Raw genomic sequence first — 48,352 nt, forward strand, 5'->3', positions numbered from 1 at the left:
GTCGTCCAGTCCGGTGGCGGTCACAGGCCCGCCGACCGGGCCTCGCCCAGCTCGGTGAGCCGGTCGCGCAGCCGCTCGGCCTCGGCCGGCTCGAGACCGGGGATGGCCGCGTCGGTCGCCGCGGCCGCGGTGTGCAGCTGCACGCCCGCCAGTCCGAACCAGCGCTCCACCGGGCCCGAGGTGACCTCGACGAGCTGCATCCGCCCGTACGGCACCACGGTCTGCTCGCGCCACAGGACGCCGCGGCTGATCAGCAGGTCGTCGGCGCGCTCGGCGTACCGCCAGGAGCGCCAGTTGCGGCCCAGCAGCCGCCAGCCCCACGCCCCCAGGGCCAGCGGCAGCAGCGCCCAGGCGGCCCACGCCGGTCCCGCGAGCAGGCCGGGCAGCAGTCCCGCCGCCAGGGCGAGCACGGCCGTCCACAGCGCCAGCAGCAGCCGCCGCATGCGCAGCAGCCCGGGCGGCAGCCCCCGCCACTCAGGCTCGTCCCCCGTCATCCCGGTCCCTGCCGGGATCCCCGTCTCCATGGGGCCAGCGTACGTAGGGGAAACTGGGTGCATGACTGCGACGGAGACCACGGTCGGCATCGGTGGCGCCGCCGAGAGCACCGACATGGTGCTCAACATCGGCCCCCAGCACCCGTCCACGCACGGCGTGCTGCGCCTGAAACTCGTGCTGGACGGCGAGCGCATCGTGCACGCGGAGCCGGTGATCGGCTACATGCACCGGGGCGCCGAGAAGCTGTTCGAGGCGCGTGACTACCGGCAGATCATCATGCTCGCCAACCGGCACGACTGGCTGTCGGCGTTCTCCAACGAGCTGGGCGTGGTCCTCGCGGTGGAGCGGATGCTCGGCATGGAGGTACCCGAGCGCGCGGTGTGGACCCGCACGCTGCTCGCCGAGCTGAACCGGGTCCTGAACCACCTGATGTTCCTCGGTTCGTACCCGCTGGAGCTGGGCGGGATCACGCCGGTGTTCTACGCGTTCCGGGAGCGCGAGGTGCTCCAGAACGTCATGGAGGAGGTCTCCGGCGGCCGCATGCACTACATGTTCAACCGGGTCGGCGGCCTCAAGGAGGACCTGCCGGCCGGATGGACGGCACGCGCGCGTGCGGCCGTCGCCGCCGTGCGCTCGCGCATGGACGTCTTCGACGACCTGGTGCTCGGCAACGAGATCTTCCGCGGCCGCACCCGGGGTGTGGGGGAGCTCGCCCCGGAGGCGGTGCACGCCTACGGCGTGAGCGGGCCCATCGCGCGCGCCTCCGGCGTCGACTTCGACCTGCGCCGCGACGAGCCGTACCTGGCCTACCCCGAACTCCAGGACACGCTGAAGGTCGTCACCCGGACCGAGGGCGACTGCCTGGCCCGCTTCGAGTGCCTGCTGGAGCAGACCCACAACGCGCTGGACCTCGCCGACGCCTGCCTCGACCGGCTGGCCGGCCTGGCGCCCGGCCCGATCAACCAGCGGCTGCCCAAGGTGCTGAAGGCGCCCGAGGGCCACACCTACGCCTGGACCGAGAACCCGCTCGGCATCAACGGGTACTACCTGGTCAGCAAGGGCGAGAAGACCCCGTACCGGCTGAAGCTGCGCTCGGCGTCGTACAACAACATCCAGGCGCTGACCGAGCTGCTGCCGGGGACCTTGGTGGCGGACATGGTGGCGATCCTGGGGTCGATGTTCTTCGTGGTGGGGGACATCGACAAGTAGGACGCAGCAGGCCCTAGGCGAGCGGGTCCGCGATGCCGACCGGCACGAGCAGCCAGCCGAAGTCGCCCAGACCGCCGGGGGCGGTGAGCTCGGCCGCCTCGCCGGCGCTCGCCAGGGCGCGCACGTAGGCCGCGGGGTCCGTGGAGGCCAGTCCGAGCGGGGGGCGTGCGCCGGTGAGGTCCAGGGCGCGCAGAGCGGCGCGCTGCGTGAGAAGGCGCGCGGTGGGGAGTGAGCGCGCCTGCTCGGAGGGCGTGCACGCCGTGTCGGTGGGCGCGGGCGCCGCGCCAGGGGGCGTGGGCGCGGTGCGGGCGGCCGTACACGCTTCCGCGCACGCGTCGAGTGCGACGTGCGCCGTGATGTCGCACGACCCGTCCGGCACCGGTGCCGTCTCCCGCCCCTCCCGGAAGCCGGTGAGCGTCCCGTACGGGGGCCGGGCACCGGCGGTGTGCGCGTAGTCCACGGCGACCGCGAGCCCCCGCTCCACCCGGTCCACCACCGCCGCCCACGCCCGGTCCCTGGGCAGCCCGATCTCCGCGCGCAGGCCCTCCTCCGCGGGCAGCGGCCACCATCGCGCCAGCCAGCGCGCCTCCAGGTCCGGCACCGGCCGCCCGAGCCGCTCGGAGCCGTCATCGGCGACCAGCACCAGCCGGGGCACGCCCGCGGCGTCCACCTCGGCGACGTCCACGGGCACGTTGTCCAGCCACTCGTTGGCGAACAGCAGCCCGGTGACCGCCGGCGGGGGCTCGCTCCGCCAGACGATCCGCTCGTCCAGGCCGGACGGACGGCCGGCGATCTCGACGGCGTACGCGCGCGTGCGGGCGGCGACTGGGGCCGGCAGGGCGGCGAGCACGCCCGAGACCAGCTCGCCGCGCCCCGCTCCCATGTCGACGAAGTCCAGGGTGGACGGCCGCCCGAGCGCCTCGTCGACCCCGCACAGCAGCCGGGCCACGGCCCCCGCGAACAGCGCGGACGCGTGCACGGAGGTGCGGAAGTGCCCGGCCGGGCCCTCGGGCCGCCGGTAGAAGCCGCCGGGGCCGTAGAGCGCCGCCTCGGTCGCCTCCCGCCAGCCGCGTCCCGCGGGGCCGCCGCCCGCCGTCGCCTCTCCTGTCACCGCAACAGACTAGGCGCACAGGTGATCACGGCATCCACCTTGCGGAGTACACGTGCCGGGTGCGGATCGGCCCTCCGGTTGACCCATGCACGCATCCGGTTTCCCTACTCTGGGTTACGTGCAGCGCCTCTATGACTTCCTCCGCAGGCACCCGACGTGGGTCGACACCTTCTGGGCCGTCGTCCTGTTCGGGCTCTCCGGCGTGAGCGTGATGAACCAGAGCGGGGCGCCCGAGCACCACATGCCGGTCGCCGGCGGGCTGGCGGTGTCCGCCGTCCTGTGCGTCGTCGTCGCCCTGCGCCGGCGCCTGCCGGAGCCGATGCTCCTGCTGGCCTTCGCCACCGGGATGGTCCAGCTCGTGCTGGACATCGAGACCACCGTGGCCGACTTCGCCATGCTGGTGATCACCTACACGGTCGCGACGGTCGGCGCGCGCTGGGCCTCCCGGCTGGCGCTCGCGGTCAGCCTCGTCGCCGCGGCCCTCGCGCAGGTCCGCTGGCCGGCCACGCACAGCAGCGCGCTGGGCCAGGTGGCGATCGCCGTGTTCCAGACGGTGCCCTTCGCGCTGGCCTGGGTGCTCGGCGACTCCATGCGCACCCGCCGCGCGTACTTCGCGCAGCTTGAGGAGCGCGCGGCCCGGCTGGAGAAGGAGCGCGAGGCGCAGTCCAAGGTGGCCGTCGCCGCCGAGCGCGCCCGGATCGCGCGCGAGCTGCACGACGTCGTCGCGCACAACGTGTCGGTGATGGTGGTCCAGGCCGACGGTGCCGCCTACGTCCTCGACGCCGCCCCCGACCAGGCGAAGAAGGCCCTGGAGACTATCTCCTCGACCGGCCGCCAGGCGCTCGCCGAGATGCGCCGCCTGCTGGGCGTGCTGCGCACCGGCGAGCACCAGGAGAGCGGGGAGTACGTCCCGCAGCCGGACGTCGAGCAGATCGACGACCTCGTCGAGAAGTGCCGCAGCTCCGGTCTGCCCGTCGACTTCCGGGTCGAGGGCACCCCGCGACCGCTGCCGAGCGGGGTGGAGCTGACCGCGTACCGCATCGTGCAGGAGGCGCTCACCAACACCCGCAAGCACGGCGGGCCCAATGCGGGCGCGAGCGTGCGGCTGGTCTACTTCGACGACGGGCTCGGCCTGCTCGTCGAGGACGACGGCAAGGGCGCCCCGCACGAGCTGTACGAGGAGGGCGGCGCCGACGGCCAGGGCCACGGCCTGATCGGCATGCGCGAGCGGGTGGGCATGGTCGGCGGGACCCTGGACGCCGGGCCGCGTCCCGGCGGAGGATTCCGGATCAGCGCGCTGCTCCCGCTCAAACCGGCGCACTGACGCCCACACACCCCTTGATGACACCTGTACATGTCACACCCCACGTTCTGGACACGGAAGAGGACCCGATGACGATCCGCGTGATGCTCGTCGACGACCAGGTGCTGCTGCGCACCGGGTTCCGGATGGTGCTCGCCGCCCAGCCGGACATGGAGGTCGTCGCGGAGGCGGGGGACGGCGTCGAGGCGCTCCAGGTGCTGCGGGCCACCGCCGTGGACGTCGTCCTCATGGACGTGCGCATGCCGAAGCTGGACGGTGTGGAGGCCACCCGGCGGATCTGCTCCGAGCCCGATCCGCCGAAGGTGCTGATCCTGACCACCTTCGACCTGGACGAGTACGCCTTCTCGGGGCTGAAGGCGGGCGCCTCCGGCTTCATGCTCAAGGACGTGCCGCCCGGCGATCTGCTCACCGCCATCCGCTCCGTGCACAGCGGCGACGCCGTGGTGGCGCCGTCCACCACCCGCCGGCTGCTGGACCGGTTCGCGCCGATGCTGCCCTCCGCCGGGCAGCAGCCGCAGCACAAGGAGCTGGAGCGGCTGACCGACCGGGAGCGCGAGGTCATGGTGCTGGTCGCGCAGGGCCTGTCGAACGGCGAGATCGCGGCCCGGCTGGTGCTGTCCGAGGCGACGGTGAAGACCCATGTGGGCCGCATCCTGACCAAGCTCGGCCTGCGCGACCGGGTCCAGGTCGTGGTCCTGGCCTACGAGACCGGCCTGGTCCGCGCCGGCGGCCTCGGCTGACACCGGGACGCCCGGCCGCCGAGGGGCATCCGCCACGGCCCGCCTCCGCCGCCCGCACGCCACGGGCTGCCGGCCACGGCCGGCCCTCCGTCGCCCCCACGCCGCGGAGCGGGTCAGCGTAGGACGCCCTCGATGAAGTCGGTGCCCAGCCGGGCGACCACCGAGAGGTCGAGCTGGTGCTGGACGTAGCGGCCGCGGCGGCCGCTGGTGATCAGGCCCGCCCGTCTCAGCACCGCGAGGTGCCGGGATATCTCGGGGGCGGACATGCCGTGCGCCTGGGCCAGTTCGCCCGTCGTGTGCGCGGCGCGGGCCAGATGGCGGCACAGCCGCATCCGCACCGGGTGGGCCAGCGCCTCCAGGCGCAGCGTGAGCTGCTCGACCGAGGGCGCCTGCGGGTGGGAGCCGCTGACGGGGTAGGTGATCGTGGGCTGCCAGCCGTACCGGTGCAGGACCAGCAGGTGCGGCCAGCCGAGGCTGGTCGGCACCAGGACGAGGCCGCCGTCGCCGGTGGCGGTGCGGCCCACCAGGAGCTTGTCGACCGTGATGAGCCCGGCCTCCTCGTCCAGCGAGACGGCGCCCGAGAGCGAGGAGAGTGCCTCGCCGAGGCCCTTGCGGCGCAGCAGTTCGGTCCGGTGCCGGGCGTCCGCCGCGAGCTCGGGCTGGAGCCTGGCCCAGGTGTCGGCGAAGAACGCCTCGTCGCAGTCGAGCAGCAGCTGCCGGAACCAGGCGCGGACGGCCGGCGGGTCCTCCAGCAGCCGGCGGGTGAACCGCTCCTGCACGACACCGCGCGCGGCGGCCAGCTCCAGGGAGCGCCGGCGCACGACCGGGTCGTCGAGCGGGCCGGGGTCGGCCACGTCGTAGCGCAGCTGGCAGGTGAACTCCAGTGCCGAGTGGACGAACTGCTCGTCCGTCAGCTCGTCGAGCTGGTCCAGCTCCTCGGCCAGTGTGGCGCCCGGTCGCGCGTGCCCGCCGGGGATGCCGGCGAACGGGGCGAAGACGTCGGAGAACGTCGTGCGCCACAGGAAGTCGGCCTCGCACAGCCGGTCGGCCAGGCCCGGGTCCAGCCGGGCCGTGACGGCGGTGGCCCACCCGCGCAGCCGCGGGTGGTGGCCGGGCTCGCTGAGCGCGTGCAGCGCCATCCCCAGCTCGGCCAGTGGGGAGGGCGTGAAGCTCACCCTCCGCCACCTCCCGGCGTCGCTGGAGCCGGGGGCGCCCCCGGTGGCGGCCAGCCCGGTGATGTCGATGGTCACGCTCATGCCCCCATCGTGCACCCGGCCACTGACAGCGCCGGACCCCGGCCCGGTGTCTGACCTGCGCGAACCGGGCCGCCGGGCCGTGCCCGCCTGCCCGCCGGGCTACGACACCGCCGGGCTACGACACCGCCGGCAGGCGGACCACGAAGTCCCGCACCGCCGCGCGGACGTCGTCGGCCGTCCACTCCAGGCCGGCGGCCCGCACCGACACCTCGGTGCACGCGATGCCGGGCCCGGCGCCGGTCCAGGCGTTCGCGAAGAGCATCACCGACGTCTCCTCGGCCTGGCGCACGGCCGCCTCCGCCACCACGTCGGGCTCGTACGGCAGCCAGACCTGGAACTCGTGGGTGTGCGGCACCCCGGGGTGCACCCGCGACCAGGCCACCCCGGCCGCGGCGAAGCCCTCGCGCAGCGCGGCGGCCACCACGCGCGCGTGGCGCACGTACTCCGGCAGTCGGGGCAGCTCACGCTCCAGGCCGACCAGCGCGGACAGCACGGTCGGGAACTGCTGGAAGATCATGCCGCCGTACCGGTGCCGCCAGGTCCGCGCCTCCTCGACCAGCGTCCTCGGCCCCGCGAGCGCGGCACCCCCGAGCCCGCCGAGGGACTTGTAGAACGACACGTAGACGCTGTCGGCCAGGCCCGCGATCTCCTCCAGCGGACGCCCGAAGTGCTCGGCGCACTCCCACAGGCGCGCGCCGTCGAAGTGCACCACCGCGTCGCGCTCCCGCGCCGCCTCGACGAGCGCGGTCAGCTCCTCCCAGGCCGGCAGCAGGAAACCGGCGTCCCTGAGGGGCAGTTCCAGCATCAGCGTGCCGAACGGCTCGGCGAGGTCGCGTATCTCCTCGGCCGTGGGCTGGCGCGGCTCATCCGTCACGAGGACCGGACGCAGGCCGCTGACCTGGCTGAACGCGTGCCGCTCATGGACCTCGGGGTGCGCGAGGGCGTGCAGCGCGACCGCCGCGTCGCCGGTGCGGCCCGCCCAGCAGCGCAGGGCCACCTGCTGGGCCATGGTGCCCGTCGGGAAGAACGCGGCGGCCTCCGTGCCGAGCAGCACCGCGACCCGCTCCTCCAGGGCGGCCACGACCCGGTTGCCGTAGATGTCGGCCGGCTCGTCCAGGTCGTACACCCCGGCCGCCGACTCCGTCAGGTGCGCCAGACGCTCGCGCATCGTGCTGCCCCAGTCGGCGCGGGACAGCGTGCGCCGCGCCTGCCGCTGGGCCGCGGCGCGCCGTTCCCGCAGCAGCTCCGCCGCCGACCGCTCCGCCTGCTCCGGCCCCGCCGGCCGTTCTTCGTCCAGCTCACCCTTGTCAGTCATGCGGGGATCATCCCCCGCCCCGTCCCGCGCGGGCAGCGGAATTTCGCCGGGGCGCGGGGCGTGGGGAAACCCACAGCCTGTGGACAACCAGCCGCCGTCCCACCCGATAGCGTTAACATGACGAGAAATCGTCCGGTACCCAGTGCGGACTGGAACGGGAAGGCCGCTGTCGCGTGAGTACAGTCCACCAGCAAGACCTCAGGGACCGCCCCGCGCGGCTCACCGTCGGCGTCGTGGGCGCCGGCCGCGTGGGCCCCGCCCTGGCCGCGTCCCTCCAGCTCGCCGGGCACCGTCCGGTGGCCGTCTCCGGAGTCTCCGACGCCTCCCGCAGGCGCGCCGAGAGCATGCTCCCGGACGTGCCGCTGGTCCCGCCCGCCGAGGTCCTCCAGCGCGCCGACCTCGTCCTGCTCACCGTCCCCGACGACGCCCTGCCCGGCCTGGTCTCGGGCCTCGCCGAGACCGGCGCGGTCCGGCCGGGACAGCTCCTCGTGCACACCTCGGGGCGGTACGGCGCGAAGGTGCTCGACCCCGCCCTGCGCGCGGGCGCGCTGCCTCTGGCGCTGCACCCGGCGATGACCTTCACCGGCACCCCGGTGGACGTCCAGCGCCTGGCGGGCTGCTCCTTCGGCGTCACCGCGCCCGAGGAACTGCGCCTGGCCGCCGAGGCCCTGGTCATCGAGATGGGCGGTGAGCCGGAGTGGATCAGCGAGGAGAACCGCCCGCTCTACCACGCGGCCCTCGCCCTGGGCGCCAACCACCTGGTGACCCTGGTCGCCCAGTCCATGGAACTGCTGCGCACGGCCGGCGTCGCGGCCCCCGACCGGATGCTCGGCCCGCTGCTCGGCGCCGCCCTGGACAACGCGCTGCGCTCCGGTGACGCGGCGCTCACCGGCCCGGTCGCGCGCGGGGACGCGGGCACCGTCGCCGCGCACGTCACCGAGTTGCGCAGGCACGCCCCGGGGACCGTGGCGGGCTACCTGGCGATGGCCCGCGCCACCGCCGACCGCGCCCTCGCCCACGGCCTGCTGAAGCCGGAGCTCGCCGAGGACCTGCTCGGCGTCCTGGCCGACGGCTCCACCGGCACGGAAGGCACCGACGGCACCGACGGCACCGAGGGGAACGCCCGATGACCACCGCCCTGCTCAGCACCGCCGACGAGCTGCACGCGCGCGTACGTCACGGCCGCCGCGCCGTCGTCATGACCATGGGCGCCCTGCACGAGGGCCACGCCACGTTGATCCGCACCGCGCGCGGGATCGCCGGCCGGGACGGCGAGGTCGTCGTCACCGTGTTCGTCAATCCGCTCCAGTTCGGTGCCGGCGAGGACCTGGACCGCTATCCCCGCACCCTCGAAGCCGACCTGAAGCTCGCCGAACAGGCGGGCGCCGACGCGGTGTTCGCGCCCTCGGTGGACGAGGTGTACCCCGGCGGGCAGCCCCAGGTGCGGCTCTCCGCGGGCCCGATGGGCGAGCGACTGGAGGGAGCCGCGCGGCCGGGGCACTTCGACGGCGTGCTGACCGTCGTCGCCAAGCTGCTGCACCTCAGCCGCCCCGACGTGGCCCTGTTCGGACAGAAGGACGCCCAGCAACTGGCCCTGATCCGGCGCATGGTGCGGGACCTGAACTTCGGCGTCGAGATCGTCGGCGTCCCGACCGTGCGCGAGGCCGACGGGCTCGCCCTGTCCAGCCGCAACCGCTACCTGTCGCCCGACGAGCGCCGTACCGCCCTCGCCCTGTCCCGCGCCCTGTTCGCCGGGCGCGACCGGCACGCGGCGCAGGAGGCGCTGCGCGCCCGGGCCCGCGAGGTGCCCTCCACGCACGCGCGTGCCGAGGCGCTGAGCGCCATAGGCGAGTCCCGCGCGGCAGCCGACGCGCACGCCGTGGCCACGGCCGTCCCCGGCGGCCCGGCGGCCGTCCGCGCGGCCGCCCGCCAGGTCCTGGACGAGGCCGGCCGCGTCGAGCCCCCGCTGAAGCTGGACTACCTCGCCCTGGTGGACCCCTCGGACTTCACCGAGATCGCCGACGGCTTCACCGGCGAGGCCGTCCTCGCCGTGGCCGCCCGGGTGGGCACCACCCGGCTGATCGACAACATCCCCCTCACCTTCGGAAACCTCGGAGCCGCCTCGTGACCAGCACAGGCATACGACTGCACGCACCCGCCCCCGGGTGGTCGATCTCCGCGGACGTGGTCGTCGTCGGCTCCGGGGTGGCGGGCCTGACCGCCGCCCTGCGCTGCGAGGCCGCGGGCCTGACGACCGTCGTCGTCACCAAGGCCCGTCTGGACGACGGCTCCACGCGCTGGGCGCAGGGCGGCATCGCCGCCGCCCTGGGCGAGGGCGACACCCCCGAGCAGCACCTCCAGGACACCCTGGTGGCGGGTGCCGGCCTGTGTGACGAGGCGGCCGTGCGGCTCCTCGTCACCGAGGGCCCCGACGCCGTGCGACGGCTGATCTCCACCGGTGCCCACTTCGACACCGACGACGAGGGCGACATCCAGCTCACCCGCGAGGGCGGCCACCACCGGCGCCGCATCGCGCACGCGGGCGGCGACGCGACCGGAGCGGAGATCTCCCGGGCGCTGGTGGCGGCCGTCCGCGCGCGCGGACTGCGCACCGTCGAGAACGCGCTGGTCCTCGACCTGCTCACGGACGCCGAGGGCCGCACCGCCGGCGTCACCCTGCACGTGATGGGCGAGGGCCAGCACGACGGCGTGGGCGCCGTGCACGCGCCCGCGGTCGTCCTCGCGACGGGTGGCATGGGCCAGGTGTTCTCCGCGACCACCAACCCGTCCGTGTCGACCGGCGACGGGGTGGCGCTCGCGCTGCGCGCCGGGGCCGAGGTCAGCGACCTGGAGTTCGTCCAGTTCCACCCGACCGTCCTGTTCCTCGGCGCGGACGCCGAGGGCCAGCAGCCGCTCGTCTCGGAGGCGGTGCGCGGCGAGGGCGCCCACCTGGTCGACGGCGACGGCGTGCGCTTCATGGTCGGCCAGCACGAGCTGGCCGAACTGGCGCCCCGGGACATCGTCGCCAAGGGCATCATGCGGCGGATGCTGGAGCAGGACGCCGAGCACATGTTCCTCGACGCCCGGCACTTCGGCGCCGACATGTGGGAGCACCGCTTCCCGACCATCCTGGCCGCCTGCCGGGCCAACGGCATCGACCCCGTCACCGAGCCCATCCCGATCGCGCCGGCCGCCCACTACGCCTCCGGCGGCGTGCGCACCGACGCGCGCGGGCGTACGACCGTGGCCGGCCTGTACGCGTGCGGCGAGGTCGCCTGCACCGGCGTGCACGGCGCCAACCGGCTCGCCTCCAACTCCCTCCTGGAAGGGCTCGTCTACGCCGAGCGGATCGCCGCCGACATCGCCGCCGCGCACGCCGGGAACGGCCTGCGCGCGCGTGTGCCCGCGCAGGTCCCGGAACCCGAGCGGCCCGCGCACCCGCTGCTCGCCCCCGAGGCCCGGTTCGCCATCCAGCGGACCATGACGGACGGCGCGGGCGTGCTGCGCTCGGCACAGTCCCTGGAGAAGGCCGCGGAGCAGCTCCAGCGGCTGCACACCGAGGCCCGCGACGCCCTGGACGAGAACGGCAAGACCGCCGAGCCGGGCGTCGACACCTGGGAGGCGACCAACCTCCTGTGCGTGGCCCGCGTCCTGGTCGCCGCCGCCCGGCTGCGCGAGGAGACCCGCGGCTGCCACTGGCGCGAGGACCGCGCCGAACGCGACGACGCCGCATGGCGGCGCCACATCGTCGTACGGCTCAACCCGGACCGGTCCCTGGCCGTACGCACCACCGACACCGCAGATTTCCCCCCGACCCGGCACCACCGGCTTTCCCAGGAGCAGTGACAGACGTGAGCACCGACGACCTTCCCCTCGCCCCGACCGGCGGCTGCGGCGACGGCTGCGCCTGCGGCGCCGAGGGCGACGAGGAGTACCTGGAGAGCGGACTCGACCCCGCGCTCGCCGAGCTGCTGGCCGCCGCCGGGCTCGACCCCATCGAGGTCGAGGACATCGCCAACGTCGCCATCCAGGAGGACCTGGACGGCGGGGTGGACGTGACCACCGTCTCGACCATCCCCGAGGACGCGGTCGCCACCGGCGACTTCAGCGTGCGCGAGGCCGGGGTGGTGGCCGGCCTGCGGGTCGCCGAGGCCGTGCTCTCCGTGGTCTGCACCGACGAGTTCGAGGTCGAGCGGCACGTCGAGGACGGCGACCGGGTCGAGGCCGGGCAGAAGCTGCTCTCGGTCACCACCCGCACGCGCGACCTGCTCACCGCCGAGCGCAGCGCCCTCAACATCCTGTGCCGCCTGTCCGGCATCGCGACCGCCACGCGCGCGTGGGCGGACGTGCTGGAGGGCACCGGGGCGCGCGTGCGCGACACCCGCAAGACGACGCCGGGACTGCGCTCGCTGGAGAAGTTCGCCGTCCGCTGCGGCGGCGGCGTCAACCACCGCATGTCGCTCTCCGACGCCGCCCTGGTGAAGGACAACCACGTGGTGGCGGCCGGCGGCGTCGCGCAGGCGTTCAAGGCCGTACGGGAGACCTTCCCCGAGGTGCCGATCGAGGTCGAGGTCGACACCCTGCACCAGCTCCGCGAGGTCGTCGACGCGGGCGCGGACCTGATCCTGCTGGACAACTTCACACCCAACGAGTGCGCGGAGGCCGTCGGCATCGTCGCCGGCCGGGCGCTGCTGGAGGCGTCCGGCCGGCTCACGCTCGACACCGCGCGCGCGTACGCCGAGACCGGCGTGGACTTCCTGGCGGTCGGCGCCCTCACCCACTCCTCGCCGATCCTCGACATCGGCCTGGACCTGCGCGAGGCGGAGTAACGGCCATGCTGCTCACGATCGACGTCGGTAACACGCACACCGTGCTCGGCCTGTTCGACGGCGAGGACATCGTCGAGCACTGGCGCATCTCCACCGACGCGCGCCGCACGGCGGACGAGCTGGCGGTGCTGCTGCAGGGCCTGATGGGCATGCACCCGCTGCTCGGGGACGAGCTGGGCGACGGCATCGACGGCATCGCGATCTGCGCGACCGTCCCGTCCGTGCTGCACGAGCTGCGCGAGGTCACCCGGCGCTACTACGGCGACGTGCCCGCGGTGCTGGTCGAGCCGGGTGTCAAGACGGGGGTGCCGATCCAGTTCGACAACCCCAAGGAGGTCGGCGCCGACCGCATCATCAACGCGGTCGCGGCGAACGAGCTGTACGGCGGCCCCGCGATCGTCGTCGACTTCGGCACGGCGACCACCTTCGACGCGGTCTCCGCGCGCGGGGAGTACGTCGGCGGGGTGATCGCCCCCGGCATCGAGATCTCGGTGGAGGCGCTCGGCGTCAAGGCCGCGCAGCTGCGGAAGATCGAGGTGGCCCGGCCCCGCAACGTGATCGGCAAGAGCACCGTCGAGGCCATGCAGTCGGGCATCGTGTACGGCTTCGCCGGCCAGGTCGACGGCGTGGTGGGCCGGATGGCCCGGGAGCTGGCCGACGACCCCGACGACGTCACCGTGATCGCCACGGGCGGGCTCGCGCCGATGGTGCTGGGCGAGTCCACGGTGATCGACGAGCACCAGCCGTGGCTGACCCTGATCGGCCTGCGCCTGGTCTACGAGCGGAACGTGTCGCGCATGTGAGCGCCGTGCGCGTGGCGGGCGCCGCACTCCGCCCGCCACGCGCGTGAGACCGGTCGTCCCGCCATGCGCGCGTGGCCCCGGTCGGGCGAAACCAGGCAACGACACGCGGCGACACAACATCCCGATCCGTCACTTTTGTCCGATTAGCGATAGCGTCGCCGCATGCCCACGCCCTACGGATCCCGCGGCGGCATGGCGTTCGGAGCGGAGGAGCTGCGTGTGCTCCGCCGAGCGCTCGCCCTCGCCCTCCACCCCGGCCGAGCGTCCGCCGAGGACGTCAAGGACTGCTTCCTCCTCGCCGAGTCCCTCGACGAGGCGATGCGCGAGGCGGCCCGGCTGCGCGCCTTCCTGGTGGCCGACCTGGGCCGCTACCGCGCCGCCCTGCCGGGCACGGCCGCCGGCTACCTGGGGCTGCTGGAGGAGGCGCTGGGCGCCGGGCACCGGCCCACCCCGGACGACCTCGCCGCGCTCCGCGCGCTGCGCGGCAACCCCCGCGCGGCCGGCCTGCTGGACCGCTGCCAGGCGCTCGCCGAGCAGGACGTGCGCGCCCGCTTCGCACAGGGTGCCCGCAAGGTCCCCGCGCCCGCCGTGCCGCCCTCCAGGACGCGCCTGCTGGCCCTCCCGGGCGGCGCGGGAGAGGTCCCGGGCGTCCGGGCCGAGGAGGCGGAGAAACCCGCCCAGAAGCCCGCTCCGGGCCCCGGTCAGACGCCGCCCGGCCGGCCCGCCGAGCGTCCCGGCGAGCCGGGCGCCCCGAAGCGGCCCATTCCCACGCCGGGCGAGGTCTTCCCGCGCCGCAAGCCGCCCGCCGCGCCCTCGGACCCGGCGCGGCCCGCGGAGTCCCGGCAGCTCGCCGCCGGCTGACCGGGCCGGTCCGCGCGCCCTCCGCGCACCCCGTCCCTTTCGCCCCGAACCTGATGGCTACTCTGGATCCATGGACTACGTCTCCGCGCTCGTGCCCCCGGTCGTCATGGCCCTGTTCTTCATCGGTGTGGTCAGGGTGATCGTGAAGACCCAGGGCGGCGCCGCCAAGGCCAAGGAGGACGCGGCCGTGGACGCCGCCCTCGCCCGCTCGGAGGGCGTCCACCAGGCGTCCGCCGCCCGCGACGCCTGACGGCACCGCGTCCGACTCCGCGCACCGGGGCCCCGTGCCCCGGTGCTTTTGCGCGTCGTACGCCCTTTTTGTTGGCGTTTGCAGCGTAAGCGCACGTCCGGCACGCCATTGACGGGATCTCCCACTATTGTTCTGAGCTGTGCCTCGCCCATTGGGAGAACTCGAAGACGCGGTCATGACGCGGGTGTGGAAGTGGAACCGCCCGGTGACCGTTCGAGAAGTCCTGGAAGACCTCCAGCAGGAACGGTCCATCGCGTACACCACGGTGATGACCGTTTTGGACAATCTCCATCAGAAGGGCTGGGTGCGCCGCGAGGCGGAAGGGCGCGCCTATCGATATGAGGCGGTCTCCACCCGGGCCGCGTACGCGGCCGCCCTCATGAACGACGCCTGGTCGCAGAGCGACAACCCGGCGGCCGCTCTCGTCGCCTTCTTCGGGATGATGAGCGAGGAACAGCGGCAGGCCCTCAGGGACGCCGTACGGATCGTGCGGGTTCCGGAAACACTGGAAGCCCCGCAGGCCCCGCAAGCGCCACAAGCTCCCCAAGAGGAGAACCCCGGCTCGGCCGGGGAGGCGACCGGGCGATAGCGTCCGCTCATGGCACCAGAGCGTCCCGAAGTCACCGCAAAAGCCATCACCGTCCGGCGGGCCCGCACCAGCGATGTCCCGGCCGTCCGCCGCCTCCTCGACGCCTACGTCCGTGACCGCATCCTGCTCGACAAAGCGATGGTCACGCTTTACGAGGACATCCAGGAGTTCTGGGTCGCCGAACGCGACGACAACGCCGAGGTGGTCGGCTGCGGCGCGCTGCACGTCATGTGGGAAGACCTCGCGGAAGTGCGGACTCTCGCGGTGAAGCCCGGCCTCAAGGGCGCCGGTGTGGGTCACCGGGTGCTGGAGAAGTTGCTGCAGACCGCGCGCTGGCTCGGTGTTCGGCGGGTTTTCTGCCTCACCTTCGAAGTGGACTTCTTCGGCAAGCACGGCTTCGTGGAGATCGGGGAGACACCGGTCGACACCGATGTGTACGCGGAGCTGTTGCGTTCCTATGACGAGGGCGTCGCCGAGTTCCTCGGTCTCGAACGAGTGAAACCGAACACCTTGGGCAACAGCCGGATGCTTCTGCATCTGTGATCGACATTGCCCGGGGTCCCTATGTCCGAAACGCGCATGTTTCCGGACGTGGGCGGGTCCCCGGGGCTCTCCCAGGGGTTTGTGTTTTTCCGGCAAAAGCGGTTTGCTTTCCGACGTACTGCAGTACTGCATATAACAGGGGCGGCGAAACGGCGGACGCCGCGGACCCTTGACCCTCACGTTATCGATGAAAGGAAATCCGGTGGCACAGAAGGTTCAGGTCCTTCTTGTCGACGACCTCGACGGTGGCGAGGCGGACGAGACCGTGACGTTCGCGCTGGACGGCAAGACATACGAGATCGATCTCACGACCGCCAATGCGGACAAGCTGCGTGACCTTCTCGACCCCTATGTGAAGGGCGGTCGTCGCACCGGTGGCCGTGCCGCCGGCGGACGCGGAAAGGCGCGTGCCGCTTCCGGTGGCAACCAGGACACCGCGGCGATCCGCGCCTGGGCCAAGGAGAACGGCTACGAGGTCAACGACCGCGGCCGTGTTCCCGCGTCCATTCGCGAGGCCTACGAGAAGGCCAACGGCTGATTCCGCCGGCAGGCGGGCGGCCCGGCGTCCAGGCGCCGCAGCCGGATGCGGTGGCATCGTGCCGCCACCGTGTCGACCAGTCGCACGAGATCGGGGGCGTCCTTCGGACTCCCCATGGCCGGCAGTGCCGGCAGCGAGACCTCGACCTCGCCCCCGGGTACGGGGGGTCGCAGCCACGCGGCGGCCCCCTGGACGGAACCGGTGCGGGCGGGGTCGCCGGGACGCGGCGGACGGCCGCCGTGCGCACCGCCGGGCGGCACCGGCGCCTCCATCGCCCCGTCCGCGCCGAGGACCTGCAGGTCCAGTGCCAGCGGCCCCCATTCCAGCCAGTCCAGCACCGCCGGCAGCTCCTCCGCGCTGCCCGCCGCCACCAGCAGCCGCATCCGGTCGCCCCGCAGGGCCACCGGTGAGCCCGGCGCGAGGTGCCTGAGCGCGGCGGCTCCGGCCTCGGCGGGCACGTCGAGGACGTCGAACCGCAGCCCCGTGACCAGCCGCAGCGGCCGTCCGGGCACGGTCGCCCACCCCAGTTCGTTCTCGTACCAGTGCCGGGCCCGGGCCTCCGGGCCGGCCGTGGTGTCCGCGTGGTCCGTGCCGTGCGGAAGACGGGGCGGGGGGAGAAGGGGGACCGTGGAGAGTGTGGAAACGGTGCGGACCGAGCCAGCCATGCCAAGTGCAACCGCCGAAACGGCCCAAGGGTTACGCTGTGTGTATCCATGATCGCACACGGTGCCTGAAAAGGGGGCGCGCGCGGGCCGGGGGAGGCGCGAGGTTGTTCGCCCATAGCGGAGGGAACAGGGGCGCGCGGCATGGAGTGTCCGTCACCGCGGGTAAGACATGCCTAGTGGGAGGGGGCGACGCGCGGGAAGGGCCGTCTCACGTTCGCCATCGGCGTAGTGGCGAGTGGGGTAACTGCCTGGCCTGCGGGAACATCGTCTCGCACCATCGGGTTGGAGCAGATGTCGGCGTTCGGGGTCAGGAGGCCATCGACGGTGTCGGCAGTTGGAATGAGCGGTCCCCGCTTGCGGGACTAAGCTGCGGAAGGACAGGGAGGGGAAGTTCCCCCCACTGCCTGACCGCTCTGAGGAGCGATTAACGATGTTCGAGAGGTTCACCGACCGCGCGCGGCGGGTTGTCGTCCTGGCTCAGGAAGAAGCCCGGATGCTCAACCACAACTACATCGGCACCGAGCACATCCTCCTGGGTCTCATCCACGAGGGCGAAGGTGTCGCCGCTAAGGCCCTGGAGAGCCTCGGCATTTCGCTTGAGGCGGTCCGCCAGCAGGTGGAGGAGATCATCGGTCAGGGCCAGCAGGCCCCGTCCGGCCACATCCCCTTCACCCCCCGTGCCAAGAAGGTCCTGGAGCTGTCGCTCCGCGAGGCCCTTCAGCTGGGCCACAACTACATCGGCACGGAGCACATCCTGCTCGGCCTGATCCGCGAGGGCGAGGGCGTCGCCGCCCAGGTCCTGGTCAAGCTGGGCGCAGACCTCAACCGGGTGCGGCAGCAGGTGATCCAGCTGCTCTCCGGTTACCAGGGCAAGGAGACCGCCGCCGCGGGCGGCCCGGCCGAGGGCACGCCTTCGACCTCCCTCGTCCTGGACCAGTTCGGCCGGAACCTCACCCAGGCCGCTCGTGAGTCCAAGCTCGACCCGGTCATCGGGCGCGAGAAGGAGATCGAGCGGGTCATGCAGGTGCTGTCCCGCCGCACCAAGAACAACCCGGTGCTGATCGGTGAGCCCGGCGTCGGCAAGACCGCCGTCGTCGAGGGCCTCGCCCAGGCCATCGTCAAGGGCGAGGTGCCCGAGACCCTCAAGGACAAGCACCTCTACACCCTCGACCTCGGCGCGCTGGTCGCCGGCTCCCGCTACCGCGGTGACTTCGAGGAGCGCCTGAAGAAGGTGCTCAAGGAGATCCGCACCCGCGGCGACATCATCCTGTTCATCGACGAGCTGCACACGCTGGTCGGTGCGGGTGCCGCCGAGGGCGCCATCGACGCCGCCTCCATCCTGAAGCCGATGCTGGCCCGTGGTGAGCTCCAGACCATCGGTGCGACCACCCTGGACGAGTACCGCAAGCACCTGGAGAAGGACGCGGCCCTCGAGCGCCGCTTCCAGCCCATCCAGGTCGCGGAGCCGTCCCTGCCGCACACGATCGAGATCCTCAAGGGTCTGCGCGACCGGTACGAGGCGCACCACCGCGTGTCCATCACGGACGAGGCGCTGGTCCAGGCCGCCACGCTGGCCGACCGCTACATCTCGGACCGCTTCCTGCCCGACAAGGCGATCGACCTGATCGACGAGGCCGGTTCCCGGATGCGCATCCGCCGGATGACCGCGCCGCCGGACCTGCGCGAGTTCGACGAGAAGATCGCCGCCGTCCGCCGGGACAAGGAGTCCGCGATCGACTCGCAGGACTTCGAGAAGGCCGCCTCCCTGCGCGACAAGGAGAAGCAGCTCCTGGCCGCCAAGGCCAAGCGGGAGAAGGAGTGGAAGGCCGGCGACATGGACGTCGTCGCCGAGGTCGACGGCGAGCTGATCGCCGAGGTCCTCGCCACGGCCACCGGCATCCCGGTCTTCAAGCTGACCGAGGAGGAGTCCAGCCGCCTGCTCCGCATGGAGGACGAGCTCCACAAGCGGGTCATCGGCCAGGTCGACGCCGTCAAGGCGCTGTCGAAGGCGATCCGCCGTACGCGTGCCGGTCTGAAGGACCCGAAGCGCCCCGGTGGTTCGTTCATCTTCGCCGGCCCGTCCGGTGTCGGTAAGACCGAGCTGTCCAAGGCGCTCGCCGAGTTCCTCTTCGGCGACGAGGACGCGCTGATCTCCCTCGACATGTCGGAGTTCAGCGAGAAGCACACGGTCTCGCGTCTCTTCGGTTCGCCCCCCGGTTACGTGGGCTACGAGGAGGGCGGCCAGCTGACCGAGAAGGTCCGCCGCAAGCCGTTCTCCGTCGTCCTCTTCGACGAGGTCGAGAAGGCGCACCCGGACATCTTCAACTCGCTGCTGCAGATCCTGGAGGACGGTCGTCTGACCGACTCCCAGGGCCGGGTCGTGGACTTCAAGAACACGGTCATCATCATGACGACCAACCTCGGCACCCGGGACATCTCCAAGGGCTTCAACCTGGGCTTCGCGGCCACGGGTGACACGAAGACCAACTACGAGCGCATGAAGAACAAGGTCCAGGACGAGCTCAAGCAGCACTTCCGGCCCGAGTTCCTCAACCGCGTCGACGACGTGGTCGTCTTCCCGCAGCTGACGCAGGAGGACATCCTGCGGATCGTCGACCTGATGATCAGCAAGGTGGACGAGCGCCTGAAGGACCGGGACATGGGCATCGAGCTCTCCCAGTCCGCCAAGGAGCTGCTGTCCAAGAAGGGTTACGACCCGGTGCTGGGCGCGCGTCCGCTGCGCCGCACGATCCAGCGCGAGGTCGAGGACACGCTCTCGGAGAAGATCCTCTTCGGCGAGCTGCGTCCCGGTCACATCGTGGTCGTGGACACCGAGGGCGAGGGCGAAGCCGCCACCTTCACCTTCCGGGGTGAGGAGAAGTCGGCGCTGCCGGACGTCCCGCCGATCGAGCAGGCGGCCGGCGGTGCCGGGCCGAACCTGAGCAAGGACGCGTAAGCGTCACGGCCGAAAGGGGCCGGTGCCTTCGGGCACCGGCCCCTTTCGCGTGCCCGGGAGTCCCCGGTTACGACAACTGGCCGTCGTAGTCGGGCAGTTTGTACGTCTTCTCGGCGTGGCCGCCCGACAGGTCGGTGGCGCTGTTGCCGATGTTCGCGATGATCGTGTAGCCCTTGCGCTCGATGTCCGTGCGCTGGGCCGTCTTGTACGCGGCGACGTCCTTGAAGAGGTCGAGGAAGCCGCGGACGTAGAGCCCGGAGACGTTGTAGCCGTCGTACTTCAGGTTCCACTCGGTGGGGTCTTCGATGATGCCCGGGCGGGCGGTGACGAAGAACAGCGAGACGCCGTGCGCCTGGGCGTACTTGGCGACGTCCAGCACCGGCTTGTTGGCCGGCTGCGGGAAGTGGAAGCCGAAGTCGGTCTCCAGCGTGGTGTTGTCGATGTCGAAGACGATCGCCTGCTTCTCGCCGGGCCCGGCGGCGGCGATGCGGTCCTTGAGGTAGGGCAGCGCCTGGTCCATGACGGCCTGGCAGTCCTTCTGCCAGGTCGCGTGGTCGACCTTGGCGGCGGACGCGGACGCGGACGCGCCGGCCGAGGCGGAGGCGGTGCCGTCGGTGCCCGCGGCCGTACCTGCGGCCTCGGCGGGGACCGCCAGCGCGGCCAGTGCGGCCACGGAGACGGCGGTGACGGATATGCGGCGCGCCCAGGGGCGTCTGGTCATCGGTGGGGGTCCTCTCACGTCCGTACGCTGCACGGCCTGAACGGGTGGTGTCAGGTGCATGATCTTTGGTGAGGGTGGCGCGAGGGGAACCGTAGGGTTACCGAAGGGTAGGTTGCTAGAGGTCTGCGTCACATTTATTCGGCCGGGGATTCCGGGGGCCGGTGACATGCCGCACAGGCGATATGTCCGGTACTAGCCCCGATAGTGGGAATTTCCGCCTAGACAAATAGGGCATAAACCTCCTGAACCTCTCGAAAAGGCGACGTCGGAGCTATTGCTCATGAGGCGGGGGGACTGTCGGGCCTGTCAAGAAGTGCCCGATATCCGGCTCGTGTACTAAATGACGCCGTACTCGGGGGGTTTGAGCGGGGTTGGGGAGTCGGGTTACCAATGAATCGCCCCACCGGCGAACGTCTCTGCGCCGGGCGGTCGTTCTGTCCCCGAATCCACGAGGTTTCGCATGTTCCAGCGCTTCACGTCCCGCACCACCCGTACGTCCTCCCTCCGCAACCGCGTGGCCGTCCTGGCCGCCGGAGCCGGCGTCACGGCCGTGCTGGGTGCCGGGGTCGCGAGCGCCGCGACGCCGTCCGCCGCTTCCTGGGTGGACCCGGTGAAGCAGTACACGCTGTCCGCCACCTTCATGCAGGACGGCAGCCACTGGGCGCACAAGCACAGCGGTCAGGACTTCGCCGTGCCGACCGGCACCGAGGTTCTCGCCGCGCACGGCGGCACCGTCGTCAAGGCCGGCCCCAACGGCGCCGGTGACGGCCCGGCGTACGGCAACGCCATCGTCATCAAGCACGGCAACGGCACCTACTCGCAGTACGCGCACCTGTCCCGGATCGACGTCAAGGTCGGCCAGGTCGTCAAGACCGGTCAGCACATCGCCCTCTCGGGCAGCACCGGCAACTCGACCGGCCCGCACCTGCACTTCGAGATCCGTACGACCCCGAACTACGGCTCCGCGATCAACCCGGTCGTCTTCCTGAAGGCCCAGGGCGTCAAGGTCTGAGCTAGTCCCTCCGGTGGGCGTGTTCGTGCGCCTGCGCGATGAGGCCCAGGGCGACTTCGAGAACAGCCTCGCGCTTCTTCTCGGGGTCGCCTTCGAGGTCCTGCATCACGAACATCCCCGCGTGCAGCGTGAACATCGCGCTGACGGACCGCACCTGGTCCACGAGTTCGGCCTCGGGGTCTATGAGGATGTCCCGCAGACCGCGCATCCGGTCCTTGAACGCGTCGCCGATGCGCAGTTCCCTGACGGTCGCCTGGTTCTCCTGCATGAAGCGGAACAACGGCTCGGCGCCGCTCAGGGCCTCGCCGTAGCGGCGCACCAGCTCCTGCTTCGTCTCCAGGGTGTGCGGCTGGCTGCGACCCCACTCGATCAGGTCCTCGATCGGCTTCGTCAGATCCTCGAAGAGGCTGACGATGATCTCTTCCTTCGTCTTGAAGTGGTAGTACAGGGCCGCCTTCGTGACGTCGAGGCGCTCGGCGATCTCCCGCAGGGAGGTCTTCTCGTAGCCCTGCTCGGCGAAGAGTTCGAGCGCGACGTCCTGGATGCGCTGGCGGGTGTTTCCGCGGCGCTGCTGCTTGGTGCCGTCCATGGTGACGCCCATCCTCGTACTCCTCGCGCTGCCGCGGAAACTTACTTGACGCCCGGCTAGTTACGAGCTTACCTTCTCCAGTGTAATGAACTAGCCGGGCGGCAAGTAAGTAGCAGTCGTCAGGGGGAGTGGGAGAGATGGCGGACACGCAAGCGGCCGTGGCGGGCCAGACGCAGCCGGAGAAGCCGGAGAAGCAGCCGAAGAGCGTCCGGGTGGTCCTGCTCGCGCTCATGATCGCGATGATGCTCGCGATGCTCGACAACATGATCGTGGGTACGGCCATGCCGACGATCGTGGGCGAGCTGGGCGGCCTGGAGCACCTGTCCTGGGTGGTCACCGGGTACACCCTGGCCACCGCGGCCTCGACCCCCATCTGGGGCAAGGTCGGCGACATGTACGGGCGCAAGGGCGCCTTCCTCAGCTCGATCGTGATCTTCCTGATCGGCTCCGCGCTGAGCGGCATGGCGCAGGACATGGGCCAGCTCATCGGTTTCCGTGCCGTTCAGGGGCTCGGCGCCGGCGGTCTCATGGTCGGCGTCATGGCGATCATCGGTGACCTCATACCGCCGCGGGAGCGCGGCAAGTACCAGGGCATGATGGCCGGCGTGATGGCGCTGGCGATGATCGGCGGCCCGCTGGTCGGCGGCACGATCACCGACAACTGGGGCTGGCGCTGGGCCTTCTACATCAACCTGCCACTCGGCGCCGTGGCGCTGGCGCTGGTCACCGCCGTGCTGCACCTGCCGAGGAAGCGGGCCAAGGCGGGCATCGACTACCTCGGCGTCGTGCTGCTCACCGTCGGCATCACCTCCATCGTGCTGGTCACCACGTGGGGCGGCACGGAGTACGCCTGGACGTCCGCGCGGATCATGGAACTGATCGGCATCGGGGTCGCCACGCTGGTCGGGTTCGTCTTCTGGCAGACCCGCGCCTCCGAGCCGGTGCTGCCGCTGCACATCTTCCGCAGCCGCAACTTCACCCTCATGTCGGTCATCGGCTTCATCACCGGCTTCGTGATGTTCGGCGCCACCCTCTACCTGCCGCTCTACCAGCAGTCGGTGCAGGGCGCCTCGGCCACCAACTCGGGCCTGCTGCTCCTGCCGATGCTCGGCGCGATGCTCGTGACCTCCATGGTCGCGGGCCGGGTCACCACCAACAGCGGCCGCTACAAGGCCTTCCCGATCGTCGGCGGCGCGCTGATGATCACCGGTCTCTACCTGCTGTCGCTGATGGACACCGGGACCACCCGGCTGACCTCCGGCATCTACATGGCCGTGCTGGGCGCGGGCATGGGCTGCCTGATGCAGATCACCATGCTGGTGGCGCAGAACAGCGTGCAGATGAAGGACATGGGCGTGGCCTCCTCGTCCACCACCCTGTTCCGTACGCTCGGCTCCTCGTTCGGCGTGGCCATCATGGGCGCCCTGTTCAACCACAAGGTCCAGGACGTCATGGCCGCCCGGGCCGGCGCGCTGGGCAAGCAGATGACCGAGAAGTCCGCCGCGCTGGACGCCAAGCACATCAACATGCTGCCCGCCCCCATCCGGGAGGCGTACCAGCACGCGGTGTCGGCCGGCACGCACTCGGCGTTCCTGCTGGGCGCGGTGATCGCGGTGGTCGTGCTGGTCGCGGCCCTGTTCGTCAAGGAGGTGCCGCTCAAGGGCGGCCCGCAGAAGCCCGCGGAAGGCGCCGACGCGGTACCGGCTCCGGTGATCGAAGCCGTCTGAGCCACCCCTGACCGAAGGCCCCCGGCTGGTGTCCGCCCCGGGGGCCTTCGCCGTGCCCGGACCGCTGTCAGTGCCCCGTGCCGCGGTACTCGCTGACCGAGCGCAGCGAGGAGCTCGACTTCTCCAAGGACTTCGGCTGACCGCCCGGCGGGAGGGGGCCGGCGTGGCTGAGCGGGCGGCGGAGGCGGCGGACCGCCCGGCCGCCCCCGGCGCACACCCCGCGCGCCGGAGCCGTCAGGCGGTGCCGCCGGACAACGGCAGCATCGGGTGGCTGCCCGTGTCGGTCGGGGCGTGTTCCGGGAGCCAGAGGACGGCGACCGCGCCCTCGGCCGGGACGTGGCCGGGGAGGCCGGCGGGCCGCACGTTGCGGAAGGTCAGGCGGGCGCCCAGCACCCGGGCCTGACCGGCCGCGATGGTCAGGCCGAGGCCGTGGCCCTGCCCGGCGCGGTCCATGCTCCCGGTGCGGAAGCGGCTCGGGCCCTCGTCGAGCAGTTCCTCGGGGAAGCCGGGGCCGTGGTCGCGGACCCGGATGACCCGGCCCTCGACGGTGACCTCGATCGGCGGCCGGCCGTGCCGGGCGGCGTTCGCGAGCAGGTTGAACAGCACCCGTTCGAGCCGCCGCGGGTCGGTGGTGACCGCCGACTCGTGCACCACGCGTACGGCCACGTCCGGGTCCTTGGCGGCCACGCGCCGGGACACGAACTCGCCCAGCATGATGTCCTGCAGCTCGGCCCGCTCGGAGGCGCTGTCCAGCCGGGCCACCTCCAGCACGTCCTCGACGAGGGTGCGCATAGCCTTCGCCCGGTCCAGGACCAGTTCCGTCGGACGGCCGGGCGGCAGCAGTTCGGCGGCCGTGAGCAGGCCCGTCACCGGCGTGCGCAGCTCGTGCGCGATGTCCGCGGTGACCCGCCGCTCGGCCTCCAGGCGCAGGCGCAGCGCGTCCGCCATGGCGTCGACCGCGCGGGCGAGGTCGTCGGTCTCGTCCCGCACCACCCCGCCGATGGCCTCCCGGACCCGTACGTCGGTCTCGCCCTTGGCCACCTGGCCGGCGGCGGCGGCCGCCTTGCGCAGCCGCCGCGACAGCTGCCCGCCGATCAGCACGCCGAGCGCGCTGCCGCCGAACACGACCGCGATGGACCCGATGACCAGGGCCTGGTCGAGGTCCTTCATCACGTCCGTGGAGCGGTCGGGGAAGTGGGTGTGCAGGGACAGCACATGGCCGTCCTTGACCGGTACGGCCGCCCAGATGTCCGGCGGCCCCCCGCCGTGGTCCGAGACGTCGCTGGCCCGGCGGCCCTCCTCGACCTTCTCGCGCAGGGCGTCCGGCAGCTCCGGATCGTCGATCTTGATGTCCGGGAAGTTCGTCCGCTTGTACCGCTCGTAGTTGCCCTGCGCGATCTGCACCCGGGCGTTCGCCAGGTCGCGCGCGTTGTCCAGCATCGAGACCCGGGCCGCGTTGTGCACGACCAGGCTCAGCGCGATCGCCACGAGCCCGGCGACCAGCGCGATCGCCGCGCTGAGCTTCCATCGGAGCCCGGTGCGCAGGCCGGCCCGCTCCATGTGCCGGACCGGGTGCCGAATGATCCCCCGCATGCCGCTCCGCTCAGGCCTTCAACTTGTAGCCGAAACCGCGGACCGTCTCGATCCGGTCCTGGCCGATCTTCTGCCGCAGCCGCTGCACGTGGACGTCGACGACCCGGGTGTCGCCGCCCCAGCCGTAGTCCCACACCCGCTCCAGCAGCTTGTCGCGGGAGAGCACGGTGCCGGGCGCGCCGGAGAACTCCAGCAGCAGCCGCATCTCGGTCGGGGTGAGCGCCACCGGCTGCCCGGCCCGGCGCACCTCCATGCCCTCGGTGTCGATCTCCAGGTCGCCGAAGGCCAGCGTGCCGCCGGTCAGCTGCGCGGCGGGCTCCTCCGGGTGCGCGGCACCGCCGGCGTGGCCGAAGCGGCGCAGCACGGCGCGGATCCGGGCGACCAGCACGGCACCGTCGAACGGCTTGGTGACGTAGTCGTCGGCGCCCGCCTCCAGGCCGAGGACGACGTCGATGGAGTCGGCACGCGCCGACAGCATGATCACCGGCACGGTCGACTCGTCCCGGATGCGCCGGCACAGGCTGACCCCGTCCAGGCCCGGGACCATCACGTCCAGCAGGGCGATGTCCGGCCGGTCCGCCCGGAACGCCTCCAGCCCCGAGAGGCCGTCGGGCATGGCCGTCACCGCGAAGCCGTCCCGCTCCAGGGCGAGCTGCGTGGCCTCGCGGATGACGTCGTCGTCCTCGACGAACAGGACATGGGTCTGGTCTGCCATCCCGCGCTCTCAGTCCTCGGTGATGTGTCGGTCAGTTGCCCGGCGTGGGCGTCGCATCCCCGCCGACGGAGTTGCTGTAGAACCTGTGGACGCCCTTGCCCTGCACGAACCGCCCCGCCGTCCACCGGTAGGGCGTCACGTCCTCGCCGGACGGGCTGGAGATGGGGTCGCCCTTCCGGTAGAACTGCTTGGTCACCGACAGGACGCCGTCCTCGATCTCCGCGTAGACCGGGGACTCCTCGCTCTTGAAGACATTCTTGTACGCGCCGTCGTCGTCCCGGTAGACGTACGAGCCGATGCCGACCGCGTCGGCACAGGTCAGCACGTTGACGACGACGTCGTCCACGGAGCCGCCGGTCAGCGCGCCGTAGGAGACGTCGACGGGGTAGTCGTCGCCGCTGCACGGCTTCAGCTCACGCTTGACGGCGGCCGAGACCGCCGGGTCGTGCTTGACCAGCGCCACGGCGTCCACCCGCCGGTAGGAGCCGGAGGGACTCGGCGCCGGTGAGGCGCCGGACCCGGCCACGGCGGAGGCGTGCGCCGGGCCCTCGTCCCGGGCGCCCGTGCCGCCGGTGCCGCAGGCGGCGACGAAAAGGGCGATGGCGGTGAGCGTGGCCACCGCCGCGATCACCGCCTGAGTACTGCCTCGGGCCTCGCTGGGCCCGGCCCCGGTCAGGCCGCGCAACGCTCCCGCTCCTCACGCTCCAGCGCGCGTGCGTCCAGATCGCGGGCCTCCAGCTCCTCACGGAGCCGGGCGAGCGCCCGGTGCAGCGTGCTCTTGACCGTACCGGCCGACATGCCGAGGGCCGCGGCCGTCTCCTCAGTGGACATCTGCTCCCAGTGTCGCAGCACCACGACACTGCGCTGCTTGGGTGCGAGCACCTTCATGATGTCCATCAGCAGGGCCCGGTCGGCGTGCTGCTCGGTGGAGTCCTCCACGGACGCGTCCGGCAGCTGCTCGGTCGGAACCTCCTCCAGCTTGCGGGCGCGCCACCACTCGGTGCGCGTGTTGATCATGACACGGCGCAGGTAGGCGTCGGCGAGCCGCTTGTCGGCGATGCCCTCCCAGCGGCCGTACGTGCGCACGAGCGCGGTCTGGAGCAGGTCCTGGGCGTCGATCGGGTCCGGCACCAGCCGGCGGGCGCTGCGCAGCAGCGCGTCCTGCCGGGTCCGCACGTACTCCTCGAACTCGAGCACCTCGCCCTGCGCCATGATCAACCGCCTCCGCTCCCCGTGTACTCCGGCTCGTGCCCGGAGTCCCGCTCTTCCCGCTGTCCCGTGGTCTGCCGGGTACGGGAAAGAACCTACGGAGCGGTTGTCACGGGGCTGTGCGGAGCAGCCTTCGGCTAGCAATCGGCTGTCCGTCGGTTGTGTAACGGAAGTAGGCGAGGGGTAAAGAGCGCGGGTCTTATGTCCTTTATGCGGTGCTTTGTTGGGTGTGGTGGTTCGTAACGAACCCCTCGCCGCGCCGACTTGTCCGTACGTCAGCTCCGCCAGGTTCGTCAGGCGCTCCCGACCGTCAGGTCAGGGGCAGCCGGTACAGGCCGCCGGGCAGCGGCTCCACCAGACCGTCCGTGACGAGCCCGTCGAGCGCGCGGGCGCGCTGCACCGGCTCGTGCCACACCCGGTCCAACGCCGCCTGCGGCACCGGCACGTGCGCCTCCCGCAGCACGGCCAGCAGCTTGCCGCGCACCTGCCGGTCCGTGCCGGCGTACGTCTGCCCGCGGCGCGGCGGCCCCTCGTGCTCCGGCTTGCCCGCCAGCCGCCAGGCGCACTGCGGGGCGATCGGGCAGCGCTGGCAGCCCTCGTTCTTCGCCGTGCACACCAGGGCGCCCAGCTCCATGGAGGCGGCGGCCCACCGGGCGGCCGTCCCCTCGTCCTCCGGCAGCAGGTCGCGGGCCAGCCGGCGCTCGGCCGCGGTGGTGGCGTTCGGCGGGTACTGCACACCCGTCACCGCCCGCGCCAGGACCCGGCGCACATTGGTGTCCAGCACCGGGTGCCGCTGACCGTACGCGAAGGAGGCCACCGCGGCCGCCGTGTACTCGCCGATGCCGGGCAGCGCCAGCAGCTGGGCGTGGTCCGTCGGCACGTCGCCGCCGTGCCGCTCCGTTATGGCCACCGCCGCGCCGTGCAGCCGCAGGGCGCGGCGCGGGTAGCCGAGCCGGCCCCAGGCGCGCACCGCCTCGCCGGGCGCCTCCTCGGCGAGGTCGGCGGGGCGCGGCCAGCGGCTCAGCCACTGCTCGTAGACGGGCTGGACGCGGCTCACGGGGGTCTGCTGGAGCATGAACTCGCTGACCATCACACCCCAGGGGCCCGCCTCCGGGCGGCGCCAGGGGAGGTCGCGGGCGTGTGCGTCGAACCAGGAGATCACGGGGGTGTGGAGCTTCTCAGTCATGGCCCTTCCGATCCTGCCACGGCTCGGGCGGGCGTGGTCGGCGTCGGCGCGATTGCGGAGCGTCGCATCGGGTCGCGCTGTGTGAAGAGCCTCTTTCCTCAGGACAGTTGCCGGAATGATGATCCGGAAAAGTTGCGTCCCGGGCGGCGGGTGGCGCCAGCAAGGGCGCTGATCTCTCGTACAGTTTGGGCCGTGGGATCTCTGCGCAATCCGGTCGGGCCGCTTCCCTCCTCCATCTACTGGCGACGGAGGGCCGTACTGCTGTCCATGTTGGCGCTGTTGGCCCTGGTGATCGTCTGGATCGTGGTGTCCGGCGGCGGGGGCGGCAACAAGAACGCCGACGGCTCCAACGGCAAGGGTCCCGTGTCCACGATTACGCCGGGGCCCACCCCGTCCGGGTCGGCGATCAGTCAACACCCGGGCGGCCGCGACGAGTCGGGCGGGGGCGACGGCTCCGGCGGCGACGGTTCCGGTGGCAGCGGCTCCGGGTCGGACGGCGGTTCGGGCTCGGACGGCAAGGGCTCCTCCGGCTCCTCCGGTTCGGCGGGCGGCTCGGGTTCGGGTACGGGCGGCGGTCCCGTCGTCGCGGCCGACGCGCTGCCTGCCTCCTCCGCGCTGCCCGACTGCACCGCCGGGGCGGTCACGTTGAGCCTGCGCAGCCTGCACAACTCGTACTCGCCGGACCAGACGCCGACGTTCGAACTGACCGCGAAGAACACCTCGTCCACCGACTGCAAGGTCGATCTCGGGCCCGAGAAGGCGGTGTTGACCATCACGCCGGCGGACGGCGGTGACGACTACTGGTCCTCGGCCGACTGCCCGAAGGGTGCCGTCAGCCTGGTGTTCCGGGTGTCCGCCGGGCAGAGCATCACGTACGCCGTGAAGTGGGACCGCAAGCCGAGCGCCGCGCACTGCGCGACTCCCCCGGCCGGGTCGGCGAAGCCGGGGACGTACCTGCTGGAAGCGAAGACGCCGGGCTTCGCCAAGGCCCAGGCCTCGTTCGTACTGGCGGAGGACTAGCCGGGCGGCGGTTCCCGCCGGAGCGCGGGAGACCCCGCCCCGGCCGGCCGCTGCCGCGTGTCAGACGTAGCGCTCCAGGATGGAGGACTCGGCCAGGCGGGACAGGCCCTCGCGCACGCTCCGCGCCCGGGCCTCGCCGACGCCGTCGACGGCCTGGAGGTCGTCCACACTGGCGGCGAGCAGCTTCTGCAGACCGCCGAAGTGCTCCACCAGCCGGTCGATGATGGCGCCCGGCAGCCGCGGCACCTTCGCCAGCAGCCGGAAGCCGCGCGGGGAGACCGCCGAGTCCAGGGTCTCGGGAGAGCCCGTGTACCCCAGTGCCCGTGCCACCGTGCCCATTTCGAGCAGTTCCGCGTGGCTGAGGGCGTCCAGCTCGAACAGCGCCTCCTCGACCGTGCGGGAGCGCTTCGCGGTGGGCTCGGGCACGTAGTCCCGGACGACCAGCTCGCGGTCGGGCTCCACCCCGGCGATCAGCTCCTCCAGCTGGAGGGCCAGCAGACGGCCGTCGGTGCCCAGTTCGACCACGTACTCGGCGATCTCGGTGGCGATGCGCCGGACCATCTCCAGGCGCTGCGCCACCGCGGAGACGTCCCGGACCGTCACCAGGTCCTCGATCTCCAGCGCCGACAGCGTGCCCGCGACCTCGTCCAGCCGGAGCTTGTACCGCTCCAGGGTGGCCAGCGCCTGGTTCGCGCGGGACAGGATCGCCGCCGAGTCCTCCAGCACCCGGCGCTGCCCGTCGACGTACAGCGCGATCAGCCGCATGGACTGGGAGACGGAGACCACCGGGAAGCCGACCTGCTTGGAGACCCGGTCCGCCGTACGGTGCCGGGTGCCGGTCTCCTCCGTCGGGATCGTGGGGTCCGGGACCAGCTGCACGCCGGCCCGCAGGATCTTCGACAGGTCGGAGGAGAGCACGATGCCGCCGTCCAGCTTGCACAGCTCCCGCAGCCGCGTCGCCGCGAACTCCACGTCCAGGACGAAGCCGCCCGTGCACATGGCCTCGACGGTCTTGTCGGAACCGAGGACGATCAGCCCGCCGGTGTTGCCGCGCAGGACCCGCTCCAGGCCGTCACGCAGGGGCGTGCCGGGCGCCACGGCGCTCAGCGAGGCGCGCATCAGGCGATCGGAGCCGGCACTCCCACCGGATTTTCCGGGAGCTGCTGCCCGGTCGTTGGCTGCCACTGCACTCCTCCGGTCGCAGGTTCTGGGCGCTGCCGTCGTGCGCACTCGGTTCGTACGGACGGGCGAGACCTGGGCAAAGTCTACCGGCGCTCCTCCGCCTCCCGTGGGGCCTCTCGGCGACGGGAGCGCGGCAGCACCCGCAGCGCGTCCCCCATGTCGGCGACTTCCAGCACCTTCATACCGGCCGGGACCTTGCCCGGATCGCCCGGTACCAGCGCGTGCGTGAAGCCGAGCCGGTGCGCCTCGGCGAGCCTGCGCTGCACGCCCGTGACCCGTCTCACCTCGCCGGCCAGGCCCACCTCGCCGATCGCGACGAGGTTCTTGGGCAGCGGGGTGTCACTGGCGGCCGAGGCGAGGGCGAGGGCGATCGCCAGGTCGGCGGCCGGTTCGGACAGCTTCACGCCGCCCACCGTCGCGGAGTAGATGTCCCGCTTGCCGAGCGCGCTGATCCTTCCGCGCTGCTCCAGCACCGCCAGCATCATCGACACCCGGGAGGTCTCCAGGCCGGAGGTGGTCCGGCGCGGGGAGGGGATCTGGGAGTCCACGGTGAGCGCCTGCACCTCGGCCACCAGCGGGCGGCGGCCCTCCAGGGTGACCGTCAGGCAGGTGCCGGGCACCGGCTCGTCACGCCGGGTCAGGAACAGGCCGCTGGGGTCCGCCAGGCCCGTGATGCCCTCGTCGTGCAGCTCGAAGCAGCCGACCTCGTCCGTGGCGCCGTAGCGGTTCTTCACGCCGCGCACCAGGCGCAGCCGCGCGTGCCGGTCGCCCTCGAAGTGCAGCACGACGTCCACCAGGTGCTCCAGCAGCCGGGGGCCCGCGATCGCGCCGTCCTTGGTGACGTGGCCCACCAGGAGCGTCGACATCCCGCGGTCCTTGGAGGCGCGGATCAGCGCGCCCGCCACCTCGCGGACCTGGGCCATGCCGCCCGGCGCGCCGTCGATCTCCGGTGAGGCCACCGTCTGCACCGAGTCGAGGATCAGCAGGGACGGCTTCACCGCGTCCAAGTGCCCGAGGACCGCCGCGAGATCCGTCTCGGCGGCCAGGTACAGGTGGTCGTCCAGGGCGTGGATGCGGTCGGCGCGCAGCCGGACCTGGCTCGCCGACTCCTCGCCGGTCACGTAGAGGGTCGGGTGCTCCTCGCTCGCCGCCTTGGCCGCCACGTCCAGCAGCAGGGTGGACTTGCCGACCCCGGGCTCGCCCGCGAGCAGCACGACCGCGCCGGGGACCAGGCCGCCGCCGAGCACCCGGTCCAGCTCCGGCACGCCGGTGGAGCGGGCGGTGGCCTGCCGGCCGTCGACCTGCCCGATGGGCAGCGCGGAGGAGGTGACCCGGCCCGGTGCCGTCGTGCGGACCGCGGGCGCGCCGTACTCCTCGACCGTGCCCCAGGCCTGGCACTCGGGGCAGCGGCCGAGCCACTTGGCCGTCTGCCAGCCGCACTCGGTGCAGCGGTAGGACGGTCGGTCCTTGGTGGTCTTGGTACGGGCAGCCATGCGGAAACCGTAGCCCGGAGCACTGACAGAGCCCGCCCGGGGCGCCTGTGGGTGGTCCGGTACCGGCCACGATTCACGGAGATCGCGCCACGGAATGAAAGGTTCCTGTCCCCTTATGAGGGATCGTTTCACCCGTACGGATTAAAAGTGCTCAAGGTGCCAGAAGGGACACTCCGCCGCCGCCTACGGTCGCACAGGTGATGAGCAGCAGTTCTCGGACCACGACCCGCACCACCGGCGCACACCGGGCGCACCGGGAGGCGCGCGACCGCGCCGCCGCGCGCACGATCGCCCAGCGGCCGCCGGCGCGCTACGAGCCGTACCTGGACGGACTGTTCACCTACTGTCTGTCGGTGCTGTGCGACCACGACGCGGCCACCACCGCCCTCGGCGACGTCCTGGCACTGGCCGAGCGGCGCGGGCAGCGCGTCCCGCAGGCCGCCGACGACCGCAGGGCCTGGCTGTACGCGCTGGCCCGCTGGGCTTGCCTGCGCGGGCTCGCCGAGGCCAAGCAGAAACGTCAGGCCACCCACGCGGCCGGCCGCACCGCGGCCGCGAAGCAGGCGCCCGAGCCGTCCGTCTCCGCCGAGGTCGAGGAGCAGCGGCGGCGCGAACTGGCCCTGCTCGCCTGGCCGGAGGCGGCGGGCACCACCCCCGAGCAGCGCGAGGCGCTGGAGCTGGCCGTCCGCCACCACCTGGCCGCCCACGAGGTCGCCGCCGTCCTCGGCATGGAGCCCGCCGCCGCGCGCGAGCTGCTGTCCGCCGCCGCCTGCGAGGTCGAGCGCACCCGCGCCGCGCTCGCCGTGGTCGAGACCGGCGGCTGCCCGAGCGTGGCCCATCTCACCGGGGACAGCCGGCTGGTCCTCAGCACCGCCCTGCGCCGCGAGCTGGTCCGGCACGTCGACGACTGCCCGCGCTGCCGCCGTACCGCCGAACGCGCGGTGCCCGGCCGCTGGCCCGGAGCCACGGTCACCCCGGCCGAGCTGCCCGTCCTGGAGGCGCCGCGCGCCGCCCTGCACGTCGCCCTCGCGCACCACCCCCGCGCGCGAGGCGCGGCCGCGCCCCGCTTCGACCGGCGCGGCTTCCCGATGGACCCCAAGGACCACGCCGCCCGGCGGGACCGCCTGCGCGCGCGTGCCGTCACCACCACGGTCGTCGCCACGGTCGTCGCGGCCCCCGTGATCGCCCTGTGGGCCGCCTACCGGTCCACGCCGGCCGGTGACGAGGACGGCCGCTCGGCCACCGCGCGCGAGGCCCAGGGCCCCGACGCGCTCGGCGGCGACACCGCGGGCGGCTACGAGAACGCGGGCAACGCCAGCGTGAAGCCCGGCGGCCCGGGCAGGTCCGGCGGCCCGGACGTCTCCGTCGAGGTCGTCAGCGTCAACGGGGGAGACCACAAGGGCGCCGGCCGGCTCACGGTCGGTGCGAGCAACAACGGCGACACCACGCTGATCACCCTCACCGCGTCCGGTCCGGGACCGGTCCGCTGGTCCGCGTCCACCTCGGCGGCCTGGCTCTACCTCAGCCAGTCCGCGGGAACCCTCGACCCCGGCGACACGCTGACGATCAAGGTGTACGTCGACCACCTGCGCGAGCCGTCCGGCCACTGGCACGCCCAGGTGGCGATCTCGCCGGCCGGCGCCGTCGTCACGATCGACGGCTACGGCACCGCCCCGCGCGGCCCCTCGGCCCCGCCGTCGACGTCCGGCCCAGGCCCCGGCCCGACGTCCGCGCCCTCGACCCCGTCCGACCCGCCGACCAGCCAGTCCCCGTCCCCGAGCGACCCGGGCTCCAGCCCCAGCCCCACGGAGTCCGCCCCGTCCGACCCGCCGAGCTCCTCGCCGCCGCCCGCCGACGACGGCAGCCCGAGCCCCTCGGACGGACAGTGACGCACGAGGGACGACGACGGGCCCCGGGGGCCGTCGCGGGACGACAGGCCCCAGAGCCCGCTGAGGGGCGACAACCCCCCGGGCCCGCCGCGGAACCTGCCCTAGTCGCCCGGTACCGGGTCCGCCGGGTGCGGTGCCACCAGCGGGAGCTGGGAGGCCAGCCGCTGCTCGCACAGCTCGACCAGCCGGTCGTAGCCCGCCTTGCCCATCAGCTCGGTCAGCTCGGGCCGGTAGGAGACGTACACCGGCTCGCCCGCGCCGTGCGCCGAGGTCGCCGACGTGCACCACCAGTGCAGGTCGTGGCCGCCCGGGCCCCAGCCCCGCCGGTCGTACTCGCCGATCGACACCTGCAGCACGCGCGTGTCGTCCGGCCGGTCGATCCAGTCGTAGGTCCGCCGGATCGGCAGCTGCCAGCACACGTCGGGCTTGGTCTCCAGCGGCTCCCGGCCCTCCTTCAGGGCCAGGATGTGCAGCGAGCAGCCCGCGCCGCCCGCGAAGCCGGGGCGGTTCTGGAAGACGCACGAGCCCTGGAAGGGCCGGGTCTGCCGGGACCCCTCCTCGTCCTCGGACACCCAGCCGTTGCGGGTGCCCTCGGCGTGGTTCTGCCAGATCTCCGGCGTGAGCCTGGCGACGTGCTCGGCGACGCGCTTCTCGTCGTCCTCGTCGGAGAAGTGGGCGCCCAGCGAGCAGCACCCGTCGGCCGCACGGCCCGGCTGGATGCCCTGGCAGCCGCTGCCGAAGATGCAGTTCCAGCGAGAGGTCAGCCATGTCAGATCGCAGCGGAAGACCTGCTCGTCGTCCGCCGGATCGGGGAACTCCACCCACGCGCGCGCGAAGTCGAGCCCCTGTTCGTCGCTCGCCTTCGGCGCCTTGGCGGACGGGGCGTTGCGGCCCGCCTTGTCCGTCTTGTCCGCCTTCACAGCTTTCCCGGAGTTCGCCTTTTTCGTCTTTGGCACGCGTCCAGGGTAAGTGGCCGGAGCCCGCAGCGGGGACCGGGAAAAGCGAATCTGGCAGTAGCGTTCCGTACATGAGACTCGGTGTCCTGGACGTGGGTTCGAACACGGTGCATCTGCTGGTGGTGGACGCCCACCCCGGCGCGCGCCCGCTGCCCGCGCATTCGCACAAGGCCGAACTGCGGCTCGCCCAGCTGCTCGACGACAGCGGTGCCATCGGCGACGACGGCATCAGCAAGCTGGTCGACGTCGTACGGGAGGCGCTCCAGGCCGCCGAGGACAAGGGCGTCGAGGATCTGGTCCCGTTCGCGACCTCCGCCGTCCGGGAGGCGTCCAACGCCGACGACGTCCTCGCGCGCGTGGAGGACGAGACCGGGGTGCGGCTCCAGGTCCTGACCGGCGAGGAGGAGGCCCGGCTCACCTTCCTGGCGGTCCGCCGCTGGTTCGGCTGGTCGGCCGGAAAGCTGCTGGTGCTGGACATCGGCGGCGGCTCCCTGGAGATCGCCTACGGCATCGACGAGGAGCCGGACACCGCCGTCTCCCTGCCGCTCGGCGCCGGCCGCCTCACCGCCGGCTGGCTGCACGGCGACCCGCCCGACGCCGAGAACGTCCGCGCCCTGCGCCGCCATGTCCGCGCGCAGATAGCCCGTTCGGTCGGCGAGTTCAGCCGCTTCGGCGCCCCCGACCACGTGGTGGCCACCTCCAAGACCTTCAAGCAGCTGGCCCGCATCGCCGGTGCCGCCCGCAGCGCCGAGGGCCTCTACGTCCAGCGCGAGCTCAAGCGCGAGTCCCTGGAGGCATGGGTGCCACGGCTGTCCGGCATGTCCGCCGCGCAGCGCTCCGAGCTGCCGGGGGTCTCGGAGGGCCGGGCCGGCCAGCTCCTCGCGGGCGCGCTGGTGGCCGAGGGCGCGATGGACCTGTTCGGCGTCGAGAGCCTGGAGATCTGTCCGTGGGCGCTGCGCGAGGGCGTCATCCTCCGCCGCCTCGACCACATGGACGCCGACTGACGTACCCCGGGGGCGCGGAACCGGACCTGCCGGGGCCGTGCCCGCCCGCATGGCAAACGTCACAACGGCGAAGAGGGACCCGACACCCTTCCCACTCGACCCTTTAAGGTGACGGACGTGGCAGAACCAAGGGACGTGACCGTCGCGCTGTCCACGGCCTCCGTCTATCCGGAGTCGACCGCGACGGCCTTCGAGATCGCCGCGCGCCTCGGCTACGACGGCGTCGAGGTCATGGTGTGGACCGATCCGGTCAGCCAGGACATCGAGGCCCTGCGCCGCCTGTCCGACTACCACGGCATCCCGATCCTGGCCGTCCACGCCCCCTGTCTGCTGATCACCCAGCGGGTCTGGTCCACCGACCCCTGGGTCAAGCTCCAGCGGGCCCGGGCGGCCGCCGAGAAGCTGGGCGCCGGCACGGTCGTCGTCCACCCGCCCTTCCGCTGGCAGCGGCAGTACGCCCGCGACTTCGTCTCCGGGATCTGGCGGATGGCCGACGAGACCGACGTGCGGTTCGCCGTCGAGAACATGTACCCCTGGCGCTACCGCGACCGCGAGATGCTGGCGTACGCGCCCGACTGGGACGTCACCAAGGACGACTACCGGCACTTCACGATCGACCTCAGCCACACGGCGACGGCCCGCACGGACGCGCTCGACATGATCGACCGCATGGGCGACCGCCTCGGGCACGTCCACCTCGCCGACGGCCGCGGCTCGGCCAAGGACGAGCACCTGGTCCCCGGACGCGGCACCCAGCCCTGCGCCGAGCTGCTGGAGCGCCTCGGGCGGCGCGGCTTCGACGGGCACGTCGTCATCGAGGTCAACACCCGGCGGGCGATGTCCAGCGCCGAGCGCGAGGCCGACCTCGCCGAGGCCCTCGCCTTCACCCGCGCGCACCTGGCCGCCGCCGTGAAGGTGCCCCGGCGGTGACCGGCACCGCCGGAGCCCGCCGCCGCGGCCGCCCGCCGCGCACGGAGTCCGCCGACACCCGCGACCGCATCCTCGCGGCCGCCCGCGAGGTGTTCTCCGAACACGGCTACGAGAAGACCTCCGTACGCGGCATCGCCAAGGCCGCCGGGGTCGACGCGGCGCTCGTCCACCACTACTTCGGCACCAAGGAACAGATCTTCGAAGCGGCCGTGGCGGTGGCGTTCGCACCCGCCCTGAACGCGCCCGAGGCGCTGGCCGCAGGGCCCGTCGAGGCGGTGGGGGAGCGGCTCACCCGCTTCGTCTTCGGCGTCTGGGAGAACCCCACGACCCGTACGCCGCTCCTGGCGATCCTGCGCTCCGCCGTGAACAACGAGACCGCGGCCGCCGTCTTCCGCCGCCTCGTCGCCGCCCAGCTGCTGCGCCGCATCGCCGCCCAGCTCGACCTGCCGGACGCGGAGCTGCGCGCCGAGCTGGCGGCCGCGCAGCTGGTGGGCGCGGCCCTGATGCGGTACGTGATCAAGCTGGAGCCGCTGGCGTCGGCGGACCTGGAGTCGATCATCAAACGGGTGGCGCCGGTGGTGCAGGGGCATCTGACGCAGCCCTGACAGTCGCCCCCGTGGAACACGCGTCCCGCATTCCGGACAACCTTGTCCAGTCCGTGGAGGGGCGGCGTACGCTCGTAGACAGTCAGAACTCACTGGCAGAAGGTCTTCGAAGGAGCGAGCGACGATGCCCGAGCTGAGGTCCCGCACAGTCACCCACGGCCGCAACATGGCGGGCGCCCGCGCCCTTATGCGCGCCTCCGGTGTACCCGGTGCGGACATCGGCCGGAAGCCCGTCATCGCCGTCGCCAACTCCTTCACCGAGTTCGTGCCGGGCCACACCCACCTCCAGCCGGTCGGCCGGATCGTCAGTGAGGCGATCAAAGAGGCGGGCGGCATCCCCCGCGAGTTCAACACGATCGCCGTGGACGACGGCATCGCCATGGGCCACGGCGGCATGCTGTACTCCCTGCCCTCCCGTGACCTGATCGCCGACTCGGTCGAGTACATGGTGGAGGCCCACTGCGCCGACGCCCTGGTCTGCATCTCCAACTGCGACAAGATCACCCCGGGCATGCTGATGGCGGCCCTGCGCCTGAACATCCCGACGGTCTTCGTCTCCGGCGGCCCCATGGAGTCCGGCCGGGCCACCCTGGTCGACGGCACGGTCCGCACCCTCGACCTGGTCGACGCGATCTCCGACGCCGTCAACGACAAGATCTCCGACGAGGACATCCTCCGCATCGAGGAGAACGCCTGCCCCACCTGCGGCAGCTGTTCCGGCATGTTCACCGCCAACTCGATGAACTGCCTGACCGAGGCCATCGGCCTCTCCCTGCCCGGCAACGGTTCGGTGCTCGCCACCCACACCGCCCGCCGCGCCCTGTACGAGAACGCGGCCCGCACGGTCATGGACCTCACCCGCCGCTACTACGAGCAGGACGACGACACCGTCCTGCCGCTCAACATCGCCACCTTCCAGGCCTTCGAGAACGCCATGGCCCTGGACATCGCGATGGGCGGCTCCACCAACACGATCCTGCACCTGCTGGCCGCCGCCCAGGAGGCGGGCGTCGCCTTCGGCCTGGAGCAGATCGACGCCGTCTCCCGCCGCGTCCCCTGCCTCGCCAAGGTCGCCCCCAACGTCGCGAAGAACCGCACGTACTACATGGAGGACGTGCACCGCGCCGGCGGCATCCCGGCCCTGCTCGGCGAACTGCACCGCGCGGGCCTGCTCAACGAGGACGTGCACGCGGTCCACAGCCCCTCCCTCTCCGACTGGCTCAAGACCTGGGACGTCCGCGGCGGCTCCCCGTCCCCCGAGGCCGTCGAGCTGTGGCACGCGGCCCCCGGCTGCGTCCGCTCCGCCGAGGCCTTCTCCCAGTCCGAGCGCTGGGAGACGCTGGACGACGACGCCGAGGGCGGCTGCATCCGCAGCGCCGAGCACGCGTACTCCAAGGACGGCGGCCTCGCGGTCCTGAGGGGGAACCTGGCCGTCGACGGCTGCGTGGTCAAGACGGCCGGCGTCGACGAGTCGATCTGGACCTTCGAGGGCCCGGCCGTGGTCTGCGAGTCCCAGGAGGAGGCCGTCCAGCGGATCCTCACCCAGGAGGTCAAGGACGGCGACGTCGTCGTCATCCGCTACGAGGGCCCCAAGGGCGGCCCCGGCATGCAGGAGATGCTCTACCCGACCTCGTACCTGAAGGGCCGCGGCCTGGGCAAGACCTGCGCCCTGATCACCGACGGCCGCTTCTCCGGCGGCACCTCCGGCCTCTCCATCGGCCACGCCTCCCCCGAGGCGGCCTCCGGCGGCACCATCGCCCTGGTCCAGGACGGCGACCGCATCCGCATCGACATCCCCAACCGGGCGATCGAGCTGCTGGTCGACGAGGCGGAACTGACCCGGCGCAAGGAGGCCCTCGGCGGCGTGTACGCCCCGCGCGACCGCGACCGCAAGGTCTCCGCCGCGCTGCGCGCCTACGCGGCGATGGCGACCAGCGCGGACAAGGGCGCGGTGCGTGACGTGAGCCGACTGGGCTGACCGGTCCGGATCCGTACGAAGGGGCCGCCTCCCTGGGGAGGCGGCCCCTTCGGCATGTCACCAGGACGCCGGGTCGCGTCCGTCACGGGCGAAGACCGAGCCGTCGGGGGCGGTGGCGTAGACGTGACCGCCGACGAGCAGCGGAGCCGACAGCACGGACGGGACCTCGCCCGGGTTCGTGGCGAGCCGCGGCGGTGTCTGCGCGACCAGATCGCCGGTGCGGGCGTTCATGGCGAGCAGGCGCCCGTCGGCGCCGGTGAAATAGACGTGCCCGGCGGTGGCGACCGGTGCGGAGCCCCGGCTCACGGAGGTCTCCAGGTGCCACAGCTGTTTGCCGGTGCCCAGGTCGAAGGCGTCCAGGGAGCCGCCGGTCGACAGGAGGTAGACGACGTCACCGCGGACGGCGGCCTGCGGCGCGGTGAGCGGCACGGGCAGGGACACCCGGCGCACCGTCTTCGAAGCCGGTGCGTACCGGAGCAGCCCGTCCGTGACGCCGACGGCCCGGTCCACGGACAGCAGGAACAGCGAGCCGCCCTGGCTGCCGACGGGACGCAGCGACCCCTTCATCCGCGCCTGCCAGCGGATGGCACCCGTCTGCGGGTCCACGGCGGTGACCTGTGTGTACGCGCCGTCAGCCGAGGGAGTGGACGCATACGCCAGCGGGTCACCGTCGCGGGAGAACAGTGCCGGGACACCTGGTCCGGACACGCGCCGGTGCCACTTCGTGTCCCCGGACGCCCCGTCCACGCCCGTGACCGTCCCGTCCGTCCCGGTGACGAGGACCATGCCGCCGACGAATCGGGTCTTCCCCTGGTGCGCGGGCAGCTCCCGCTGCCAGCGCGGCCGGCCTGACTCGGGGTCGAGCGCCCGCAGCCGATGGCCGTCGTCCGCCGGCAGCAACAGCAGCCCCCCGGACAGGGCGGGCGCGTCGCCCGTACGGTTCCGGGCGATCGTTCGCCGCCAGAGCAGCGTGCCGTCCGCGGGGTCAAGGGCAAAGGCGACCCCGGAGCGGACGCACAGCAACTCGCGCACCCCGTAGATGCAGTTCGGCATCCCGGAGCCGCCGCCGACCGGCTCGGCGCGCCATGCGGCGAACCCGTCCGATGCCGCGGCGTGGTGCGTGGCGGTCTGCTCCGTATAGGGGCCGCCGTCACCGCCCTTGTCCGGCCACAGCAGTGCCGTGAGCACGGTGCCCAAGGCGAGCGCGAGCGACCCTACGGCGAAGAGCGTGCGTCTGCCGAGTCCGCCGAGCCGTCCGCGGGCCACCTGCGCCGGCTCGGGCCGCGGGGGCTGTGTCTTCGGCAGGCCGTCGTCCGTCCGCTGCGCCGGTATGAACGCCTGGGTGTCGTACGAGGCGGCCACCGACCGCAGCTCCCGCATCAACTCGTCCGGCGTCGGCCGCTCCTCGGGCTCCTTGGCCAGGCAGCGCAGCACCAGCGGCGCCAGGCTCTCCGGCACCCCGGTCAGATCCGGCTCGTCGTGCACGACCTGATAGGCGACGACATAGGGGCTGTCGGAGTCGAACGGCCCCCGTCCGGTCGCCGCGTGCACCAACACCGAACCGAGGGCGAAGATGTCCGCCGCCGGGCCGACCTCCCGCGGCCGCCGGAACTGCTCGGGCGCCATGAACGGCGGCGTGCCGATCAACTTCCCGGTCTCGGTCCGTAGTTCGCTGTCCTTCGGACGGGAGATGCCGAAGTCGATGACCTTCGGCCCGTCCTCGGCGAGCAGCACGTTGCTCGGCTTGAGGTCCCGGTGCACCACGCCCACCCGGTGGATGTCGCGCAGCGCCTCCGCCAGTCCGGCCATGAGCCGGCGCAACTGCGCGGTCGGCATCGGGCCGTTCCGCTTCACGTGTTCGGAGAGCGTCGGGCCGGGGATGAACAGCGTCGCCATCCATGGCCGTTCGGCCTCCGGATCGGCGTCGACCACGGGCGCGGTGAAGGCGCCGCTCACCCTCCGGGCGGCGGCCACCTCCTGCCGGAAACGGCCTCTGAACTCGGGGTCCCGGGCGAACTCGGCGTGCACCACCTTCACCGCGAGCTTCAGCCCCGAGGTGCTGCGGGCCAGATGGACGACCCCCATGCCGCCCGACCCCAGACAGGACTCCAGACGATAGTGACCGGCGTATTCGGGAAGTTCCGCTTCCGCGCCCGCTCCGGTGCTGCGCTGTGGCGCCATGGACCACCCCCGTGCTGTTCGTCCGCGCGCGCGACGCACGGAGCCTAGTCGATGACTCGTACGGGACAGAGGCGGCTTGCTAGCCTCCGCGTGCGAGTCGCGCACGTGTGTTCCGTGGCTCGCTCCAGGGGAAGGAACCGGCCCCGTGACACTCATGGGGCGAAGGGGGAGGTCATTCATGTCTGTTGACCACGTGGAAGCGGCCGCGGGCGACGGAGGGCAGGAGTCCCCGGCCGCGGCGGCCGTACGGACCTATGCCGTCGCTCCGGGCATCCAGCTCAACGTCCGCAGTGGCCCCGGCACCGGCTACGGCATCCTCTACACGCTGCCTGCGGGTTCCCGCGTCCCGATCTTCTGCCAGACCTCGGGAACGGCCGTGACGGGCCCGTACGGAACGTCGAAGATCTGGGACAACATCGACAACGGCGAGTTCGTCTCGGACGCCTACGTGCACACCGGCACCGACGGCTACGTCGCCTCCCGGTGCGCTTTCTGACCCGCGACGCAGACATGAGGCAGACGTAAGGACACGATTCTCATGACATCCCGCAGACGCGCCACCGTCCTGCTCGCCGGTGCCGCCGGAGCGTTCCTCATGGTGATGGGGGCTGCCTCGACGGCCGACGCCGCCGTCGTACGGACCTTCCCGGTGGCCCCGGACGTCCGTCTCAACGTGCGCAACGGCCCTGGTACCGACTACGGCATCGTCCGGGTCCTGCCCGAGAACTCCCGCGTCCCGATCTTCTGCCAGGCCCCGGGTGAGACGGTGACGGGCCCGTACGGCACCTCGAACATCTGGGACAACATCGACAACGGACAGTACGTCTCGGACGCCTACGTGCACACCGGCAGCGACGGCTACGTCGCCTCCCGCTGCTCCCTCTGACCCCACCCCGGAGCCCGTCCCCGCCCGGGGCCATAATCGTCCCGTGAGCGACGAAACCGGCACCCCGGGCACCCCGGCGGGCTCCCCGGGCGGCCCCCGCCCCGAGCCCCTGCGCTTCTTCGGCACGTCCTGGGTGGACCACGACCACGGGTACGCGGCCCGCCGGGCCGGTGTCGCGGCCGGGTCCCTCGTCGCCGCCGCCGTCTCCTGTCTGATCCTGCGCTTCGCCTACGAGGGCATCCAGATCGCCGACAGCGGTGCCTTCGTGACCGTGCTGGTCGTCGCCATGTTCGCCATCTGCAGCGCGCTCGCCTTCCGTAACACCTGGGAGGGGTTCGGCAAGCGCCACGACCCCCAGCGCCAGGCCACCCTGCGCGGCCTGCTCGCCATCGGCTTCGTCGGCTCGCTGCTCGCCTACTTCTTCCGTTCCCTGACCGAGGCCCCGGGCGAGAAACTGCACCGCGAGGAGTACGACCGGGCTCGCGAGGAGTACGCCCGCCGCACCTCCCGGCGCACCGGCAATCCGTCGAGGAAGAAGCGCCGCGGCTGACGCCGCGCGGCAACGACACCGGCGAGGCCGTCGCGCCGGCACTCGCCCACAGGCAGGCGAAGCCGGGCACAGCGGCCCATCGGTACAGCACGGTCCGGGTCGCCCCCACCGTGCCCTGCTCCCTCCGCCACACCGCCGGGCGGCACGCCGAGCCCGGCCCACCCTCATCGCGCGCCCCGGCTCGGACACCCCCGCCCTGGCATCCGCTGCTCCGGGATATCCGCTGTCCCGCGTGCGTCCGGCGGCGCGAGCATGGTCATATGACTCCTACTCAGCCGCCCACGCCCGCCGCCCGAGCCCGATCCTTCGACGCCGCCGCCGCCCAGTACGCCGCCAACCGGCCCTCCTACCCGCCCGCCCTCCTCGACGCCGTCGAGGAACTGGCGGGACGGCCGCTGGCCGGGGCCCGGGTCGTGGACGTCGGGGCCGGCACCGGGATCGCGACCGCGCTGCTGCACGCCCGGGGCGCCGACGTCCTCGCGGTCGAGCCCGGCGCCGGCATGGCCGCCGAGTTCCGCCGCTCGCTGCCGGACGTCCCGGTCGTGCGGGGCAGCGGCGACGCGCTCCCCGTCGCCGACGGTCACGCCGACCTCGTCACCTACGCCCAGGCCTGGCACTGGACCGACACCGCCCGCTCGGTGCCGGAGGCGCTGCGCGTGCTGCGGCCCGGCGGCGCGCTGGCCCTGTGGTGGAACACCGACGCCCTCGACATCGAGTGGATCGCCGAGGCCGCCGACCGCAGCGGCCGGTTCTTCGGCGTGGACATCGCCGCCGAGAAGCGCAAGGCCGGGGACCGACCCGAGCGCGCCGACCCGAGCGGCCGGCTCGGCTTCGCCCGCCGCGAGGTCCGCTGGAGCCGCCGCGTCCCGGTCGACACCCATCTCGCCAACCTCGGCAGCCACTCGGCCTTCCTGGTCACGGCCGAGGAGCGCAGGCGCGCGTTCCTCGAGGAGGAGCGGGGCCATCTGCTGAAGGTCTTCCCCGACGGCATCGTCGAGGAGACGTACGACGTGCTGCTGCTCGTCGCGACCAAGCCCTGACCCTCCCCACTCCTTCTCTTCCTCCCCTTCTTCGGCTTCTCTGCCTCCTCTTCTTCGGCGGCGGCCCGGTCTTCTTCCGGGCCGCCGCCGTCGTATGCCCACCGCACCGGCCCGTCCGCGACGGACGGACCCCTTGACGGCACGGCCCGCCGGGAACATTATTCATCGCATGATGAATTATGTGGCCGACCCATCCCACGCCACGGCACCCCACGCCGTCCACGCCGACGGCCTCACCGTCGCCCGCGGCGCCCGCACCGTCCTCCACCACCTCGGCTTCACCGTCCCGCGCGGCCAGATCACCGGCCTGCTCGGCCCCTCCGGCTGCGGCAAGTCCACCCTCATGCGCTCCGTGGTCGGCACCCAGGCCAAGGTCACCGGCACCCTCGACGTCCTCGGCCGCCCCGCGGGCCACCCCGCCCTGCGCAGCCGGGTCGGCTACGTCACCCAGGCGCCCTCCGTCTACGACGACCTGACCGTCCGCCAGAACCTCGACTACTTCGCCGCGATCCTGGAACCCCACCGCGCCCCCGCCGACCGCCGCCAGGACACCGAACGCGTCCTCGACGAGGTCGACCTCACCAGCCGCGCCGACGCCCTCGCCGGCAACCTGTCCGGCGGCCAGCGCAGCCGCGTCTCCCTCGCCGTCGCCCTCCTCGGCAGCCCCGAACTGCTCGTCCTCGACGAGCCCACCGTCGGCCTCGACCCCGTCCTGCGCCGCGACCTGTGGACCCTCTTCCACGCCCTCGCCGCCCGGGGCGCCACCCTCCTCGTCTCCTCCCACGTCATGGACGAGGCCGAGCGCTGCCACCGCCTCCTCCTCATGCGCGACGGGCGGATCCTGGCCGACGACACCCCCGACGCCCTGCGCACCCGAACCGGAACCGACACCGTCGAGGCCGCCTTCCTCCGCCTCGTGGACGAAGCGGCCGCCGCGGACCGCACCAAGGAGACGACCCGATGAGCACGACCGCCCCCACCACCCAGGCAGCCCCCGTCCAGGCGGCCCCCGCTCGCGCCCTGAACGCCGGACGCACCCTCGCCACCGCCGCACGCGTCCTGCGCCAGCTCCGCCACGACCCGCGCACCATCGCGCTGCTGCTCCTCATCCCCTGCCTGATGCTGGTCCTGCTGCGCTACGTCTTCGACGCCAGCCCGCGCACCTTCGACAACATCGGCGCCTCGCTGCTCGGCGTCTTCCCGCTGATCACGATGTTCCTGGTGACCTCCATCGCCACCCTGCGCGAACGCACCTCGGGCACCCTCGAACGGCTGCTCGCCATGCCGCTGGGCAAGGCCGACCTCATCGCCGGCTACGCCCTCGCCTTCGGCGCCCTCGCCATCGTCCAGTCGGCCCTCGCCACCGGGCTCTCGGTCTGGGTCCTCGGCCTCGACGTCACCGGCTCACCCTGGCTGCTCCTGCTCGTGGCGCTCCTCGACGCCCTGCTCGGCACAGCCCTCGGACTCTTCGTCTCGGCCTTCGCGGCTTCGGAATTCCAGGCGGTCCAGTTCATGCCCGCGGTGATCTTTCCCCAGCTCCTCCTGTGCGGTCTCTTCACTCCCCGCTCCGACATGCACCCCGTCCTGGAGGCCGTCTCCGACGTCCTGCCGATGTCGTACGCCGTCGACGGCATGAACGAGGTCCTCCACCACACGGACATGACGGCGACCTTCGTCCGCGACATCCTGATCGTCGCCGGATGCGCCCTGCTCGTCCTGGGCCTCGGGGCGGCGACCCTACGGCGCCGCACCGACTAGCGACCCGTCCGTGTTCCGCCTGCCGGACAACCACCCGGGCCCCGAGGAGCCGGTGCGAGGATGACTCCATGAGCCAGAAAGTCGCAGTCCTCGGCACCGGCAAGATCGGCGAAGCCCTGCTCAGCGGAATGATTCGCGGTGGCTGGACCCCCGCCGACCTCCTGGTCACCGCCCGCCGTCCCGAACGCGCCGAGGAACTCCGCTCCCGCTACGGAGTCACCCCGGTCGGCAACGCGGAGGCGGCCAAGACCGCCGACACCCTGATCCTCACGGTCAAGCCGCAGGACATGGGCACCCTCCTGGACGAACTCGCCCCGCACATCCCCGCCGGCCGTCTGGTCATCAGCGGAGCCGCCGGCATTCCCACCTCCTTCTTCGAGGAGCGCCTCGCCGCGGGCACCCCGGTCGTCCGCGTCATGACCAACACCCCCGCCCTCGTCGACGAGGCCATGTCCGTCATCTCCGCCGGCAGCCACGCCACCGACGACCACGTCGCCACCGCCGAGGAGATCTTCGGCGCCGTGGGCAAGACCCTCCGGGTCCCCGAGAGCCAGCAGGACGCCTGCACCGCTCTGTCCGGCTCCGGACCGGCCTACTTCTTCTACCTGGTCGAGGCCATGACCGACGCCGGCATCCTGCTCGGCCTGCCCCGCGACAAGGCGCACGACCTCATCGTCCAGTCCGCCATCGGCGCCGCCGTGATGCTCCGCGACAGCGGCGAGCACCCCGTCAAGCTCCGCGAGAACGTCACCTCCCCGGCGGGCACGACGATCAACGCCATCCGCGAGCTGGAGAACCACGGAGTCCGCGCCGCGCTCATCGCCGCCCTCGAAGCCGCCCGCGACCGCAGCCGCGAACTCGCCTCCGGCAAGAAGGACTGACAGAAGGACTGACACGGCCGACGGACCGGTGGGCGGCGGGTCACCCCGCCGCCCCGCGCCTAGCGAGCCGCGCTCAGCGAGCCGCGCTCAGCGCGGGCTCCGCCACGGGAGGCAGCAGCCCGATCGCCCGGTAGGCGCTGTCGACGGTCGGCCGGGCCGACGCCCGGGCCTTCTCCGCACCGATCCGCAACACCTCCTCCACGTACGCGGGTTCCGCGCACAGCTCCCTGTGCCTGGCCTGCACGGGCCTGAGGACCTCCACGACCGCCTCCGCGGTGTCCTTCTTCAATGCGCCGTACGAGTCGTAAACGGACGCCAGTGACTCAGGGTTCCCGTCCGTGCACGCAGCGAGAATGTCCAGCAGGTTGGCGACCCCCGGCCGTCCCTCGCGGTCGTACTCGACGTCCCGCCCGCTGTCGGTCACCGCGCGCATGACCTTCCTGCGCACCACGTCCGGCTCGTCCAGGAGATAGACGATCCCCGGCCCCGAGTCGTCCGACTTCCCCATCTTCGAGGTCGGGTCCTGGAGGTTCATCACCCGTGCGGCCACCTCCGGACGGGTGGCTCTCGGCACCGTGAACGTGTGCCCGTACCGCTGGTTGAACCGCACCGCCAGGTCCCGGGTCAGCTCCACGTGCTGCACCTGGTCGTCACCCACCGGCACCTCGTCCGCCCCGTAGGCCAGGATGTCCGCGGCCATCAGCACCGGATACGTCAGCAGGGACAGCCGCACGCTCCCACCGCGCAGGCGCTCCCGCGCGGCCTTCTCCTTGTACTGGATCATGCGGCGCATCTCACCGTCCGTCGCGACGCACTCCAGCAGGTACGACAGCCGCGTGTGCTCGTCGACGTGGCTCTGCAGGAACACCGTGCACAGCTCGGGGTCCAGCCCCGAGGCCAGCAGCAGTGTCGTCGCCTGCCGGCTGAGCCGGCGCACCCGAGCCGGGTCGTGGTCCACGGTGAGCGCGTGCAGGTCGACGATGCAGAACAGCGCGTCCGACCGGTGCTGGTCCACCTCGGCCCAGCGCCGCATGGCGCCGAGGTAATTCCCCAGGGTCAGGTGTCCGGTCGGCTTGATACCACTGAAGACCCGCGTCATCTCTGTGTCTCCTCCTGGTCGAGGCCGCCGTCCCGGTCGGCCGGCTCCCGGAGTCCTGGAGGGAGATACGCGAACGGCCGCCGAGTCGGCGGCCGTTGGGTGCATACGTGAGAGCGGCCGCCGTCAGGCGGCCCACCACTGCTGGGTGCACGTACGCGTAGTCATGTCCCCCAGCCTATGCCCGGGGAGGGGTCCAGGGCAGCGAGTTGACACACCCCGGGCTGATCCGTACTGTTCTCCGGGTTGTCCGACGTGAGCGCCGACTCCGGTCGGTCCCCGGACAGCCATTCCGCAAGTACCAGTCACTCCTCGACGCCTCGGTGTCGGCTGTTTTGGCGTGCGTATTTGCGAAATGAGGAATCCGCGTTCGAAAGGGCGCCGCCCCGATTAGCTCGGGGCGGGGGAATCCGCTAAAGTCTCACTCGTCGGAACGGCCCAACAGCCGGGAAGACACCCCGCCGACCGGGAATCGGACGCCGAAAGGATCTGATAGAGTCGGAACCGCCGGAAAGGGAAGCGCGAGAGCGGAAACCTGGAAAGCACCGAGGAAATCGGATCGAGAAAAGATCTGATAGAGTCGGAAACGCAAGACCGAAGGGAAGCGCCCGGAGGAAAGCCCGAGAGGGTGAGTACAAAGGAAGCGACCGTTCCTTGAGAACTCAAC

At 72.3% G+C, this 48,352-nt stretch carries 47 protein-coding genes (1 of these 47 running past the window's edge); 29 read left to right on the forward strand and 18 right to left on the reverse strand.

Going from position 1 to position 48,352, the window contains the following annotated elements; all coding sequences use genetic code 11:
* Positions 1–24, reverse strand: the 5' end (the start) of a protein-coding gene (locus PV343_RS14015) for a PH domain-containing protein (RefSeq protein ID WP_319147207.1). It extends 1,302 nt beyond the left edge of the window; only the first 24 of its 1,326 coding nucleotides appear in the window; its start codon is at positions 22–24; its stop codon lies beyond the left edge, outside the window.
* Entirely contained in the window at positions 21–524 is a 504-nt protein-coding gene (locus PV343_RS14020) for a PH domain-containing protein (protein ID WP_319147208.1), read from the reverse strand. The genes PV343_RS14015 and PV343_RS14020 overlap by 4 nt, the downstream gene beginning before the upstream one ends.
* 31 nt (positions 525–555) lie before the next feature.
* Between PV343_RS14020 and PV343_RS14025 the strand changes: the two genes are divergently transcribed.
* Complete coding sequence (locus PV343_RS14025) at positions 556–1,704, forward strand: NADH-quinone oxidoreductase subunit D (RefSeq protein ID WP_133924536.1); 1,149 nt, start codon at positions 556–558, stop codon at positions 1,702–1,704.
* A gap of 13 nt (positions 1,705–1,717) precedes the next feature.
* Here the strand turns inward: PV343_RS14025 and PV343_RS14030 are convergent, their stop codons facing one another.
* Entirely contained in the window at positions 1,718–2,815 is a 1,098-nt protein-coding gene (locus PV343_RS14030; protein WP_319147209.1) for an SAM-dependent methyltransferase, read from the reverse strand.
* Between the two features lie 118 nt (positions 2,816–2,933).
* On the opposite strand from PV343_RS14030, the gene PV343_RS14035 reads away from it, so the two are divergent.
* Together PV343_RS14035 and PV343_RS14040 are read left to right on the forward strand one after the other, a co-directional pair.
* Positions 2,934–4,139 (forward strand): sensor histidine kinase, encoded by a 1,206-nt coding sequence (locus PV343_RS14035; protein ID WP_319147210.1) that lies wholly within the window; start codon positions 2,934–2,936, stop codon positions 4,137–4,139.
* Between the two features lie 68 nt (positions 4,140–4,207).
* A complete protein-coding gene (locus tag PV343_RS14040; RefSeq protein ID WP_319147211.1) occupies positions 4,208–4,879 on the forward strand; it encodes a response regulator transcription factor in 672 nt (223 codons plus the stop codon).
* 113 nt (positions 4,880–4,992) lie between these two features.
* Here the strand turns inward: PV343_RS14040 and PV343_RS14045 are convergent, their stop codons facing one another.
* Both PV343_RS14045 and PV343_RS14050 read right to left on the reverse strand, forming a co-directional pair.
* On the reverse strand, positions 4,993–6,135 hold the full coding sequence (locus tag PV343_RS14045; RefSeq protein ID WP_319147212.1) for a DUF5937 family protein: 1,143 nt from the start codon (positions 6,133–6,135) through the stop codon (positions 4,993–4,995).
* 115 nt (positions 6,136–6,250) lie between these two features.
* On the reverse strand, positions 6,251–7,450 hold the full coding sequence (locus PV343_RS14050) for a threonine aldolase family protein (RefSeq protein WP_319147213.1): 1,200 nt from the start codon (positions 7,448–7,450) through the stop codon (positions 6,251–6,253).
* Between the two features lie 173 nt (positions 7,451–7,623).
* Between PV343_RS14050 and PV343_RS14055 the strand changes: the two genes are divergently transcribed.
* The 10 genes from PV343_RS14055 (at position 7,624) to PV343_RS14100 (ending at position 15,863) form a co-directional block, all read left to right on the forward strand.
* Positions 7,624–8,580: a Rossmann-like and DUF2520 domain-containing protein gene (locus PV343_RS14055; RefSeq protein ID WP_319147214.1), complete on the forward strand. Its 957-nt coding sequence runs from the start codon at positions 7,624–7,626 to the stop codon at positions 8,578–8,580.
* Positions 8,577–9,578 carry a pantoate--beta-alanine ligase gene (gene panC, locus PV343_RS14060; protein WP_319147215.1) on the forward strand — a complete coding sequence of 334 codons (1,002 nt, stop codon included), beginning with the start codon at positions 8,577–8,579 and terminating at the stop codon, positions 9,576–9,578. Before PV343_RS14055 ends, panC begins: the two co-directional genes overlap by 4 nt.
* Positions 9,575–11,296: an L-aspartate oxidase gene (locus tag PV343_RS14065; protein ID WP_319147216.1), complete on the forward strand. Its 1,722-nt coding sequence runs from the start codon at positions 9,575–9,577 to the stop codon at positions 11,294–11,296. The genes panC and PV343_RS14065 overlap by 4 nt, the downstream gene beginning before the upstream one ends.
* Positions 11,297–11,301: 5 nt before the next feature.
* Positions 11,302–12,279, forward strand: coding sequence for a carboxylating nicotinate-nucleotide diphosphorylase (gene nadC / locus PV343_RS14070; RefSeq protein ID WP_319147217.1), 978 nt, complete (start codon positions 11,302–11,304; stop codon positions 12,277–12,279).
* A 5-nt stretch (positions 12,280–12,284) separates the two neighbouring features.
* Positions 12,285–13,082 carry a type III pantothenate kinase gene (locus tag PV343_RS14075; protein WP_020941429.1) on the forward strand — a complete coding sequence of 266 codons (798 nt, stop codon included), beginning with the start codon at positions 12,285–12,287 and terminating at the stop codon, positions 13,080–13,082.
* Between the two features lie 192 nt (positions 13,083–13,274).
* Positions 13,275–13,943 carry a hypothetical protein gene (locus PV343_RS14080; protein ID WP_319147256.1) on the forward strand — a complete coding sequence of 223 codons (669 nt, stop codon included), beginning with the start codon at positions 13,275–13,277 and terminating at the stop codon, positions 13,941–13,943.
* Between the two features lie 70 nt (positions 13,944–14,013).
* On the forward strand, positions 14,014–14,193 hold the full coding sequence (locus PV343_RS14085) for a hypothetical protein (RefSeq protein WP_133924546.1): 180 nt from the start codon (positions 14,014–14,016) through the stop codon (positions 14,191–14,193).
* 175 nt (positions 14,194–14,368) lie between these two features.
* Complete coding sequence (locus tag PV343_RS14090; RefSeq protein ID WP_387953497.1) at positions 14,369–14,782, forward strand: BlaI/MecI/CopY family transcriptional regulator; 414 nt, start codon at positions 14,369–14,371, stop codon at positions 14,780–14,782.
* A gap of 9 nt (positions 14,783–14,791) precedes the next feature.
* Entirely contained in the window at positions 14,792–15,325 is a 534-nt protein-coding gene (locus PV343_RS14095; protein WP_020941433.1) for an amino-acid N-acetyltransferase, read from the forward strand.
* A gap of 202 nt (positions 15,326–15,527) precedes the next feature.
* Complete coding sequence (locus PV343_RS14100) at positions 15,528–15,863, forward strand: histone-like nucleoid-structuring protein Lsr2 (protein WP_020941434.1); 336 nt, start codon at positions 15,528–15,530, stop codon at positions 15,861–15,863.
* Here PV343_RS14100 and PV343_RS14105 read toward each other — a convergent pair.
* Positions 15,842–16,528, reverse strand: a complete 687-nt coding sequence (locus tag PV343_RS14105) for an SCO3374 family protein (RefSeq protein ID WP_319147219.1) — start codon at positions 16,526–16,528, stop codon at positions 15,842–15,844. The two genes, PV343_RS14100 and PV343_RS14105, sit on opposite strands and share 22 nt — an antisense overlap.
* Before the next feature lie 430 nt (positions 16,529–16,958).
* On the opposite strand from PV343_RS14105, the gene PV343_RS14110 reads away from it, so the two are divergent.
* Positions 16,959–19,484 carry an ATP-dependent Clp protease ATP-binding subunit gene (locus PV343_RS14110; RefSeq protein WP_319147220.1) on the forward strand — a complete coding sequence of 842 codons (2,526 nt, stop codon included), beginning with the start codon at positions 16,959–16,961 and terminating at the stop codon, positions 19,482–19,484.
* A gap of 67 nt (positions 19,485–19,551) precedes the next feature.
* Here PV343_RS14110 and PV343_RS14115 read toward each other — a convergent pair whose 3' ends face one another.
* Complete coding sequence (locus PV343_RS14115; protein ID WP_319147221.1) at positions 19,552–20,205, reverse strand: HAD family acid phosphatase; 654 nt, start codon at positions 20,203–20,205, stop codon at positions 19,552–19,554.
* Between the two features lie 460 nt (positions 20,206–20,665).
* Here PV343_RS14115 and PV343_RS14120 point away from each other — a divergent pair, with 460 nt between their 5' ends.
* Complete coding sequence (locus PV343_RS14120) at positions 20,666–21,217, forward strand: M23 family metallopeptidase (protein ID WP_319147222.1); 552 nt, start codon at positions 20,666–20,668, stop codon at positions 21,215–21,217.
* A 1-nt stretch (position 21,218) separates the two neighbouring features.
* On the opposite strand, the gene PV343_RS14125 is transcribed toward PV343_RS14120, so the two are convergent.
* Positions 21,219–21,818, reverse strand: a complete 600-nt coding sequence (locus tag PV343_RS14125) for a TetR/AcrR family transcriptional regulator (protein WP_319147223.1) — start codon at positions 21,816–21,818, stop codon at positions 21,219–21,221.
* A 125-nt stretch (positions 21,819–21,943) separates the two neighbouring features.
* Here PV343_RS14125 and PV343_RS14130 point away from each other — a divergent pair, with 125 nt between their 5' ends.
* On the forward strand, positions 21,944–23,533 hold the full coding sequence (locus PV343_RS14130) for an MDR family MFS transporter (RefSeq protein WP_319147224.1): 1,590 nt from the start codon (positions 21,944–21,946) through the stop codon (positions 23,531–23,533).
* Positions 23,534–23,767: 234 nt separating this feature from the next.
* Here the strand turns inward: PV343_RS14130 and cseC are convergent, their stop codons facing one another.
* The 5 genes from cseC to PV343_RS14155 all read right to left on the reverse strand — a co-directional run bounded on the left by cseC (position 23,768) and on the right by PV343_RS14155 (position 28,236).
* Positions 23,768–25,126 (reverse strand): two-component system sensor histidine kinase CseC, encoded by a 1,359-nt coding sequence (cseC, locus tag PV343_RS14135; protein WP_319147225.1) that lies wholly within the window; start codon positions 25,124–25,126, stop codon positions 23,768–23,770.
* 10 nt (positions 25,127–25,136) lie between these two features.
* A complete protein-coding gene (gene cseB, locus PV343_RS14140; RefSeq protein ID WP_319147226.1) occupies positions 25,137–25,841 on the reverse strand; it encodes a two-component system response regulator CseB in 705 nt (234 codons plus the stop codon).
* 31 nt (positions 25,842–25,872) lie between these two features.
* Positions 25,873–26,526: a hypothetical protein gene (locus tag PV343_RS14145; protein WP_319147227.1), complete on the reverse strand. Its 654-nt coding sequence runs from the start codon at positions 26,524–26,526 to the stop codon at positions 25,873–25,875.
* Positions 26,514–27,053, reverse strand: a complete 540-nt coding sequence (locus PV343_RS14150; protein WP_319147228.1) for a SigE family RNA polymerase sigma factor — start codon at positions 27,051–27,053, stop codon at positions 26,514–26,516. Before PV343_RS14150 ends, PV343_RS14145 begins: the two co-directional genes overlap by 13 nt.
* Before the next feature lie 307 nt (positions 27,054–27,360).
* Positions 27,361–28,236 carry an A/G-specific adenine glycosylase gene (locus PV343_RS14155; protein ID WP_020941445.1) on the reverse strand — a complete coding sequence of 292 codons (876 nt, stop codon included), beginning with the start codon at positions 28,234–28,236 and terminating at the stop codon, positions 27,361–27,363.
* A gap of 192 nt (positions 28,237–28,428) precedes the next feature.
* On the opposite strand from PV343_RS14155, the gene PV343_RS14160 reads away from it, so the two are divergent.
* Complete coding sequence (locus PV343_RS14160; protein ID WP_319147229.1) at positions 28,429–29,256, forward strand: hypothetical protein; 828 nt, start codon at positions 28,429–28,431, stop codon at positions 29,254–29,256.
* A 60-nt stretch (positions 29,257–29,316) separates the two neighbouring features.
* Here the strand turns inward: PV343_RS14160 and disA are convergent, their stop codons facing one another.
* Positions 29,317–30,441 (reverse strand): DNA integrity scanning diadenylate cyclase DisA, encoded by a 1,125-nt coding sequence (gene disA, locus PV343_RS14165; RefSeq protein ID WP_133924555.1) that lies wholly within the window; start codon positions 30,439–30,441, stop codon positions 29,317–29,319.
* A gap of 80 nt (positions 30,442–30,521) precedes the next feature.
* Positions 30,522–31,931 (reverse strand): DNA repair protein RadA, encoded by a 1,410-nt coding sequence (gene radA, locus PV343_RS14170; RefSeq protein WP_319147230.1) that lies wholly within the window; start codon positions 31,929–31,931, stop codon positions 30,522–30,524.
* Positions 31,932–32,128: 197 nt separating this feature from the next.
* Here radA and PV343_RS14175 point away from each other — a divergent pair, with 197 nt between their 5' ends.
* On the forward strand, positions 32,129–33,820 hold the full coding sequence (locus PV343_RS14175) for a BACON domain-containing protein (RefSeq protein ID WP_319147231.1): 1,692 nt from the start codon (positions 32,129–32,131) through the stop codon (positions 33,818–33,820).
* Positions 33,821–33,921: 101 nt separating this feature from the next.
* Here PV343_RS14175 and PV343_RS14180 read toward each other — a convergent pair whose 3' ends face one another.
* Complete coding sequence (locus PV343_RS14180; protein WP_319147232.1) at positions 33,922–34,776, reverse strand: hypothetical protein; 855 nt, start codon at positions 34,774–34,776, stop codon at positions 33,922–33,924.
* A 71-nt stretch (positions 34,777–34,847) separates the two neighbouring features.
* On the opposite strand from PV343_RS14180, the gene PV343_RS14185 reads away from it, so the two are divergent.
* From PV343_RS14185 to ilvD, 4 genes are all read left to right on the forward strand, one after another.
* Positions 34,848–35,780 carry a Ppx/GppA phosphatase family protein gene (locus PV343_RS14185; RefSeq protein WP_319147233.1) on the forward strand — a complete coding sequence of 311 codons (933 nt, stop codon included), beginning with the start codon at positions 34,848–34,850 and terminating at the stop codon, positions 35,778–35,780.
* 117 nt (positions 35,781–35,897) lie between these two features.
* The gene (locus PV343_RS14190; RefSeq protein ID WP_319147234.1) at positions 35,898–36,710 is read left to right on the forward strand and encodes a sugar phosphate isomerase/epimerase family protein; all 813 of its coding nucleotides are present in this window, start codon (positions 35,898–35,900) and stop codon (positions 36,708–36,710) included.
* Entirely contained in the window at positions 36,707–37,315 is a 609-nt protein-coding gene (locus tag PV343_RS14195; protein WP_319147235.1) for a TetR/AcrR family transcriptional regulator, read from the forward strand. Before PV343_RS14190 ends, PV343_RS14195 begins: the two co-directional genes overlap by 4 nt.
* 124 nt (positions 37,316–37,439) lie before the next feature.
* Positions 37,440–39,293 carry a dihydroxy-acid dehydratase gene (gene ilvD / locus PV343_RS14200; RefSeq protein ID WP_319147236.1) on the forward strand — a complete coding sequence of 618 codons (1,854 nt, stop codon included), beginning with the start codon at positions 37,440–37,442 and terminating at the stop codon, positions 39,291–39,293.
* 57 nt (positions 39,294–39,350) lie between these two features.
* On the opposite strand, the gene PV343_RS14205 is transcribed toward ilvD, so the two are convergent.
* Entirely contained in the window at positions 39,351–41,474 is a 2,124-nt protein-coding gene (locus tag PV343_RS14205) for a serine/threonine-protein kinase (RefSeq protein WP_319147237.1), read from the reverse strand.
* Positions 41,475–41,652: 178 nt separating this feature from the next.
* Between PV343_RS14205 and PV343_RS14210 the strand changes: the two genes are divergently transcribed.
* The 7 genes from PV343_RS14210 to proC all read left to right on the forward strand — a co-directional run bounded on the left by PV343_RS14210 (position 41,653) and on the right by proC (position 46,589).
* Positions 41,653–41,970 (forward strand): SH3 domain-containing protein, encoded by a 318-nt coding sequence (locus tag PV343_RS14210; RefSeq protein WP_319147238.1) that lies wholly within the window; start codon positions 41,653–41,655, stop codon positions 41,968–41,970.
* Positions 41,971–42,012: 42 nt separating this feature from the next.
* A complete protein-coding gene (locus PV343_RS14215; protein WP_388236817.1) occupies positions 42,013–42,360 on the forward strand; it encodes a hypothetical protein in 348 nt (115 codons plus the stop codon).
* Between the two features lie 43 nt (positions 42,361–42,403).
* Positions 42,404–42,910: an EamA/RhaT family transporter gene (locus PV343_RS14220; RefSeq protein WP_319147239.1), complete on the forward strand. Its 507-nt coding sequence runs from the start codon at positions 42,404–42,406 to the stop codon at positions 42,908–42,910.
* Positions 42,911–43,170: 260 nt separating this feature from the next.
* Positions 43,171–43,950, forward strand: coding sequence for a class I SAM-dependent methyltransferase (locus PV343_RS14225; protein ID WP_319147241.1), 780 nt, complete (start codon positions 43,171–43,173; stop codon positions 43,948–43,950).
* A gap of 169 nt (positions 43,951–44,119) precedes the next feature.
* A complete protein-coding gene (locus tag PV343_RS14230; protein WP_319147242.1) occupies positions 44,120–44,914 on the forward strand; it encodes an ABC transporter ATP-binding protein in 795 nt (264 codons plus the stop codon).
* Positions 44,911–45,708 carry an ABC transporter permease gene (locus PV343_RS14235; RefSeq protein WP_319147243.1) on the forward strand — a complete coding sequence of 266 codons (798 nt, stop codon included), beginning with the start codon at positions 44,911–44,913 and terminating at the stop codon, positions 45,706–45,708. Before PV343_RS14230 ends, PV343_RS14235 begins: the two co-directional genes overlap by 4 nt.
* Before the next feature lie 68 nt (positions 45,709–45,776).
* Positions 45,777–46,589 carry a pyrroline-5-carboxylate reductase gene (gene proC / locus PV343_RS14240; RefSeq protein ID WP_319147244.1) on the forward strand — a complete coding sequence of 271 codons (813 nt, stop codon included), beginning with the start codon at positions 45,777–45,779 and terminating at the stop codon, positions 46,587–46,589.
* Between the two features lie 73 nt (positions 46,590–46,662).
* Here the strand turns inward: proC and trpS are convergent, their stop codons facing one another.
* Positions 46,663–47,688: a tryptophan--tRNA ligase gene (trpS, locus tag PV343_RS14245; RefSeq protein WP_319147245.1), complete on the reverse strand. Its 1,026-nt coding sequence runs from the start codon at positions 47,686–47,688 to the stop codon at positions 46,663–46,665.
* Positions 47,689–48,352 lie beyond the last annotated feature (664 nt).

The organism is Streptomyces sp. WI03-4A, assembly GCF_033792105.1.
Lineage (GTDB): Bacteria > Actinomycetota > Actinomycetes > Streptomycetales > Streptomycetaceae > Streptomyces > Streptomyces collinus_A.

Bases quoted from the DNA above. Each gene is read 5' to 3' on its own strand.
- PV343_RS14020 (WP_319147208.1), bottom strand. From the start codon at position 524: ATGGAGACGGGGATCCCGGCAGGGACCGGGATGACGGGGGACGAGCCT.
- PV343_RS14025 (WP_133924536.1), top strand. From the start codon at position 556: ATGACTGCGACGGAGACCACGGTCGGCATCGGTGGCGCCGCCGAGAGC.
- PV343_RS14040 (WP_319147211.1), top strand. From the start codon at position 4,208: ATGACGATCCGCGTGATGCTCGTCGACGACCAGGTGCTGCTGCGCACC.
- PV343_RS14045 (WP_319147212.1), bottom strand. From the start codon at position 6,135: ATGAGCGTGACCATCGACATCACCGGGCTGGCCGCCACCGGGGGCGCC.
- PV343_RS14050 (WP_319147213.1), bottom strand. From the start codon at position 7,450: ATGACTGACAAGGGTGAGCTGGACGAAGAACGGCCGGCGGGGCCGGAG.
- panC (WP_319147215.1), top strand. From the start codon at position 8,577: ATGACCACCGCCCTGCTCAGCACCGCCGACGAGCTGCACGCGCGCGTA.
- PV343_RS14075 (WP_020941429.1), top strand. From the start codon at position 12,285: ATGCTGCTCACGATCGACGTCGGTAACACGCACACCGTGCTCGGCCTG.
- PV343_RS14080 (WP_319147256.1), top strand. From the start codon at position 13,275: ATGGCGTTCGGAGCGGAGGAGCTGCGTGTGCTCCGCCGAGCGCTCGCC.
- PV343_RS14085 (WP_133924546.1), top strand. From the start codon at position 14,014: ATGGACTACGTCTCCGCGCTCGTGCCCCCGGTCGTCATGGCCCTGTTC.
- PV343_RS14090 (WP_387953497.1), top strand. From the start codon at position 14,369: ATGACGCGGGTGTGGAAGTGGAACCGCCCGGTGACCGTTCGAGAAGTC.
- PV343_RS14095 (WP_020941433.1), top strand. From the start codon at position 14,792: ATGGCACCAGAGCGTCCCGAAGTCACCGCAAAAGCCATCACCGTCCGG.
- PV343_RS14105 (WP_319147219.1), bottom strand. From the start codon at position 16,528: ATGGCTGGCTCGGTCCGCACCGTTTCCACACTCTCCACGGTCCCCCTT.
- PV343_RS14110 (WP_319147220.1), top strand. From the start codon at position 16,959: ATGTTCGAGAGGTTCACCGACCGCGCGCGGCGGGTTGTCGTCCTGGCT.
- PV343_RS14115 (WP_319147221.1), bottom strand. From the start codon at position 20,205: ATGACCAGACGCCCCTGGGCGCGCCGCATATCCGTCACCGCCGTCTCC.
- PV343_RS14120 (WP_319147222.1), top strand. From the start codon at position 20,666: ATGTTCCAGCGCTTCACGTCCCGCACCACCCGTACGTCCTCCCTCCGC.
- PV343_RS14125 (WP_319147223.1), bottom strand. From the start codon at position 21,818: ATGGGCGTCACCATGGACGGCACCAAGCAGCAGCGCCGCGGAAACACC.
- PV343_RS14130 (WP_319147224.1), top strand. From the start codon at position 21,944: ATGGCGGACACGCAAGCGGCCGTGGCGGGCCAGACGCAGCCGGAGAAG.
- cseC (WP_319147225.1), bottom strand. From the start codon at position 25,126: ATGCGGGGGATCATTCGGCACCCGGTCCGGCACATGGAGCGGGCCGGC.
- cseB (WP_319147226.1), bottom strand. From the start codon at position 25,841: ATGGCAGACCAGACCCATGTCCTGTTCGTCGAGGACGACGACGTCATC.
- PV343_RS14150 (WP_319147228.1), bottom strand. From the start codon at position 27,053: ATGGCGCAGGGCGAGGTGCTCGAGTTCGAGGAGTACGTGCGGACCCGG.
- PV343_RS14155 (WP_020941445.1), bottom strand. From the start codon at position 28,236: ATGACTGAGAAGCTCCACACCCCCGTGATCTCCTGGTTCGACGCACAC.
- radA (WP_319147230.1), bottom strand. From the start codon at position 31,931: ATGGCTGCCCGTACCAAGACCACCAAGGACCGACCGTCCTACCGCTGC.
- PV343_RS14185 (WP_319147233.1), top strand. From the start codon at position 34,848: ATGAGACTCGGTGTCCTGGACGTGGGTTCGAACACGGTGCATCTGCTG.
- ilvD (WP_319147236.1), top strand. From the start codon at position 37,440: ATGCCCGAGCTGAGGTCCCGCACAGTCACCCACGGCCGCAACATGGCG.
- PV343_RS14205 (WP_319147237.1), bottom strand. From the start codon at position 41,474: ATGGCGCCACAGCGCAGCACCGGAGCGGGCGCGGAAGCGGAACTTCCC.
- PV343_RS14210 (WP_319147238.1), top strand. From the start codon at position 41,653: ATGTCTGTTGACCACGTGGAAGCGGCCGCGGGCGACGGAGGGCAGGAG.
- PV343_RS14215 (WP_388236817.1), top strand. From the start codon at position 42,013: ATGACATCCCGCAGACGCGCCACCGTCCTGCTCGCCGGTGCCGCCGGA.
- PV343_RS14225 (WP_319147241.1), top strand. From the start codon at position 43,171: ATGACTCCTACTCAGCCGCCCACGCCCGCCGCCCGAGCCCGATCCTTC.
- PV343_RS14230 (WP_319147242.1), top strand. From the start codon at position 44,120: ATGATGAATTATGTGGCCGACCCATCCCACGCCACGGCACCCCACGCC.
- PV343_RS14235 (WP_319147243.1), top strand. From the start codon at position 44,911: ATGAGCACGACCGCCCCCACCACCCAGGCAGCCCCCGTCCAGGCGGCC.
- proC (WP_319147244.1), top strand. From the start codon at position 45,777: ATGAGCCAGAAAGTCGCAGTCCTCGGCACCGGCAAGATCGGCGAAGCC.
- trpS (WP_319147245.1), bottom strand. From the start codon at position 47,688: ATGACGCGGGTCTTCAGTGGTATCAAGCCGACCGGACACCTGACCCTG.